The organism is Microbacterium terrisoli, from assembly GCF_030866805.1.
GTDB lineage: Bacteria > Actinomycetota > Actinomycetes > Actinomycetales > Microbacteriaceae > Microbacterium > Microbacterium terrisoli.
This window is the reverse complement of the sequence record NZ_CP133019.1, coordinates 977,631-1,035,301: the sequence shown is the minus strand read 5'-3', so window position 1 is coordinate 1,035,301 and position 57,671 is coordinate 977,631. Positions and strand designations below refer to the sequence as shown.

At 68.6% G+C, this 57,671-nt stretch carries 50 protein-coding genes (2 of these 50 cut by a window edge); 14 read left to right on the top strand and 36 right to left on the bottom strand.

The window, feature by feature from the left end:
* The 20 genes from QU603_RS04355 to QU603_RS04260 all read right to left on the bottom strand — a co-directional run.
* Positions 1 to 1,131: the 5' portion of a glycosyltransferase family 2 protein gene (locus QU603_RS04355; RefSeq protein WP_308493270.1), read on the bottom strand. 780 nt of this gene lie to the left of the window's left edge; only the first 1,131 of its 1,911 coding nucleotides appear in the window; its start codon is at positions 1,129 to 1,131; the stop codon falls past the left edge of the window.
* A 50-nt stretch (positions 1,132 to 1,181) separates the two neighbouring features.
* Positions 1,182 to 2,474 carry a nucleotide sugar dehydrogenase gene (locus tag QU603_RS04350; RefSeq protein WP_308493269.1) on the bottom strand — a complete coding sequence of 431 codons (1,293 nt, stop codon included), beginning with the start codon at positions 2,472 to 2,474 and terminating at the stop codon, positions 1,182 to 1,184.
* Between the two features lie 64 nt (positions 2,475 to 2,538).
* Positions 2,539 to 3,600: a non-hydrolyzing UDP-N-acetylglucosamine 2-epimerase gene (gene wecB, locus QU603_RS04345; RefSeq protein WP_308493268.1), complete on the bottom strand. Its 1,062-nt coding sequence runs from the start codon at positions 3,598 to 3,600 to the stop codon at positions 2,539 to 2,541.
* A 95-nt stretch (positions 3,601 to 3,695) separates the two neighbouring features.
* Positions 3,696 to 4,745, bottom strand: coding sequence for a glycosyltransferase family protein (locus tag QU603_RS04340; RefSeq protein ID WP_308493267.1), 1,050 nt, complete (start codon positions 4,743 to 4,745; stop codon positions 3,696 to 3,698).
* 184 nt (positions 4,746 to 4,929) lie between these two features.
* Positions 4,930 to 6,081, bottom strand: a complete 1,152-nt coding sequence (locus QU603_RS04335; RefSeq protein ID WP_308493266.1) for a glycosyltransferase — start codon at positions 6,079 to 6,081, stop codon at positions 4,930 to 4,932.
* Positions 6,078 to 7,400, bottom strand: coding sequence for a glycosyltransferase (locus tag QU603_RS04330; protein WP_308493265.1), 1,323 nt, complete (start codon positions 7,398 to 7,400; stop codon positions 6,078 to 6,080). Before QU603_RS04330 ends, QU603_RS04335 begins: the two co-directional genes overlap by 4 nt.
* On the bottom strand, positions 7,397 to 7,819 hold the full coding sequence (locus tag QU603_RS04325) for a hypothetical protein (protein WP_308493264.1): 423 nt from the start codon (positions 7,817 to 7,819) through the stop codon (positions 7,397 to 7,399). The genes QU603_RS04330 and QU603_RS04325 overlap by 4 nt, the downstream gene beginning before the upstream one ends.
* Positions 7,819 to 8,709 (bottom strand): NAD-dependent epimerase/dehydratase family protein, encoded by an 891-nt coding sequence (locus tag QU603_RS04320; RefSeq protein WP_308493263.1) that lies wholly within the window; start codon positions 8,707 to 8,709, stop codon positions 7,819 to 7,821. Before QU603_RS04320 ends, QU603_RS04325 begins: the two co-directional genes overlap by 1 nt.
* 17 nt (positions 8,710 to 8,726) lie before the next feature.
* Positions 8,727 to 10,112 carry a polysaccharide biosynthesis protein gene (locus QU603_RS04315; protein ID WP_308493262.1) on the bottom strand — a complete coding sequence of 462 codons (1,386 nt, stop codon included), beginning with the start codon at positions 10,110 to 10,112 and terminating at the stop codon, positions 8,727 to 8,729.
* Positions 10,109 to 11,452, bottom strand: coding sequence for a glycosyltransferase (locus QU603_RS04310; RefSeq protein WP_308493261.1), 1,344 nt, complete (start codon positions 11,450 to 11,452; stop codon positions 10,109 to 10,111). Before QU603_RS04310 ends, QU603_RS04315 begins: the two co-directional genes overlap by 4 nt.
* Positions 11,449 to 12,654: a hypothetical protein gene (locus QU603_RS04305; RefSeq protein WP_308493260.1), complete on the bottom strand. Its 1,206-nt coding sequence runs from the start codon at positions 12,652 to 12,654 to the stop codon at positions 11,449 to 11,451. The genes QU603_RS04310 and QU603_RS04305 overlap by 4 nt, the downstream gene beginning before the upstream one ends.
* Complete coding sequence (locus tag QU603_RS04300) at positions 12,651 to 14,429, bottom strand: ABC transporter ATP-binding protein (RefSeq protein WP_308493259.1); 1,779 nt, start codon at positions 14,427 to 14,429, stop codon at positions 12,651 to 12,653. The genes QU603_RS04305 and QU603_RS04300 overlap by 4 nt, the downstream gene beginning before the upstream one ends.
* 4 nt (positions 14,430 to 14,433) lie before the next feature.
* Positions 14,434 to 15,420 carry a Gfo/Idh/MocA family oxidoreductase gene (locus QU603_RS04295; RefSeq protein WP_308493258.1) on the bottom strand — a complete coding sequence of 329 codons (987 nt, stop codon included), beginning with the start codon at positions 15,418 to 15,420 and terminating at the stop codon, positions 14,434 to 14,436.
* Positions 15,420 to 16,517: a DegT/DnrJ/EryC1/StrS family aminotransferase gene (locus QU603_RS04290; protein WP_308493257.1), complete on the bottom strand. Its 1,098-nt coding sequence runs from the start codon at positions 16,515 to 16,517 to the stop codon at positions 15,420 to 15,422. Before QU603_RS04290 ends, QU603_RS04295 begins: the two co-directional genes overlap by 1 nt.
* Positions 16,514 to 17,119: an acyltransferase gene (locus tag QU603_RS04285; RefSeq protein WP_308493256.1), complete on the bottom strand. Its 606-nt coding sequence runs from the start codon at positions 17,117 to 17,119 to the stop codon at positions 16,514 to 16,516. Before QU603_RS04285 ends, QU603_RS04290 begins: the two co-directional genes overlap by 4 nt.
* A gap of 100 nt (positions 17,120 to 17,219) precedes the next feature.
* Positions 17,220 to 18,395, bottom strand: a complete 1,176-nt coding sequence (locus tag QU603_RS04280; protein WP_308493255.1) for a glycosyltransferase family 4 protein — start codon at positions 18,393 to 18,395, stop codon at positions 17,220 to 17,222.
* A complete protein-coding gene (locus QU603_RS04275; protein ID WP_308493254.1) occupies positions 18,392 to 18,856 on the bottom strand; it encodes a DUF2304 domain-containing protein in 465 nt (154 codons plus the stop codon). The genes QU603_RS04280 and QU603_RS04275 overlap by 4 nt, the downstream gene beginning before the upstream one ends.
* Positions 18,853 to 19,587 (bottom strand): glycosyltransferase family 2 protein, encoded by a 735-nt coding sequence (locus QU603_RS04270; protein ID WP_308493253.1) that lies wholly within the window; start codon positions 19,585 to 19,587, stop codon positions 18,853 to 18,855. The genes QU603_RS04275 and QU603_RS04270 overlap by 4 nt, the downstream gene beginning before the upstream one ends.
* 11 nt (positions 19,588 to 19,598) lie before the next feature.
* Complete coding sequence (locus QU603_RS04265) at positions 19,599 to 21,632, bottom strand: DUF6541 family protein (protein ID WP_308493252.1); 2,034 nt, start codon at positions 21,630 to 21,632, stop codon at positions 19,599 to 19,601.
* Positions 21,633 to 21,728: 96 nt separating this feature from the next.
* Positions 21,729 to 23,681, bottom strand: coding sequence for a DUF6541 family protein (locus QU603_RS04260; protein WP_308493251.1), 1,953 nt, complete (start codon positions 23,679 to 23,681; stop codon positions 21,729 to 21,731).
* A 100-nt stretch (positions 23,682 to 23,781) separates the two neighbouring features.
* Between QU603_RS04260 and QU603_RS04255 the strand changes: the two genes are divergently transcribed.
* The 5 genes from QU603_RS04255 to QU603_RS04235 are packed head-to-tail and all read left to right on the top strand — an operon-like array spanning position 23,782 to position 28,628.
* Complete coding sequence (locus QU603_RS04255) at positions 23,782 to 24,564, top strand: NAD-dependent epimerase/dehydratase family protein (protein ID WP_308493250.1); 783 nt, start codon at positions 23,782 to 23,784, stop codon at positions 24,562 to 24,564.
* Between the two features lie 23 nt (positions 24,565 to 24,587).
* Positions 24,588 to 25,286, top strand: coding sequence for an IspD/TarI family cytidylyltransferase (locus tag QU603_RS04250; RefSeq protein ID WP_308493249.1), 699 nt, complete (start codon positions 24,588 to 24,590; stop codon positions 25,284 to 25,286).
* Positions 25,287 to 25,339: 53 nt separating this feature from the next.
* The gene (rfbA, locus tag QU603_RS04245; protein WP_308493248.1) at positions 25,340 to 26,212 is read left to right on the top strand and encodes a glucose-1-phosphate thymidylyltransferase RfbA; all 873 of its coding nucleotides are present in this window, start codon (positions 25,340 to 25,342) and stop codon (positions 26,210 to 26,212) included.
* Complete coding sequence (rfbB, locus tag QU603_RS04240; RefSeq protein WP_308493247.1) at positions 26,209 to 27,207, top strand: dTDP-glucose 4,6-dehydratase; 999 nt, start codon at positions 26,209 to 26,211, stop codon at positions 27,205 to 27,207. Before rfbA ends, rfbB begins: the two co-directional genes overlap by 4 nt.
* Positions 27,207 to 28,628: a sugar nucleotide-binding protein gene (locus QU603_RS04235; protein WP_308493246.1), complete on the top strand. Its 1,422-nt coding sequence runs from the start codon at positions 27,207 to 27,209 to the stop codon at positions 28,626 to 28,628. Before rfbB ends, QU603_RS04235 begins: the two co-directional genes overlap by 1 nt.
* A gap of 76 nt (positions 28,629 to 28,704) precedes the next feature.
* On the opposite strand, the gene QU603_RS04230 is transcribed toward QU603_RS04235, so the two are convergent.
* The 10 genes from QU603_RS04230 to QU603_RS04185 all read right to left on the bottom strand — a co-directional run bounded on the left by QU603_RS04230 (position 28,705) and on the right by QU603_RS04185 (position 38,893).
* Entirely contained in the window at positions 28,705 to 29,526 is an 822-nt protein-coding gene (locus QU603_RS04230) for an ABC transporter ATP-binding protein (RefSeq protein WP_308493245.1), read from the bottom strand.
* Complete coding sequence (locus QU603_RS04225) at positions 29,526 to 30,470, bottom strand: ABC transporter permease (RefSeq protein WP_308493244.1); 945 nt, start codon at positions 30,468 to 30,470, stop codon at positions 29,526 to 29,528. The genes QU603_RS04230 and QU603_RS04225 overlap by 1 nt, the downstream gene beginning before the upstream one ends.
* Before the next feature lie 84 nt (positions 30,471 to 30,554).
* Positions 30,555 to 32,519 carry an SH3 domain-containing protein gene (locus QU603_RS04220; protein WP_308493243.1) on the bottom strand — a complete coding sequence of 655 codons (1,965 nt, stop codon included), beginning with the start codon at positions 32,517 to 32,519 and terminating at the stop codon, positions 30,555 to 30,557.
* A gap of 111 nt (positions 32,520 to 32,630) precedes the next feature.
* Positions 32,631 to 33,752 (bottom strand): glycosyltransferase, encoded by a 1,122-nt coding sequence (locus tag QU603_RS04215; RefSeq protein ID WP_308493242.1) that lies wholly within the window; start codon positions 33,750 to 33,752, stop codon positions 32,631 to 32,633.
* 3 nt (positions 33,753 to 33,755) lie between these two features.
* Positions 33,756 to 35,168, bottom strand: coding sequence for an LCP family protein (locus QU603_RS04210; RefSeq protein ID WP_370655326.1), 1,413 nt, complete (start codon positions 35,166 to 35,168; stop codon positions 33,756 to 33,758).
* Positions 35,165 to 35,632, bottom strand: coding sequence for a 5-(carboxyamino)imidazole ribonucleotide mutase (purE, locus tag QU603_RS04205; RefSeq protein ID WP_308493938.1), 468 nt, complete (start codon positions 35,630 to 35,632; stop codon positions 35,165 to 35,167). Before purE ends, QU603_RS04210 begins: the two co-directional genes overlap by 4 nt.
* 133 nt (positions 35,633 to 35,765) lie before the next feature.
* Positions 35,766 to 36,902 (bottom strand): 5-(carboxyamino)imidazole ribonucleotide synthase, encoded by a 1,137-nt coding sequence (locus tag QU603_RS04200; RefSeq protein ID WP_308493241.1) that lies wholly within the window; start codon positions 36,900 to 36,902, stop codon positions 35,766 to 35,768.
* Positions 36,903 to 36,950: 48 nt separating this feature from the next.
* Positions 36,951 to 37,511, bottom strand: a complete 561-nt coding sequence (locus tag QU603_RS04195; RefSeq protein ID WP_308493240.1) for a PH domain-containing protein — start codon at positions 37,509 to 37,511, stop codon at positions 36,951 to 36,953.
* A gap of 195 nt (positions 37,512 to 37,706) precedes the next feature.
* Entirely contained in the window at positions 37,707 to 38,504 is a 798-nt protein-coding gene (locus tag QU603_RS04190) for a biotin--[acetyl-CoA-carboxylase] ligase (RefSeq protein ID WP_308493239.1), read from the bottom strand.
* A 68-nt stretch (positions 38,505 to 38,572) separates the two neighbouring features.
* A complete protein-coding gene (locus QU603_RS04185; protein WP_308493238.1) occupies positions 38,573 to 38,893 on the bottom strand; it encodes a hypothetical protein in 321 nt (106 codons plus the stop codon).
* Between the two features lie 428 nt (positions 38,894 to 39,321).
* On the opposite strand from QU603_RS04185, the gene QU603_RS04180 reads away from it, so the two are divergent.
* The 3 genes from QU603_RS04180 (at position 39,322) to QU603_RS04170 (ending at position 42,250) form a co-directional block, all read left to right on the top strand.
* Positions 39,322 to 40,179 (top strand): endonuclease domain-containing protein, encoded by an 858-nt coding sequence (locus QU603_RS04180; protein ID WP_308493237.1) that lies wholly within the window; start codon positions 39,322 to 39,324, stop codon positions 40,177 to 40,179.
* A gap of 248 nt (positions 40,180 to 40,427) precedes the next feature.
* Entirely contained in the window at positions 40,428 to 42,014 is a 1,587-nt protein-coding gene (locus QU603_RS04175; protein ID WP_308493235.1) for an acyl-CoA carboxylase subunit beta, read from the top strand.
* Positions 42,011 to 42,250: an acyl-CoA carboxylase subunit epsilon gene (locus QU603_RS04170; RefSeq protein ID WP_308493234.1), complete on the top strand. Its 240-nt coding sequence runs from the start codon at positions 42,011 to 42,013 to the stop codon at positions 42,248 to 42,250. The genes QU603_RS04175 and QU603_RS04170 overlap by 4 nt, the downstream gene beginning before the upstream one ends.
* Positions 42,251 to 42,622: 372 nt before the next feature.
* Here the strand turns inward: QU603_RS04170 and QU603_RS04165 are convergent, their stop codons facing one another.
* Genes QU603_RS04165 through QU603_RS04150 form a run of 4 tightly spaced genes read right to left on the bottom strand, consistent with a single transcriptional unit; the run spans position 42,623 to position 46,906 of the window.
* Entirely contained in the window at positions 42,623 to 43,684 is a 1,062-nt protein-coding gene (locus QU603_RS04165) for a hypothetical protein (RefSeq protein WP_308493233.1), read from the bottom strand.
* Positions 43,681 to 44,934, bottom strand: coding sequence for an ATP-binding protein (locus tag QU603_RS04160; protein ID WP_308493232.1), 1,254 nt, complete (start codon positions 44,932 to 44,934; stop codon positions 43,681 to 43,683). The genes QU603_RS04165 and QU603_RS04160 overlap by 4 nt, the downstream gene beginning before the upstream one ends.
* Positions 44,924 to 45,586: a DNA-binding response regulator gene (locus QU603_RS04155; protein ID WP_308493231.1), complete on the bottom strand. Its 663-nt coding sequence runs from the start codon at positions 45,584 to 45,586 to the stop codon at positions 44,924 to 44,926. Before QU603_RS04155 ends, QU603_RS04160 begins: the two co-directional genes overlap by 11 nt.
* Before the next feature lie 9 nt (positions 45,587 to 45,595).
* Positions 45,596 to 46,906, bottom strand: coding sequence for a class I SAM-dependent RNA methyltransferase (locus QU603_RS04150; RefSeq protein ID WP_308493937.1), 1,311 nt, complete (start codon positions 46,904 to 46,906; stop codon positions 45,596 to 45,598).
* A gap of 696 nt (positions 46,907 to 47,602) precedes the next feature.
* On the opposite strand from QU603_RS04150, the gene QU603_RS04145 reads away from it, so the two are divergent.
* The 3 genes from QU603_RS04145 (at position 47,603) to QU603_RS04135 (ending at position 51,050) form a co-directional block, all read left to right on the top strand.
* On the top strand, positions 47,603 to 48,247 hold the full coding sequence (locus QU603_RS04145; protein ID WP_308493230.1) for a Maf family protein: 645 nt from the start codon (positions 47,603 to 47,605) through the stop codon (positions 48,245 to 48,247).
* 78 nt (positions 48,248 to 48,325) lie between these two features.
* Positions 48,326 to 50,092, top strand: a complete 1,767-nt coding sequence (locus QU603_RS04140) for an acetyl/propionyl/methylcrotonyl-CoA carboxylase subunit alpha (protein WP_308493229.1) — start codon at positions 48,326 to 48,328, stop codon at positions 50,090 to 50,092.
* Between the two features lie 76 nt (positions 50,093 to 50,168).
* Positions 50,169 to 51,050: a hypothetical protein gene (locus QU603_RS04135; protein WP_308493228.1), complete on the top strand. Its 882-nt coding sequence runs from the start codon at positions 50,169 to 50,171 to the stop codon at positions 51,048 to 51,050.
* Between the two features lie 138 nt (positions 51,051 to 51,188).
* Here QU603_RS04135 and QU603_RS04130 read toward each other — a convergent pair whose 3' ends face one another.
* On the bottom strand, positions 51,189 to 52,637 hold the full coding sequence (locus QU603_RS04130; RefSeq protein WP_370655325.1) for an NAD(P)H-quinone dehydrogenase: 1,449 nt from the start codon (positions 52,635 to 52,637) through the stop codon (positions 51,189 to 51,191).
* 104 nt (positions 52,638 to 52,741) lie between these two features.
* Here QU603_RS04130 and QU603_RS04125 point away from each other — a divergent pair, with 104 nt between their 5' ends.
* From QU603_RS04125 to QU603_RS04115, 3 genes are all read left to right on the top strand, one after another.
* Entirely contained in the window at positions 52,742 to 53,572 is an 831-nt protein-coding gene (locus QU603_RS04125; RefSeq protein WP_308493227.1) for a purine-nucleoside phosphorylase, read from the top strand.
* Positions 53,569 to 55,263: a phospho-sugar mutase gene (locus QU603_RS04120; protein ID WP_308493226.1), complete on the top strand. Its 1,695-nt coding sequence runs from the start codon at positions 53,569 to 53,571 to the stop codon at positions 55,261 to 55,263. The genes QU603_RS04125 and QU603_RS04120 overlap by 4 nt, the downstream gene beginning before the upstream one ends.
* A gap of 221 nt (positions 55,264 to 55,484) precedes the next feature.
* Positions 55,485 to 56,069, top strand: coding sequence for a GNAT family N-acetyltransferase (locus QU603_RS04115; protein WP_308493225.1), 585 nt, complete (start codon positions 55,485 to 55,487; stop codon positions 56,067 to 56,069).
* Positions 56,070 to 56,135: 66 nt separating this feature from the next.
* On the opposite strand, the gene QU603_RS04110 is transcribed toward QU603_RS04115, so the two are convergent.
* Positions 56,136 to 57,671, bottom strand: partial view of a BglG family transcription antiterminator gene (locus QU603_RS04110; RefSeq protein WP_308493224.1) — the 3' portion only. 390 nt of this gene lie beyond the right edge of the window; the window shows 1,536 of its 1,926 coding nt (coding positions 391-1,926); the start codon falls outside the window, past its right edge; its stop codon occupies positions 56,136 to 56,138.

Below are 57,671 nucleotides of genomic sequence, written 5' to 3'. Positions count from 1 at the left end.
CACCTCAGGCAGGCGCTTGAGGACGCGCCCCGCGGGGCTGTGTTCGAAGTCGTGGCGGCGCCCATGCGGGCTGGACCACTCGACGTCGGCTTCGACGCGAAGCGTATCTCCGTCCCAGCGCAGCGACGTCGTGGTGCCCCAACCGGGGATGGTCGGATCGGCCTGCGGCAATTGCTCGAGCAGCACGCGACGATCTCCCGCCAGCAGATGCGCGCGCATGCGCCCCGAGGCGTTCAGCGCGTCGTCGAAGCGGCGCAGGTCGAAATCCTGCTGCAGTCGGCGGCAGCTGTCATAGATCAGGTCGCGCTCAGCCTGGCCGCGGCCGGAGAAACGCGTATCGAACGAGGCGATGATCCGCGACCGGTACTGGTGTCCCATCAGCTGCCGGTGCTGCTGCGCGAGCGCGGGACCGGCGAGATCTGTCTCCGTCGTCTCGAGCACACGCCGCAGCCACTGCCAGAACTCGGGGTTCGAGCGCTGGAAGCCGGTCGAGCCGCTGCCGCGCGTCGTGAACCAGTGGTAATAGGGAACCGAGGCCAGCACCGACATGACCCGCGCGTGACGCATCACCTTCACGTTGAAGAAGATGTCTTCCCACATGACTCGCCCGCCTTCGGGAAAGCGGATGTCGTGCTCGATCAGGAACGCGCGTCTGTAGAGCTTGTGCGGGTTCATCGGAATCATGGGATGTTGGCGCGTCAGCCCCAACGCCTGTCCGAGGTCTTCGCGGTAGAGATCGATGGCCCATGCCGCGTCATGCGTGCGCGCCTCTTTGCCCGAGAGCACGTCTGCCGAGTTTGCTGCGGCGAACTCATAGCCCCGTCGCAGCGCATCAGGGTACAGCTCGTCGTCATGGTCCATGAATGCGACGTACTCGCCTCGCGCGAGGTCGGTGCCGATGTTGCGCGGCCGCGACGGCCAGCCGGAGTTCTCGATGCGTTCGACACGCACGTGCGGCCGCGTGCGTGCGACCTCCTGCAGACGTGCGTACGTGTTGTCGGGCGATCCGTCGTCGACGAAGATCACCTCGAACTCGTCGGTCGAAAGCGTCTGCGCGTCGATCGAGGCGACGAGCCGATCGAGCCCTTCTTTGGGCCGATACGTCGGAATGACGACGGAGACCTTCAGCACGGTGTGACTATATCCTGACAGGGTGTCCGGCTCGGTCGACTCCGATCCGGTCAGGCGCGGCCGACGACGATCCGCGGGGTACCGGCCCAGGTCGCGGCATCCGTCGCGTTGCGCCCGTCGACCAGCAGCTTGATCCCCGGCAGGTCCGCCGGCGCCAAGGTGCGGTAGTCGGCATGATCGGTCTGCAGCACGGCGAGATCGACCGGGCCGCCCAGCGCGTACGGCTCGAAGCCGAGCGCCCGCAGCTCGTCGTCGTCGTACAGCGGGTCGTGCACGACGACGTTCGCGCCGCGTGCCTTCAGTGCGTCGACAGTCGGGAACACGCCCGAGAACGCGGTCTCTTTCACGCCGCCGCGGTACGCGGCGCCCAGCACCACGGCCGTCATGCCCGACAGGTCGCCGAGCAGATCGGCGGCACGCGCGATGAGCCGCTCGGGCATCGAGGCGTTCAGTTGGCGTGCGGTGCGCACGATCTCGGCGTCATGGTCGGTCGACAGGTACAGGCGCGGGTAGACCGGGATGCAGTGGCCGCCGACGGCGATGCCCGGCCGATGAATGTGGCTGTAGGGCTGGGAGTTGCAGGCTTCGATCACCTGGTAGACGTCGATGCCGTTGTCGGCGGCGAACAGTGCGAACTGGTTTGCCAGGCCGATGTTGACGTCGCGGTACGTGGTCTCTGCCAGCTTGGCCATCTCGGCCGCCTCGGCGGTGCCCAGGTCCCACACGCCGTTGGCGCGCGGCAGATCGGGGCGCTCGTCGAACTGCAGCACCGCCTCGTAGAACTCGCGGGCGCGCTGGGCGCCCTCGTCTGACAGACCGCCGATAAGCTTCGGGTACTTGCGCAGGTCGGCGAACACACGGCCGGTCAGCACCCGCTCGGGCGAGAACACCACGTGGAAATCGGTGCCTTCCACCAGACCCGAACCCTGCTCGAGCATCGGCTTCCAGCGGCCTCGGGTCGTGCCCACCGGCAGCGTCGTCTCATACGAGACCAGGGTGCCGGCGGTCAGATGCTGGGACAGCGACGTGGTCGCGGCATCCATCCACCCGAAGTCGGGCTCCCACGTCTCGTCGTTGACGAACAGCGGCACGACCAGCACCACGGCGTCGGCCCCGGGGATCGCCTCTGCGTAATCGGTGGTGGCACGCAGACGTCCGGCCGGCACGAGCTCGGTGAGCTTCTCCTGCAGCTGCGCCTCACCGGGGAACGGCTCGCGCGCCGCATTCACCGCCTCGACGGTGCGTGGATTGACGTCGACCCCGATCACCTCATGCCCGGAATCGGCGAACTGGACGGCGATGGGAAGCCCGATCTTTCCGAGGGCGACGACGGCGATACGCATGAATTCAATTCTACGGGCGCGCAAAGCAGTCACTGGCCGCTGACGGTCGCACCGGCCAGAGCGGTCAGCTCGCCGTGAGCACCTCGACCACACGCTCGGCGGCGTGGCCGTCGCCATAGGGCGCGGCATCCGTCGGCGACGGCTGCGGGCGGGTGACACCGGCGGCGATCTCGGCAGCGGTGCCGGCCAACACGTTCCACCCGAGATCGACGGTCTCAACCCACTCGGTCTCAGTGCGCACGGTCGTGCAGGGAACGCGCAGCAGGAACGCCTCCTTCTGCAGGCCGCCCGAGTCGGTGACCACACCGGCGCTGTGCAGTGCCGAGGCGATCAGCTCAGGGTAGGCCAGCGGCGCATGCGCGATCAGTGAACCTTGGGTGAGGGGGATGCCGTGGGCCGCGGCGCGCGCGACCACACGCGGGTGCGCGAGAAGGACGACAGGACGATCGAGCCCGCCCAACCCCGCGGCCACCTCTGCGAGTCGGTCCGGCTCATCCGTGTTCTCGGCGCGGTGGATGGTGGCCACGTAATGCTCGCCCGGAGTGAGGCCGAGTTCGGCCACCAGGGGCGACGGACGCCCTGCCACCTCGTCGCGCACCGTGTAGAGCACGTCGGTCATCACATCCCCCACGAGCACCGTGCGTTCGGCGAGACCCTCATCGATGAGGTGGTCGACGGCGACCTGCGTGGGCGCCAGCAGAAGGTCGGCCGCGTGGTCGGTGAGCACGCGGTTGTGCTCTTCGGGCATGCGGCGGTTGAAGCTGCGCAGCCCGGCCTCGAGGTGCGCGACCCGCAAGTGCATCTTCACGGCGCTCAGCGCTGCGGCGATCGTCGAGTTCGTGTCACCGTAGACGAGCACCCAGTCCGGCCGATGCTCGTCGAACACGCCGTCAAGGGCACCGAGCATGGCCCCTGTCTGCACCCCGTGCGTTCCGCTGCCCACGCCCAGGTGCACGTCTGGGGCAGAGATGCCGAGATCCTCGAAGAACACGTCCGAGAGCATCGGATCGTAGTGCTGCCCGGTGTGGACGATGACGTGATCGACCCCGGCGGCCCGCATGGCCTGGTCGATCGGGGCGAGCTTGACGAACTGCGGGCGCGCGCCCACGACACTGACGATCTTCACGATCATCAAGCTTACGGAACTGCGACCGGAGCAGTAGCACCATGCCCATGCGACGGCAAGGGCGCCACAGACAGTGCACTGAACGACCCCCGGAGTCAGGTCGCCGACAGCGCCCTGAGAATGTCTCGCTCGGCCTCGACATCAGCGGCGGACGAAAGGGCCGCGGCCGCACGGTCAGTCGCCTGCTTGAAGCCGGCGACCCGATCCGGGGACAGCCCGCGAATCGCCTCCGCAAGGTCTGCCGGCTCAAAACCCGAGGCGACAATGCCGAGGCCGTGCTCGTGAATCAGCCGATCAGTTTCGACCGCCGGCCCGAAGACGATGCCGAGCCTCGCCTGCACGAAGTCGAAGAACTTGTTCGGCAGCATGAGGCGGTGGTTCGGCGTCTGCGGCGGCAAGAGGTATACGCCCAGATCGAACGCATTCAGCGCCGCCGGTAGTTCCGCTGGTGCGACGGCCGGGTGCAAAGTCGACCGCGTGCTGGCGTCGATCCTCTCGACGAGCCGGCGCCAGTAGTGCTCCGCCTGACGCGACGGCACGAGAAACAGGTCCAGCGTGTATCCCTCACCGAGTTCCTCGACGGCGTCGACGATGGCCTCGATGTTCCGCCCAGGGACCGCGCCGCCACTGTGCACGAGCCGGATCACACCGTCGCGCATCGGCGACGGCGACAGATCCGACCGGTACGCGATGGCGTTGCGCACGACGGATGCGGTGACGCCGTAGTCAGTGAGATACAGCTTCGCGATGGATTCGTTCACGGTCGATGCGGCGTCGACCCGTGGCAGATACGTGCGACAGACCCAGTCCATGAACGGTGCGACCAGCAGCCTCCAAGACAGCACGTGCGTGCGCTCGGCCGGCGCCCACTCATGCAGATCACACCAGATCTTGGGCGAGCCGCCAACACGAAAGGCGAGCGGGAGCGATCTTGCCTCGTTCGCGACGACGATATCGAACTCCCGCCCGGCCAACGATTGCAATGCCGCGACAGTGGCTGGAGCCTGTAGCTCAACAGACGCGAAACGATGCAGGATCAGTTTCGCGACGCCTGCCCACGTTTGCGGCAACGACGGGAGCGACTGGTCGATCTCGATGTGTTCACTTGCACGCTCAGGACGTGGGCCGTACGAAAGAGTCGTCACGGCGCCATACTCGGCGAGGACCTCGAGCTGGCGTAGCACTCGCGCGTCCGACGAAATGTCAGAGAACGAAACGCAAAGGATTCTCGGTCCGCTGCTCATCCGACAGCCCTCCCTGATCGAAGCTCCATTATGAGGAAGTCTGCGAACTGTGCACTGTCCCGTGCGCAAAGAATCCGTGAACGAGTCATCCAATCACTTCCTGGTAGTGGGCATCCAGCTCGTGGGCACTGCCTGCGAGGCTGCGGTTCGCGACGACCCAGTCTCTCGCGCGCGCGCCCACAGCTGCCCGCTCGGCGGGTGCAAGCGCGAGGAACTGCCCCAATACGTCCGACAGAGCGCCGATGTCGCCCTCCGGCACGAGCACGCCCGTGGTGCCATCGTCGAGCATCTCTCCGGCACCGCCCGAGTCGTACACGACGACGGGCACGCCGCACGCCTGGGCCTCGAGCGTGACCAGCCCCGCGGCCTCGCGCCATGCGCCGTCCTTCTTCGTGGGCAGTGCGAAGACCGTGGCTGCGGCGAGTTCGCGGCGAACGCCCTCGCGGTCGAGCCCCCCACGCACGCGGATGTGCGGGTGTTCATCGGCGGCAGCCTCGGCCACAGCCCGCAGCGGCCCGTCACCGACGAGGACGAGTTCGTGCGGTCGGAGGGCGGAAAGAGCGATGGAGGCTTCGATGAGGTCGCGCGTGCCCTTCGCTTCTTTCAGCGCGGATACCGCGACGATGCGCGGCACCCGGTCAGACCTTGCCTGTGCCTCGGGCCGATAGATCTCTGTATCGACCCCCTGGTAGTGCACCGCGACCTTGGACGCGTCAGCTCCGGCTTCCATGGCCTTGCCCGCGAGGTAGCGGCTGACGGCGAGTATTCGATCGGCGTGATCGAACGCGCGGGCGACGATCCGCTGATGCCTGCGCAAAATGGTTCCTGCCACACCCGGGCGTCCGTGCGCGTCGGTCAGCGGCAGGTAGACGTCAGCGCCGTGCACGGTCAGGATCAGCGGGACAGCGAGGCGCTCCGCGGCAGCCACCGCCGCGCCGGACAGGTTCGCGAAATGCTGATGGACGACATCGGGTCGCCACCGGCGGATGGCCGACGCGACCCGACCGCCCAACAGCGGCGCGATCCGTTCGCGCCTGGCCCAGCCCAGGCCGGCCGTCAGACCGAAGAAGCGGCTCGCGTCGAAGACGTCCAGCTGCGAAGTGATGGCCGCATCGGTGATCTCGGCCGCAGCGGCGAAGAAGCGGAAGTCGTGCACGCCTTGCAACGCGAGCGCATGCTGCACAGCGAAATAGGTCGGCGGCACGGCGAGCGTGTTCTTGGCCAACGCAACCCTCATCCGGCCTCCCTCCCATCCACGATCTCGCGCAGCTGATCGATGCGGGGATCCAGCTGACGCGAACGCGCGTAACGGCTAGCCCATTTCTGCGCCTCTGCGCGCTGTGCGCCGGTCTGCCGCAGAGCGAGCGCGGCACCCGCGATGATCGCATCCGCGACATCCACCGCCGCGAGCGACCGAGCGCCGACCCAGGCAGGCGAGTCTGCCAAGACCTCGGTGGCGGCATTGCCCGGGTCGTGCACCGATATCACCGGGACTCCGGTGGCGGCGTACTCATAGACCTTGCCGCTGGTGACATACCGTCCGGACCCCAGTGCGAGGATCAGCGCATCGAAGCCGGCGTAGACCTGCCCGATCGTGGCTTTACTGACCGGGCCGGCGAATTCGATCCCGTCCCCGCCGTCACCCAGCGCGCCAAACGAGCCTCCATTCGCGCCGAAATGTCCCGAGTACCCATGGATGACCAGGCGGGCGGTCGCGATGCGTTCGTCCCGGCTGCGAGCGAGGCGCCACCCAGCGATGAGAGCGTCGATCGGCACCTGAGTGGACACCGTCCCGATGTACCCGAAGACCAGCTGACGCTCACGATCGGCGCGTACCGGAACGGCCAGCTGCGCGTCGTACTCCTCGTAGCCGTTGGCCACGACACGGGTCTTCGCGGCGATCGACGGAGCCGCGGCATCGTGCCACTGGCGGATCGCTTCGTTGACGAACCACACCTCGGACGCGTCTCGCTGCAGCCGACGCTCCCAACGGCCCGCCCGAGACGCAGGGCGGTGCAGCGTACGGCCCGAGAACACGTCGAGGCGCCACGCGTCGCGGTAGTCCATGATGTACGGAACACCGGCGTGCCGGTGCAGGAACGCGCCCGGGATGAAATCCACGTTCGGGTTCGCGGTGCCGATCGCGAGATCGACGCGGTGTCGAGCGTGCACGTCTCGCGCTGCTCGTTCCAGCGCCAGCCGCCACCTCCCGTACGCGCGCTCCGGAAAGCGCACCAGATCGTGTCGCCAGTCCAGCGCCGCCCACACCTCGGGGACGCGTGCCCGCATGCGGGGCCAGGTGTCGATGCCGGACTCGAACGCCGGCGTCGCGACGGGAACCCGCTCGACGACGACACCCGGATGCACGCGCTTCTCGAGCTCGAGATCGCCTCCGGTCGAATCGACGAAGAGGCTGCGCGGCACGGTGAGGACGGTGACATCCCATCCCTTGCGCGCGAACGCGTTCACCGTGGCCAGGGCTCGGTACACGCCCCCCGCCCTGCTGGGCGGGAACCCCCACGCCGTGTACAGCAGGTGCGGCCGACGGGATGTCATCGCAGCCGCTCGATCGCGGCACGCGCAGCCGGGTAGCCCGACACCGCGAGTGGGCGGCGACCGTGCCGCCGCGCACGTGCCAGCGCGTTCCAAGCGGCGAACGCCCCGTCACGTTCGGGCGCCACGAGCAGGTCCGCCGCCATCGCTGCCTTCGCGACGTCGGCGGAGCGCCGCGCGGCGCGCCAGAAGACGGCGCCCCGGTCGAACGGGCTGACACGGACCAGCGTGCGCAGTGTCACATGCACGTCCGCAGCGCGAGCCACCCGGTCCGCGAACCGGTGCGGCGGCAGCCCGATGCGCCGCGAACCTTCGTGTGAACCGGCTCTCCAGCACACGACGACGATGTCGTCGTCTGAAGTCAGTTCGGGAAGCGAGTTCTCCGTGAAGGAGTCCGCGGGAGAGAAGACGACGACGCGCATCAGCCGATTCTCTCATCTGAGGGTGCCACCGACCGAGACCCCGGCGAGGCGAGTATCGGAGCGGCCCACCCGCGCGTCGGAAAGCGCTGCACAGTCACCCCGAGCACTTGGTCGGCACGGGTCATATCGGCCCAGCAGACACTGGGTCCGCCGCTGCGCTCCACATACGACGACGATGGCACGGCAAGCCGCTGGATCAAGTCCCGGGTGGAGACGGCGACACCCGCACCGGCATTCAGCACACGATATCCTGCGTGGCTCGCGGTGAGGGATGCCACCAGGAGAGCGACGACATCACTCTGATGCACGTAATCCCGAACGAACGCATCGGGGCCGACGAGGGTCACCGGTTCGGCCTCAGAGGCTCCGATCAGTCGGCTGACGAGCGAACCGGGAAAGTCCGGCCCGACGACGTTGAAGATCCGCAGCGTCAGAACAGATGCCTCGGCGCGATCGGCGGACATCTGCTGGAAGATCGCCTCGCCCCGCAGCTTGGAGACACCGTACGGGTTCTCGGGCGCTGCGACAGAATCCTCACGACACGCCGTGGCGTGCGCAGTGCCGTAGACGGCTGCAGACGAGACGAACACGCTGTGCGGCACGTTCGCCGCACGAACAGCCTGCGCGACAGCTCGATCCATCAGTGCATTCCGATCAATGAGATCCTCACCGCGCAGCATCGCGGCCAAGTGGACCACGACATCCGGCCGAGCATCGGCGATGACGCCGGCCACCGCCGTCGCCTCACTGAGATCGACCACGACGTCGTCGAAATGTACCGCCGGCGAGCGACCGAGCGAGATCGCGCGCACGCCCGCAGCACGCAATCTGTCCACGAGAAGGCGCCCGATGTGACCGCGACCGCCAGTCACCAGGACTGTGCGGGGCAAGGACCCAGCCGATGCCGTCATTGCGCAGTCCGCCGACGTCGAGGCTGGATGTTGAATCCCATGTCGATCAGGGCGCGCTCGGCCTCGGCGTCAGAGAGCTCGCCCGTGCGCGACGGCTCGAGAGTTCGACGGATCACATCGGCGGGAACGTCCATCTCATCCTCTACCTGCAGGATGAACACTTTGCTGTTGCGGGTGCTCGTGGCCAGCTCCGGGTTGTAGGTGAGCTCTTCGTAGAGCTTCTCCCCGGGCCGCAGGTGCGTCACCTCGATGCGCACCTCCGGGGCGGTCACCCGGACGAGGCTGCGCGCGAGGTCCATGATGCGCACCGGCTCTCCCATGTCGAGGACGCAGATGTCGCCGTTGGCCCCCAGTATGGCGGATTGGACGATGAGGTTCGCAGCCTCGTCGATCGTCATGAAGAAGCGCGTGACATCCTCGTGGGTGACCGTCAGCGGACCGCCCTGTTCGATCTGTCGACGGAACGTCTCCATGACGCTGCCGTTGCTCTGCAGGACGTTGCCGAAGCGCACAGCGGTCAACTTCGTCGCACCGGACTCGCGCGCCAGATCGCCGAGCAGCAGCTCGCCGAGCCTCTTCGTGGCACCCATGATGTTGGCCGGGCGCACCGCTTTGTCGGTCGACACATAGACGGCATGGCTCGCTCCCGACGCAATCGCCTGCTTCAGGACGTTCTCGGCACCGAGGACGTTGTTGGCCAACGCTTCGGACGGATTGTCCTCCATCAGCGGGACGTGCTTGTACGCCGCGGCGTGGAAGACGAGCTCTGGGCGCTCCGCCTCGAAGACCCGCTCCAAGCGGTGCACGTTCTTGACGTCGCCAACGACGGGTGCGAGTCGTTCGTCATCGAGGCGGTTGATGAGGTGGAAGAGCCCGGTCTCCCACCAATCGAAGGCAACGACCCGTGCAACGCCGAGGTTCAGCAGGTGCTCCACCAAGCGGGACCCGATCGAGCCCGCGGCGCCGGTGACGAGCACTCGGCGCCCCTCGACCAGCCGCCGCGCGTCAAGCAGATCGTGCTTGACGGGCTGCCTGCCCACGAGCTGCAAGATGTCGACGTCGGTCAGATCGCTGACTTTGACCGTCTCGCGGCTGATCGTGTCATACGTGCGCGGCAGGATCCACAGGCGGATCCCCGTCTGCTCGAGATTCGAGAGGAATTCCCGCAGTCGCGCGGACTCGATCGTCGGAATCGCGAAATAGACGGTGTCGACGTCGTTCTCGCGAGCCACGCGGTTGACATCGGCGAGTGTGCCGAGAACGCGAGCATCCTGCCGTACATCATCCAGAAAGCCGACGACCTGCTCGCCGTGCGCCGCGGCGTCCTCTGCGATCCCGATGCCCGCGACACCGAAGCCGACCACCAATATCCGCCGACTCACTGCTTTCGCTCCTTCTGGCTCCCTGCAATCTGGAGCTGCCCGTCGAGCAGTTCCGAGGCCCCTGCGACACCCGCGTCAAGCTGACGCGCACGCTCCCACTGTGCACCCCACTCCACCGCCTGCGCACGTGTCGCCGCCGACTGGCTTCGCACCAGCGCGGCGCCTGCGATCAGCGCCGAGGCGACGTCGTCCGCCGACATCGACACCGCAGGCACCCACACCGGTGACTCCCGCATGATCGTGGTCGCCGCACTGGCCGGTTCGTGCACGGAGACAACCGGCAGGCCGGTCGCGGCGAACTCGAACACCTTGCCGCTTGTCACGCCGGGGCCGCTGGCCAAAGCCAGCACGAGCGCATCGAACGTCGCATACGCCTCCGCCACGTCTGCCTTCGCGACGGGGCCGGCGTAAACAATGCCGTCCTGCTCAGCGCGACGAAGGTAGCCGTCCAATGCCTCGCCGGCGACGCCCGAACGGCCCAGATGGCCGCGCAGCACGAGCCGCGCACGTGCCAACTCGGGTGACCGCGTACGGGCGCGGCGCCAGCCCTCGAGCAGTGATTCGGCCGGGAACTGGCCGACATTGATCGTGCCGATATAGCCGAACACGAGCGGGCGTTCGTCCGGCACCGGTGCGAACGGGACCGCCGGTGAAACGCCGCCGACGAGGTCGAAGCCGTTGGGCACGACGCGCATGCGCCCTGCCGCCGTCGGGTACTTGGCGGCGTGCCAGGAACGGATCGGCTCGTTGACGAACCAGACCTGGTCAGCAGCTGCCAGGAATCGTCGTTCCCAACGCTCTGCGCGCGCCGTCGCGCGTGGGTTGCGCCCACCGGTGAACACGTCGATGGTCCACGCGTCGCGGTAATCCATGAGCATCGGCACGCCGTGCCGACGCTTCAGATGCCAGCCGGGGATGAAGTCCACCGACGGGCTGGCCGTTCCGATCGTGAGATCGACAGGAGTACCGCGGTACACGTCTTCGGCCGCGCGCGTCAGCGCCGGACGCCAGTCACCGAAGCCGGTCTCGGGGAACGGCAGACCGTGGCCCATGCCCCACAGTTCGGGGTGACGGGCCTGCGCCCTGCTCCACTGCCCGATATCGCGCGCATACACGCCGGACGTGAAGGGCACGCGGACGACGCGGATGTGGCTGTCCACCTGACCTGACAGCGAAGAGTCGACGGTCCCCTCCACGCTGAACACTGCCTCGTCGGCGGCGAGCACGGTGACATCCCATCCTTGTCCGGCGAACGCGTTGGCCATGCCGATGGCGCGGTACACCCCGCTGGTCCGCGCAGGTGCGAACGCCCATGCCGTCAGCAGCAGGTGACGCTTCACGAGGCCTTCCCCAGGAACGGCGCGAGAACGCGGGCCGAGAGTTCACCGTTGTGGACGGCCTCGACATATCCCGGGCCGGCATTCGCGATCGTCCGATAGTGGTCCGGGCGCTCGGCGATGTCGCGCAGTGTGTCACCGATCGTGTCGGGTGTCGCTTCCACGACCGGGGCGTCCAACCCCGTCACTTCGCGGATGTGCGCGCGCACCTGGTCGTGCAGGTGCGCGACGACGAGTCGGCCGGCTGCCATCGCCTCGATGGAGGTGGTCGCGTAGATGCCGAGCGCGAACTGGTCGAGGATGACGTCCGCCTCGGCGTAGCGCTCCGGCATTTCGGCGGCCGGGACCTTGATGATGCGCCGGTATTCGATGACCCTCTCATCGCTCAACTGCTGGACGGTCGGTTCGATCAGTGTCGTGCCCTTCACCGCGGGGTTCGTCGGAGCGTGCAGCACGATGGGACGCTCACCGGTGAGCGCCTCGCGAGGCGAGCGCCAATCGGTCGGATCAACGACGATGGGCAGCCACGACGCGGCGGGCCAGTCCAGCAGCAGCTCCGGCGTCGCCACGAACGACGGCACGCCCAGTCGCTCGAACAGCCTGCGATTCCGCTGCGCGCGCACCTCAAGCGCCCGTACCCAATCGTCATCCAGTCGGTCGCGGAACGGCGACCAGCGGTCAACCTGCGCATGCCGCACCGGCGATCTGAGATCGGTACCCAGGCTGGCGAGGCCGACCTTCAGTCCGCGATCCAGAAGCCAGCGTGCCTCACGCTCGGCGAATCCCTGGAACGCGAGTCCGAAGATCGATCGCTCCGCCTCGAACATGACGTGCGTGAATCCGTTGGCGACAGCATCCCGTTGACGCCGAGCCCAGTCACCGGAATTTGCGAACACGACATCTGAGACCGCATAGTCTGCGGGAAAGCCGAAGTCGCCGCTTGCGCGATACTGCATGTTGACGGCTCCGACGCCGGCAAGTCGCTCGGCTGCCCGTGCCCATTGGTACCCCTGAGCGGCGAAATTCGCCGGCGCCGAGTACAGCCGCACCTCGCCCCTGGGCGCTTGAACGGGCGGTGGAACATCGGCCGGCGAGAATCGGTGCGCGCGGGGCCGGAAGCGAACCGAGATCGCATCGGGCAGAGCGCCCAGCACGAGCCGGAACGCGATACCCGCCTTGCGCACGATGTCTGCGACGACGCTCACGTCAGTCCCGCCAGTCGCGCCTGCGCGGCGAACTCAGGGCTGAGTCGCACGACGTCGTCGAACAGTCCCTGTGCTGCCACCGTGCCGTCCTTCATGAACACGATCAGGTCGGACTCGCGGATCGTGCTCAGCCGGTGGGCGACCGCGATGACGGTGACGTCACCGCGCAGCTCGGTGATCGCGTCGGAGATGTCTGCTTCGGTCTTGGTGTCCAGCGCGCTGGTCGCCTCATCCAGCACGAGCACCAGCGGATCCGTGTACAGCGCGCGGGCGATGCCTAGGCGCTGCCGCTGCCCGCCCGAGAGGGTGAGACCGCGCTCACCGACACGAGTGTTCAGGCCGTCTGCCCGCTGCTCCACGACGCCCCACAGCTGCGCGCGGCGCGCAGCCGCTTCGACCCGGTCCAGATCGATCTGGTCACCCCACGTGAGGGCGATGTTCTGGGCGATCGTGCCGTCGAAGAGAGTGACCTCCTGCGGCACGTATCCCACGTGCGATCTCCACGCCGCCATGACGTCTTCGAGCGGAAGTCCATCAATGTGGATGTCGCCGGACGTGGGGGTGAGCAGCCCCAGCAGCAGGTCGATGAGCGTGGATTTGCCCGCACCCGAGGCACCGGCGATGCCGACGGTCGTGCCCATCGGAACGCGAAGGTCCACCCCGCGTACGGCTGCCACATCGCTGCCGGGAAAGGTGAACGACACATGCTCCAGCTCGAGAAGCTTCGGGTCGCCGGGCAGCGGCCGCTTGCCCAAGACCTCACGGTCGGCCAGCAGCTTCTGGGACCCTTCGATGTCGGCGATGACGGCATCGACGTACGGCACTGAGGTCATCGCCCGCGTGATGACGGACTGAAAGCCCGTGAGCGACGGCACGAGTCGGAATCCGGCGATCCCGAACAACGCGACGGCCGAGATCGCCGCTTCTTTGCCGCCGAACACGAAGGCCGAGCCACCGACAACCACGAATCCACCGATGATCGCCGCGTCGAAGATGAACCGCGGAACGGCGGCCAAGAAGCTCGCGTTCGCGCGCGCCTGCGACGTGTGCGCCCGCTGCTGCCGGATGACCGCGCTGACCTCGTCGGCCTTGTCGCGCAACGTGATCTCCTTCAGTGACGCGACCATCCCCGAGATGAGCATCGCGACACGCAGCGACGAGTCGCGCGCGACCCGGCCGGCCTGCCGGGTCTTGCCGCTGAGAACCATGTATTGCAGCATCGCAATGCCGCCGAGGTAGACGATGGTGACCAGGGCCGTCACCGGTTGAGCGAACACGATCACGGCAACCACGCCGACCGAGGTGACGAGCAAGCCCGACAACGTGGTCAACGGCAGCAGAAAGCCCGCGACGACGTTCGCGATACCGCTGTCGGACATGGCCACGATCTGCGCACTGTTCCGCGAGATCCGATCGGTCCACGAGGAACGGATGTAGGCGCCGAACAGCGCCTGACCGACCTCGAGTTCGTACGACGCGAAGCGCCTGGTGGCGATCCACTGCATCCACACGTTGGCTGCGGATTTGGCGATCACGATGATAGCCAGCAGCAACACCATCCACAGGACTTGGTCCTGCGAGACCTCCCCGAGCAGCGGAACCTTCAGCGGCCCACCCGCAATCAGCGCCGCGAGGGTGAGAGCGAGAAGCATGAGCGCGAGCACGTCCACGACGGCCAGGAGGCCCGAGACGACGGAGAAGACGATCAGGAACCGCCGAGCCGACGACGGCAGGAACGGCAGGACGTGGCGAAGGGTATGAGCTATCTGCTTCATAGTGTCAGAACGTGCGGGTCTCGCCCTCGCGCGCCGACTCGAGGGCGGCCTCGACGACGACGAGCGTGCGCTGGCCTTGCTCCATCGTCACGACGTCGCTGGGCTTGCCGAGCACGGCATCGCGGAAGGCTTCGTGCTCGACCCGCAGCGGCTCGCGCTTGGCGAACGCATACCGTGTCACGTTTCCTTCAGAGACACCGCGGAATGTCGCCATCGACTCCCACTCCAGCGGAATCGTCCCGTTCGCGAAGAACGTCAGGTCACCGGTCGACGTGTCGGCCACGAACGCGCCCTTCTCACCCGTGACGACGGTGACGCGCTCCTTCATCGGGCTGAGCCAGTTCACGAGGTGATTGACGATCACGCCCGACTCCAGGCGCCCGGTGATCGCGATCATGTCTTCATACTCGCGACCGCTCTTGAACGTCGTCTGCGCGAACACGTGCGCGTAGTCGCTCTGCGCGACCCACGCCGTCAGGTCCACGTCGTGCGACGCGAGGTCCTTCGCCACCCCGACATCGGCGATCCGCGACGGGAACGGGCCCTGCCGGCGCGTCTGGATCTGATAGACCGCGCCCAGCTCCCCCGCCTCCAGCCGCCGGCGCAGCTGCTGCAGCGCGGGGTTGAAGCGCTCGATGTGTCCGACGGCGCCCACGAGTCCCGCGTCGCGGAACGCGTCGACCATACGCTGCCCGGCCTCGACGCTGTCGGCGATCGGCTTCTCGACGAGCGTGTGCACGCCGGCCGCTGCGAGCTTGAGTGCCGCCTGCTCGTGAAAGCGGGTGGGCACGGCGACCACGGCCATGTCGATGCCCGCCGCGATCAGTGCGTCGATGTCTGGCAGCACGTCCAGCGCGCCCGACACGCCGTGCGGGTCGCCGGCCGGGTCGGCGATCGCCACCAGGTCGACGTCATCCAATTCGCGCAGCACGCGCGCATGATGGCGACCCATCATGCCGACGCCGAGCAGCCCTGCGCGCAGCGCGGCCATCAGGCGCCCGCCTTCGCGACGGCGTTGACGGCGGCGACGATCCGCTCCAGGTCGTCCTCGGTGAGCGAGGGGTGGACGGGCAGTGAGACGACCTGGCGCGCTGCTTCTTCGGTGACCGGCAGGTCCAGCCCGGGCGCATACGGCGCGAGCGATGGCAGCCGGTGGTTCGGGATCGGGTAGTACACGCCGCAGCCGACCTGGTGCTCGTCCTTCAGCGCCCTCACGAACCCGTCGCGGTCCTCGGCCACACGAATCGTGTACTGGTGGTACACGTGCACGGCGCCGTCGGCGACGGGCGGCACCACGACGCCCGACAGGTTCTGGTCGAGGAACGCCGCGTTCTGCTGCCGCGTCGCGGTCCAGGCATCCACCTTCGTCAGCTGCACGCGACCGATCGCCGCGTGGATGTCGGTCATGCGGGCGTTGAACCCGATCACCTCGTTCTCGTACTGGCGCTCCATGCCCTGGTTGCGCAGCAGCCGTGCGTTGCGCGCGATCGTGTCGTCGGCGGCCGAGATCATGCCGCCCTCGCCGCTGGTCATGTTCTTCGTCGGGTACAGCGAGAACATCGCGAACGTGCCGAACGTGCCCACGGGGCGCCCGTCCAGCGACGCGCCGTGCGCCTGCGCGGCGTCTTCGAACAGCGCGATGCCGTGCGCGGTCGCGATCTGCTCCAGCTCGCGCATGCGGGCCGGGTGGCCATACAGATGCACGGGCATGATGCCCTTGGTGCGAGAGGTGATGGATGCCTCGACAGCGGCCGGATCGAGAGTGAACGTCTCGGGCTCGATATCGACGAACACCGGCGTCGCCCCCGTCAGCGCGACCGAGTTGCCGGTCGCGGCGAACGTGAACGACGGGACGATGACCTCGTCGCCCGCGCCGATGCCGGCTGCGAGCAGCCCCAAGTGCAGCCCCGCCGTACCCGAGTTGACCGCCACCGTCGGTCGACCCTGCACGAAGTGGGCGGAGAACTCCTTCTCGAACGCAGCGACCTCAGGCCCCTGTGCCACCATGCCGCTGCGCAGCACGCGGTCGACCGCTGCCCGCTCCTCGTCGCCGATGATCGGCTTGGCCGGCGGAATGAACTCGCTCACGCGTTCTCCTTCTTCAACAGTCCATCTGTTTCGCAATAGCGCGTGCCCGTGGTCGGGCAGATCCACGCGCCGTCGCCTGCGTCCTTCAGCGGGGTCCCGGCCTCGCCGACCCACCCGATGCGTCGTGCAGGAACGCCGGCGACCAGCGCATACGCGGGCACGTCCTTGACCACGACCGCGCCGGCTGCCACCGTCGCCCAGGCGCCGATGGTGACGGGGGCGACACAGGTCGCCCGTGCACCGATCGATGCGCCGTGCTCGATCGTGACACCGACCGGCTGCCAGTCATGCGCGCTCTTCAGCGACCCGTCCGGATTCACTGCACGCGGATACGTGTCGTTGGTCAGCACGACAGCGGGGCCGATGAACACGCCGTCACCCAGCACCGCAGGCTCGTAGACCAACGCATAGTTCTGCACCTTGCAGTTGTCACCCATGACGACTCCGGTGCCGATGTACGCGCCGCGGCCGACGATGCAGTCGCGGCCGATGCGGGCGCCTTCGCGCACCTGGGCGAGGTGCCAGATCGAGGTTCCAGCGCCGATCGATGCCGCTTCTGCGACATCTGCAGAATCAACGATGCGCACGTCAGGATGGGTCACGGCTGCTCCTCGCATCGGGGGAAGGTGAGCCCGCATGCGCTTGACATTCTAATGAGAGCGGCCTGAGCGCCTCTCGAGTGTCTGCTCACCGTCGCGGCCCTCACGGTCGCGGCCTCGCGCCGAGCACCGCGGCGGCGGCACGCTCCCCCACCACGTGCAGCGAGACGTTCTGGCGCGCCCAGTCCGCGCGCGCCGATCGCCGTCGGTCGCTGTCACCGGAGGCGCGCTTGGCCAGCAGCCGTCGCATGCCGTCAGCCACGGCATCCGGATCAAACGCCACCGCCTCGCCGAGACCGTTGTCGCGCACGAGCGTGCCGCCCACGTCGGCACCGGCGAATAGCACGGGCGTCCCGCAGGCGGCAGCCGCATACGTCTTGGTCGGGCGCGCGAAGTCGTAGCCGATGCCGGGCACGATCGACACGAGCGCGCCGGCGGCTCCCTGGATCCACTGAGCCGAGTCGGCCGGACTGACCACGCCGCCGAAGTCCACCCGGCCGGGAACGAGCTGCTCGGCCAGCAGTCGCAGGTCGGCCTCGACCGAGCCCTGCCCGAAGAAGCGCAGCCGCAGGTCGGGGAATTCGTCGGCGATCCGCGCGAATCCGCGGATGAATACGTCGGGCTGCTGCCACTCCGACATCGTGCCGGTGTACACGAAATACGTCTCACCGGGGGCTGCCGGTCCGGCGTCGGGGTTGAACACGTCGGTGTCGATGCCATTGCCCACGGTGGCGATGCGCGCGGGGTCGGCGCCGAGAGCCACGAGGCGCTCGGTGACCTCGTCAGAGACCGAGAGGATCACGCGGGCGCGTTGCAGCGCTGCGCGTTCCATGGCGCGCATCAGCGCGATGACCGGTCGAGGTGCACCCATCGAGACGACGCCGTCGGTCCAGACGTCGGCGGCGTAGTACGCGTACGACCGGCGTCGCAGCCACGCGGCGAACCGGACCACCAGGGCCGTGGTCGGTGGAGACTCGGCGACGGCGAGGTCCCACCCCCGGAACAGCACGCGGAACAGCAAGGGCGCGTCGAAGCTCGCGTACTGCACATAGCCGCGCACGTTGCCGCCGCCGTCACGCAGAACCGGCATGCGCCGCACCCGCACTCCGGGCGGGTCGGCGAGTGCCGGTGCGTGTGACGGCGGCGTCGACGTGATCACGGTCACCTCGGCACCGTGCGCGGCCAGTCCTCGCGACAGAGCGCCCAGGCGGAACGCACCGGCACTGACTTCGGGGACGAACAGCCGCGATGCGACGACGACGCGATGCGCGGCGCTCACTGATCGACGCCTGGGTCGACGGGCACGTCAGCAGGTGGGTCGCCGGCCGTCTCGGCGTCGGCAGCTGCGCGGCCATCGGCATCGTCGGCGATTTCGGCGAGGTGCGCCCGCTCTGCCTCAAGGGCCCGTAGCCGCAGGTCGAGGAACGCCGTCTGTTCGGCGAGCGTGCGCATCTTGTCTTCGGCTCGGGTCAGTTCGGCACCGTATTGCAGGCTCACCAAGAACAGCAGTCCGATCGCGATGAAGAAGATGAGATTGATCGGGATGACGATGCCGAGCAGGCGCGACGCCCACCGCAGCACCTGCGGAAAGACGGCGACCACCAGCGCCAGCACGCCGCCGACCATCCACCACAGGGCATGCCGCTCACGCAGCGTACCGCGGCGCATCAACTCGATGATCGCGATCAGCACGAGAACGGCGGCGAGAATCCCGAACAGATAGGTTGCGGTGCTGGTCATGAGCTCACCTCGCTTGCTCCCTGCTTGCGCGGTCGCAGCATCGCCAGCACGAACGCCACTCCGGCACGCACGAGATACACGGATGCGCGCAAGGGCCGCTGCGACGGCGTTCCCGCCTGACGTGCGTGCATTTCGACGGGCACCTGATCGATGACCAGACCTACGCGTGCGGCGATGACGAGCGCCTCGACGGTGTCACCGAGGTACTCGGCGGGGTAAGTGCGTGAGAACAGTGCGATCGCCCGCGGGCCGCTGGCTTTGAACCCGCTCGTGACGTCGGTGAGCTTGCGGTGTGCGACCCTGCCGACCGCGGCGGCGAGCACACGCATGGCCCACAGCCGGGGGCCGCGCGCCATGTATGCGCCGGTGCCGGCGAAACGAGCGCCGATCACGACGTCGGCGTCTCCGAGCGCGGCGACAAGTGCGGGGATGTCGCCCGGGTCATGCTGACCGTCAGCATCGACCTGTACGACCCCGTCGAACCCGTGGTCACGTGCATATCGGTAGCCGGCACGCATCGCGCCGCCGACGCCGAGATTGAACGGCAGCGACAGAACCGTCGCCCCTGCCTGCTGCGCCACTGCGGCCGTCGCGTCGGTCGAGCCATCGTCGATGACCAGGCACGACGCATCCGGAACGGTCTCTGCGACGGCTCGCACGACGTCGCCGACCGACTCCTGCTCATTCAGAGCCGGCACGACGATGAGCAGTCGGCGAGGCGATGGTGACACGTCTGACGATCCTATCCGACGGAGTTCCCCGCACATTCGGTGATCCGCCAGAGCTTCGCGTCGCCCTGGTGGTCGATCAGCTGGAATCCGGGCACACCCTCAAGGTCCGTGAAGCCAGGCATGCTCTTCGCGGGTCCGGGCAACCCCGGCTCCACCGCGCCACCAGGGCCGAAGTCGAGTACGTAGTCGGCTTTGAGGGTGCGCAGCGCGCTGCACACCTGCGGATCTGTGGCAACGCTGTGCAATCGCATCTTGAGCAGCGCATACGCGGGCGTGGTCGGCACCTGCCACTTGGCCGGATAGGTGTCTGTTCCCGAGAAGAAGTATCCCCATGCGCCTCCGGTGGACGGGTTGTCCAGCACTGTCGCACCCGCCGGCACGTCGTGCGACAGGCGCCCGAGCAGCGCACGTTCGTCCGGGTGCAGCCACGAGTCCTCACCGACCGCATACGTCGATTGGTCCTGGTACATGCCCGAGTTGACCTCGTAGCGCATCACCAGCGGCTCGGCGATCACGACGCCGATCGCGATGACAGCGACGACCGCCAGGGCGGCAGCACCGATGCCCGTGCGGGCTGCGTCGGCTCGCCCAACTCGTCGCCGTATGACCAGCGCAGCGCACAGATCGACGATCCAGACGACGCCGGCGGCCGCGACGGGAATCATCATGAGAGGCACCAGCGCCGCGAGCCGGTAGGGGTCGCTGTACCACGGCCCGACCAAGAACGCCCGCACCCATTCGGTGTGCACGGCGTATGCCACGAACGCCAGGAACGCCAATGCGAACCATCCCAGCGCGAGCCAGCGCGTCCCGGACCGCCGCAGCACGGCCACAAGCCCGACGGCAAGTAGCACGCTGATCCACCACGCGGGCGGCGAGTCCACGAAGCCGCCCGACAAGATCGTCAGCGCCGAGTGGGCACCACTGGCCCTCGGATCCCACACCCCCGCCCGCGGCCCACCCATGCTCGCCCACGCCGCGGCAAGGACGACGCCGGCAGCGACCAACCCTGCGGTCGCCCACCAACGGCCGGAGCGTGCCTTCGGCCACAGCACGACGGTGCCCCCGAGTCCACAAAGCCACACGGCGAGCCACAGCCCGAGCAGCCCCGATGGCTGCGCATTGCCCACGGCGACGGTGCCCATGCCGAACGCGAGAATCACCGCTGTGATCCTTCCAGAGACGGATCGATCCCCGTCGCCGAGCGCCGAGGGTCGCGACCAGGTGTGCCGTGACAAGGCGACGACCGCAGCGATGGATGCGGGCAGCAGGGCCACCGCGAGAAAGTACGGATACAGAACGCCGTACTGCAGCAACTCCAGCGGAAAGATCACGAACCCCGCCGACATCACGCCGGCCGCAGCGGCCGCCCAACGACGGCCCGTGGCAACCTGTGTCAGCCAGACGATCCCCAGTGGCCACACGAGCGCAGCCACAACCAGCGCCAGCACGTTGGTGACGACCGCGATGTCACCCGCGAGCGTCCCGGTTCCGCCTACCAGTCCGACGAGAAGCGTGATGAGCGAGTCGGCCTCATGCCAGGCCCCAGGGTAGAACGCGCCGATGGCCGTCGGATCGATCAGCCCCCCAAGCCCGAACGATGTTGCTGTCTGCTGCTCGATGATCGCCCGCACTGCCCCCAGATGAAACACGGCGTCGCTTGTCTGCGAGATGTTCGAGGGGTCGCCGACATAGATCGTGACGCGCACCGTGATGAGCACAGCGCCGACGAGCAGGCCCACTGCCACAGGCCAGCGCACGTCGGTGAGCGTCACGTCGTTACGGCGCACGCGCAGCGCAAGCCGGCAGACAACGAGGATGAGCGCGATGCCGGCGAGCCCTGCCGCCGCTGTCATCAGCGTCCACGGTATCCGGGCGAAGCCATAGATCACGGCCACCGCCGAGATCATCGCAACCGAACCGACCGGGGCGAATGCCCACGCGGCCAGGCGCCGAAGGCCAACGGCCCACGCGGCCACGAGGCCAGGGCCGAAGACGATGAGCCCGGTCGCCAGGAACGTCCCCCACTGCGCGAACCAGGCCACCGCGACACCTTTCCGGATGAGGCGGCCCAGTCGACCGCTAACCCCGAGACAGCATACTTAGGCGCACCTACCGTCTCGCTGAGAACTCGACGATTGTCATCCGCAGGCGGTGATTCGCCACAACGACGCCGCGCCGGCGCGGTCGACCGACACGAATCCGGGCTGTCCCGTGAAGCGCGTCATCCCCGGCATCTTGACGTGACCGGTGCCGGGGTCACCGGGGCCGAAGTCGAGCACGTACTGCACATGGAGCCGATCGACCGCGTCGCAGACGGCGGGATCAGATGCCGCATCCCGCAGGTTCTGCGCGAGCAGGTTGTAATCAGGGGAACGAGGGACCTGCCATTTGGCCGGATACACGTCCACTCCGGTCAGCGCGTAGGCGAACGACGCCCCCGTACCAGGATTGCCGATGACCCGAGCTCCGGGCACCACCGTCTCGGGCAAGCGTGCGATGAGCGCTCGCTCGTCGAGGCTCAGCCAGCTGTCAGCTGCCGGAATGAACGGTGATCGCGTCTCCTGCTTGCCGTTCGCGACATGGTAACGCTGCACAACCGGAGTGGCGACGAAGACGGCCGTGCCCACGGCCACGATCACCACTGTTGCAATCCATGTGCCCACCGCCTCGATGCGGCCCGCCCCGGCAAGCCCCGTGAACCGCATCACTGCATCGGTGATCGCGATCACTCCCCAGGCCGCAAGCACGATCGTGAACATCGGGATCATCGCCGCCAGCCGGTACGTGTCGCTGTACCACGGGCCGACGATCAGCGTCCGGATCGCGACCGTGTGCACCGCCGCGGCCACGAAGTAGAGGAATGCCGCTCCGATCCATGCCACGCTCAGCCATGCGGTGCGCAGGCGCCGCAATGCAACGATCCCGCCGATCAGCCCGAAGGCCGACATCCACCACGCCGACTGCGTACCCGCATAGCCCGACGATGCGATGTCGATCAGCGCGCGGCGCGTCGACCGAGTCGGGCCCCAATAGTCCGCCGTGAGGAAGTGCGAGGTGGCCCACCACAGCGCCGCAAGCGCAAGCAAGCCGGCAACGGCGATGGCCAGTGCGGCCACCCGCGGTGCAACGCGAACCTCGGGGCGGCGGACGAGCGCCAGGGCCCGTGACGCCGCGAGAAGCCACACGGCGAGAGCCCACATCAGAACGCTCGAAGGGTGTGCGATCGCGAGTGCGAGCACCGTCGTCCCAACCGCGAGGATGACCTGCACCACGCGCCCTACCCGCGGTGCCCCGTCGATGCGCGCCGACAGATCGACGACGACAGCGATCGCCGCCGGCAGCAAAGCGACCGCCAGCATGTACGGGTACAGGATGCCGTACTGGATCATCAGCAGCGGGAACGCCAGCAGCGCGGGGCTCATCGCGGCCGCGACCGCCCCGACCGCACGTCTACCGCTGGCTGACTGTGCGAGCCAGGCGGCCCCTAGTGGCCAGATGGCTGCCGCTACGACGATCGTGAGGATGTTGGTGGTCGCAGGTATCCCAGCGCCGGACATCAGCGCGATGAGAGATCCGGTCGCGTGCCACGCGCCCGGGTAGAACGCGCCGGGCGCTTCGGGGTCGAGCAGCCCGCCGAGCCCGAAGCTCGAAGCGGTGCCGTGCTCGATGATCGCCCGGATCGCCCCCAGATGGAACGGCGCATCGTTGGATTGCGAGATGTACTCAGGCGAGACGATGTATAGGCCGAAGCGGGCCGCCGTCAGCACTGCTCCTGCGACGAGCCCCAGCACAAGGGGCCAGCGGGCGCCGCGCACCGCTGGCCGCACCCCCGGCATCCTCAGCAGGAACCGTGCCCCCACCAGCAGCGCCGCGACGACAAGCAGCCCGGCGAGGGCCGAGAGCAGCGTCCACCGGATGTGCGCGAAGCCGAACGCCGTCGACACGAGCACGATCATTGCGATCGAGGCGACCGGAGCGAAGGCCCACAGCGCCAGCCGCCGCAGACCGATCGCCCACGACGCGACGGCGCCCGGGGCGAACAGCACGAGCAGCGCACACAGCAGCGTCCACCACTGCGATAGCCACTCCACGCTGAGATTCTAGGCAACGGTCAGCGGGCCGTTCCTGAGCATACGCAGATACCCGTCGTCTACACTCGGACCGGCAACCGGCGGAACAGAACGGACTGAAGTGCGCACAGCATTGATCGGGTACACCGGCTTCGTCGGTTCGAATCTGCTCGACTCGCATCCCTTCGACGACGTCTACAACTCCTCGAACATCGGCGATCTCGCCGGCAAGCGGTACGACCTGGTGGTGTCGGCCGCGAACCGTGCCGATTCGCATCGCATCAACAACGACGGTGCGGCGGACCTCGCCGAGATCGACGGGCTCATCGACACGATCTTGCAGGCCGAGATCGGCAAGCTCGTGCTCATCTCTACCGTCTGCGTCTACCCCTGGGGCGGAGCGCCCGACGAAGACACGGTGCCGGATGCCGCGTCCCTCACGCCGTACGGAGCCAACCGCCTGCACCAGGAGCAGCGACTGGGCGCACGCCTCGACACCCTGCCGGTGCGCCTTCCCCAGCTGTACGGAGCACGGCTGCGCAAAGGTGTGGTCTACGACCTCGCCAACGACTACCGCGTCGAGTACATCGACCCCGAGATGCCGTTCCAGCACTATGACGTGCGAAAGCTGTGGCCCGACATCCAGAAGGCGGTGGATGCCGACATCCCGGCATTGAACGTCGCCACGCCGCCGATCACCAACGCACGACTGGCGCAGGATGTCTTCGGCCGCGACATCTCCGGCCAGGCGACGCCGCCGGCCTCGCCGTTCTCGCGGATGTACACGCGCAACATGACCACGAAGCACGCCGCACTGTTCGGCGGGCAGGGATCGTATCTGACCTCGCTCGAGGACGAACTCGCGGGGCTTCGCGCCTTCGCGGCTTCGGCCGGCAATCACTGACCCGACAACTCCGAAAGGAACGCATGCGCAACGGACACCGGATCTCGGCGATCGTCACCTGCGCCGGCCGCGGCACGCGATTCGGCTCGAACAAGCTCTTGGTGACCCTGGGAGGCATCACCGTCCTGGAGAAGACCGTCCGCGCCATGTGCGCGCCCGATGTCGACGAGGTGATCGTCACGGTCAGCGCCGATCACGAGGACGAGTACCGCCGCATCCTCGTCGATGGAGCGCACCTGCCGGTGACATTGGTCGTCGGCGGCGAGGAGCGCCATATCTCGGCGCACCGCGGCTTGTCTGCCACATCCGGTGACATCGTCGTCGTACATGATGGTGTGCGCCCCTTCGTCACACCCGACCTGATCGACGCGGTGATCGACGCCGCGATCGAGCACGGCGCCGCGATGCTCGGCACGCCCAGCACTGTGCAGGTCAAGCTCGTCAATGACAAGGGGTTCATCGAGGGTTCACTCGACCGCGCGCACTCTTGGCTCGGCCAGACGCCGCAGGCCTTTCGCCGCGAATACCTCGAGCAGGCCTATGACGCCGCTCTGCGCGACGGGTACGCCCGCATCAGCGACGACGCTGACCTCGTGCACGAATATTGCGGGCTGCCCGCCCGCATCTTGCCCGGGCACGTGAACAACATCAAGATCACGACGCCGCAGGATCTGGGCACGGCACGCCTGATCGAAGAGGGGCGCGCCGATCAGGACGCCTGACCCGCGCCCTTACCCGATCTCAGTCGTCCTTCGACTCTGCGAGGATTGAGGACATGAAGGGCATTATCCTTGCCGGCGGTTCCGGCACGCGGCTGCATCCGATCACGCTGGGCGTGTCCAAGCAGCTGATCCCGGTCTTCGACAAGCCGATGGTCTACTACCCGCTGTCCACGCTCATGCTGGCCGGTATCCGTGACATCCTCGTCATCACGACTCCGCACGACGCGCCGTTCTTCGAACGGCTGCTGGGCGACGGGTCACGGTTCGGGGTATCGCTGACGTTCGCGCAGCAGCCGTCGCCTGACGGGCTGGCTCAGGCGTTCACGATCGGGGCGGACTTCATCGGCGACGACAAGGTCGCCCTCGTGCTGGGCGACAACCTGCTCTACGGGCCCGGGCTGGGTCGCCAGCTCGCGCGGCACCGCGATGTTGAGGGCGGTGCAGTGTTCGCGTACTGGGTCGCCCACCCCGAGGCGTACGGCGTGGTCGCGTTCGACGAGAACGGCGTCGCCGTCTCGCTCGAAGAGAAGCCGCGGCATCCCGCCAGCAACTACGCCGTGCCCGGACTCTACTTCTACGACAACGACGTGATCGAGATCGCCCGGCAACTTTCGCCCAGCGCCCGCGGCGAATACGAGATCACCGACGTCAACCGCGTCTACCTCGACCGCGGCGCGCTGCAGGTCGAAGTGCTGCCCCGCGGCACCGCGTGGCTTGACACCGGAACATTCGACCAGATGACCGACGCGGCCGACTACGTGCGCACGATGGAGCGCCGCACCGGCATGAAGATCGGCTGCCCCGAAGAGATCGCCTGGAACCAGGGTTTCCTCACCGACGACCAGCTGCGCGAGCGCGCCGAGCCGCTCGTGAAATCCGGATACGGCAGATATCTGCTCGAACTGCTGCAGAGAGGACAAGCATGAGCCGTCTGCTGGTCACCGGCGGTGCCGGATTCATCGGATCGAACTTCGTGCACCACATCGTGGCGCACACCGATCACCACGTGACCGTGCTCGACAAGCTCACCTACGCCGGCAATCGGGCCTCGCTTGCCGACCTACCCGAGGACCGGGTCACGTTCGTGCAAGGCGACATCGCCGACGCACCCCTGGTCGACGAGCTGTTCGCCCAGACCGATGCCGTCGTGCACTACGCCGCCGAATCGCACAACGACAACTCGCTGGACAACCCGAGGCCGTTCCTGGACACCAACATCGTCGGCACCTACACGCTGCTCGAGGCCGCGCGCCGGCACGGCACCCGGCTGCACCACATCTCCACCGACGAGGTGTACGGCGATCTCGAGCTCGACGACCCGACGCGGTTCACCGAGCACACGCCCTACAACCCTTCGTCGCCGTATTCGTCGACGAAGGCCGGCTCCGACCTGCTCGTGCGCGCGTGGGTGCGATCGTTCGGCGTGCAGGCGACGATCTCGAACTGCTCGAACAACTACGGGCCGTACCAGCACGTCGAGAAGTTCATCCCCCGGCAGATCACGAACGTCCTGCGCGGCATCCGCCCCAAGCTCTACGGCGCGGGTCTGAACGTACGCGACTGGATACACGCCGACGACCACTCGTCCGCGGTGCTGACCATCCTCGAGAAAGGGCGCATCGGCGAGACATACCTCATCGGCGCCGACGGCGAGAAGGACAACAAGACCGTCATCGAGCTGATCCTGACAATGATGGGGCAGGATGCCGCAGCCTACGACCACGTGACCGACCGCGCAGGACACGACCTGCGCTACGCGATCGATTCGACCAAGCTGCGTGACGAACTGGGCTGGCTGCCGCGCTACCAGGACTTCGAGGCAGGCCTTGCCGCCACCATCGACTGGTACCGCACGCACGAAAACTGGTGGGCGCCGACCAAGGACACCACCGAAGCGTTCTACGCCAGCAAAGGACAGTGATGACCGAATACGGCAAACAGCTGGCTGCGGCATCCACGCCGATCCCCGGCCTCGTCGTATGGGAGTTGCCGGTGCACGGCGACAGCCGCGGGTGGTTCAAGGAGAACTGGCAGCGCGAGAAGATGACGGCGGCGGGCCTTCCCGACTTCGGCCCCGTGCAGAACAACATCTCGTTCAACGACGCGGTCGGCACGACCCGCGGCATCCATGCAGAGCCGTGGGACAAATTCGTCTCGGTCGCCGCAGGGCGCATCTTCGGCGCCTGGGTCGACCTGCGCGAGGGGCCGACGTTCGGCGCGGTGTTCACGTGCGAGCTCGATCCGTCGCGGGCGATCTTCGTGCCGCGCGGTGTTGGCAACGCCTATCAGACGCTCGAGCCCGACACCGCGTACGCCTACCTCGTCAACGATCACTGGTCGCCCGACGCGTCGTACACCTTCTTGAACCTCGCCGACGAGACCGCTGCGATCGCGTGGCCGATCCCGCTGGATCGGGCCGAGCTGTCGGCGAAGGATGCCGCGCACCCGCGCCTTGCAGACGTCACTCCGGTCCCCCCGCGCAAGACACTCGTCCTGGGTGCGAACGGGCAGCTGGGCCGGGCCCTGCGCGCCGAACTCGGCGACGCGCCCCACCTCGAGTACGCGACACGGGCCGACCTCGACCTCGCCTCCCCCGCACTTGCGGGCGCGCGCCGCTGGCGCGACTATGACACGATCATCAACGCCGCAGCCCACACGGCCGTCGACGGCGCCGAGACGCCCGAGGGGCGTCGCGAGGCGTGGGCGGCGAACGTCACGGGCGTCGGGGTACTCGCGCAGATCGCGGCGGCCAACGCCATCACGCTCGTGCATGTCTCGAGTGACTACGTCTTCGACGGCACGATCGATCGGCCCTATCGGGAAGACGACGCGGTCTGTCCCGTGGGTGTCTATGGGCAGACGAAAGCGGCCGGCGACGCGCTCGTGTCGGCCGTGCCGCGCCACTTCATCATCCGCACGTCGTGGGTGATCGGCGACGGCAAGAACTTCGTGCGCACGATGGCATACCTCGCCGAGCGCGGCATCGACCCTCGCGTCGTCGACGACCAGACGGGACGCCTCACTTTCACGAGCGACCTGGCCCGCGGCATCCATCATCTGCTGACCTCTGATGCGCCCTTCGGAACATACAACCTGACCGGCAGCGGGGCCGCCGCCAGTTGGGCCGACATCGCGCGGCGGGTCTTCGAGTTGACGGGCCACGACCCGTCGCGGGTCACAGGGGTGAGCACCGACGAGTACTTCGCCTCGGCGACAGCGGCGGTCGCTCCTCGGCCCCGCAACAGCGTGCTGGATCTCGCGAAGATCGGCGGTGCGGGATTCGCTGCGACCGACCAGGACGACGCTCTGAGCGCGTACACGCGCGCGCTCGCCGCCGAATGAGGTCAGCGCGTCGCATACAGCCGGTGGCCGTCGACATCGAACACCAACGGGCCTGACGTCAGCCGCCGTCGGGTCGTCAGCGCGTGGGCCGCACGGGCTTGCGCGTGATGCGCAGCGACGAGCGCCACGTGCGACTCGGCCGTTGCTTCTGCGGTTCCTTGCCCTCGAGCACAGCCAGTGCATCTTCGATGTCGCCATCGAAGACGACCTCGCCCTTGCGGATGACGATCCCACGACGGCACAGCTCTCGCACCTGGCTCGCGCTGTGGCTGACGATCATCATAGTGATGCCCGCTTCGGCCATCTCTTTGAGCTTGATACTGCACTTCTCACGGAACGGCGCGTCACCCACCGAGAGCACTTCATCCACCAGCAGCACATCCAGGGCGACGTGGATGGCGACGCTAAACGCCAGTCGCATGAACATGCCCGACGAATAGTGCTTGACCTCTTGGTCGATGAAGTCGCCGATGCCGCTGAACTCGAGGATCTCGTCGAAGCGCTCTTTCGTCTCCTTCTCGGTCATGCCGAGAATCGCGGCGTTCAAGAAGACGTTCTCTCGGCCGGTGAGGTCGGGGTGGAATCCCGCGCCGACTTCGATCAGCCCCGCGATCCGGCCGCGGGTGAGCACCTCGCCCTCGTCAGGCCGCAGCACGCCCGACACGAGCTTGAGCGTGGTCGACTTGCCCGAGCCGTTCAGCCCCATGACGGCGACCGACTCGCCCTCGTTGATCACGAATGAAACGTCTTTCAGCGCCTGGAACTGCTGGCTGCGCACGGGCTTGCGGGTGAGCCAGTTGATCAGCGCATCTTTGAATGATCGTGTCGAGCGCTTGTTGAACCACTTCGAGACGTGATCGAGGACGATGCTGGGCTGGCCGACGGTTTCAGAAGTCATCACAGATCCTGCGCAAACGTTCGCTCGAAACGACGGAAGACGAACTGGCCGAACACCGTCACCAGAATGATCAACCCCACGGCCACCGCGACGTTCAAGCCGAAGTCGGGCGGCCAACCCAACTGCTTGTCGGCAGGGACCAGCGGCGCCCAGAACGCGTGGTGGAACAACTCCACCGCGACAGTGATCGGGTTGCTCATATAGATGTTGAAGATCACGGGAAAATTGTGCAGCCTGTCGTGCACCATGACCCACGTGTACATGATCGGTGACGACCATGTCGCGATGGTACGGATGATCTCGATGAAGTTCTGCGCGTCGCGGAACCTGACATTGATCGCGGAGAAGAGCAACCCCACGCCGAGCACGAATGTGATCACCAGCAGCAAGCCCGCGAGCATCATGCCGACCGAAGCGAACGTCGGCAGCCAGCCGAACAGCAGACAGACCAGGATGAGCACGGCAAGCTGCGGCAGGAAGTGGATGAACGATCCCAGCGCGGCAGCGATCGGGAACAGTTCACGAGGCAGGTAGATCTTGCGCACCAGCGCCTTGTTGTCGACGATCGAACGGGTCGTCGATCCCATCGCTTCGTTGAAGAGGTTCACCACGACCAAGCCGGAGAACATGTACACCGGGAACAGTTCGACCTTGCGGCTCACGCCGATGATCGTTCCGACGACGAGAAAATACACCAGGAACTGCACCGTGGGCCGCACGTATGACCAGACCCAGCCCAGCACCGAGTTGCGATAGCGCAACGAACTGCCCTTGCCGATCAACAGTCGGAGCAGATATCGGTATTTGAACACGTCGAGCAGTCCGCGGCCGGTGCCGGGGACGTCGAAGTCGCTCTTGCGCAAAGGGCGGTTGTGTGAAGTGCTCTTGTTCAAGGCGCTCTTGTTGAGGGTAGATGTCACGGGTGTGTGTCCTAGCGGCCGCATGCATCCGCTGTCGAGCCACCCAATATGTTAGTAGACCAACGCCTGAGAACCGCCTGCAACGGCTCCCTCTCGCTCAACCTGTGTTCAGCGCAGGTAGGCGTTCGCCGACCACCCGGTGCGGGTGCCGTACTTCACCTGGCTCCACGACCCCGACGTCTTCAGCACGGTCACCGTGCCACCACGCGGGATCACCGCCAGGACCCTCGCCGACAGGCTGGCGCTGGAGCGCAGGTTCAGCGCCGCCGTTGCCTTGCGGGTCGTGGTCGTCGGCGATGTCGACGTGCGCGTCGACGTCGTGAGATATGCGTTGGCGACCCACCCGGTGCGGGTGCCGTACTTCACCTGGCTCCACGACCCCGACGTCTTCAACACGGTCACCGTGCCACCGCGCGGAATCACCGTCAAGATCTTCGCCGACAGGCTGGCGCTCGAGCGCAGGTTCAGCGCCGCCGTGGTCTTGCGCGTGGTGGTCGTCGTCGTCGTCGATTTCGGTGCCGACGTCGTGAGATATGCGTTGGCGACCCACCCGGTGCGGGTGCCGTACTTCACTTCACTCCACGAGCCCGACTTCTTCACGACCGTGACCTTGCCCCCACGGGGGATGACCGTCAAGATCTTCGCCGACAGGCTGGCGCTCGAGCGCAGGTTCAGTCCCACGGTCGCCCATGCGGTGGTCGCCACCGGAGCCGGCGCCGGCGCAGGCGCCGCCGCCTGCAGGCTCAAATAGTCGCTGGAGGCCCACCTCTGCACGCCACCCACGTTCAGCCGCCACCAGTTGCCGGACGTACCGGTGCGGGTGAACTTCTGCCCCTTTGTGATGGTCTTGACCCCCGTCGAGCACGACGTCGACGGCGCCGTGCGCGCGTTGAGGTTGGCAACGGTCACCACCACAGTGCCCGATGCCGCGGTCACCGTCTTCGGCTGCGCGCAGACCGAGGTCGGTGGCGGCGTGGTGCTCGACGGCGGCGCGGTCACAGCATCCGTCGCCAGATAGCTGCTGGTCACCCACGACGTGGCGGTGCTGGTCTTCACGCGCGACCACGCACCGTACACGCCCGTGATCGTGACCTTCGCCCCCTTGGCCAGCGTGTACACGCCGCTGCCGCACAGAGTGGTCGGCGCCTTGCGGGCGTTCAGCTCTTGCACGGCGACCGTCGCGGCCTGATCGCGCGCCGAGATGTCACCCGATGCGGGCACCGTGCACGCGGCGATCTGCGCGGGCGCACCCGACGAGGCGGGCAGTCCGCCGCCGAACCATGCCACGTAGTAGTTGTAGAAGTTGCGGTTTCCGTACGTCGAGCATGCGTCGCCGGTGCCCCAGCCGGCGGCCAGCGCGGCGATGTTCGGGCGATACGGCGTGTAGTTGTAGAGGTTCGCAGTCGCCTGGTTCTTGATCAGCACCTTCGATGTGCCGCACGACGACGAGGGCGCCCACTTGATCGTGTTGACCTGACCGGCGCGGTACCCGAACGAGCTGGGGTACTTCGTGTAGATCTGCATCTGTCGCGCGCCGAGGTAGACCTGGTTCCAGAATCCTGCCGAGGCCGCCGAGCAGCCTGCCGGCGTGTCGGGACAGGCCTGCCCCATCGCGTGCTCGAAGTTCCAGTCGCTGGGTTTGCTCGAGGTGACCAGTCCCTGCTCCTTCTGCAGCATGACCAGGATTACCTTGGGGTTGATCTTGCAGGAGTTCGCCGCGACGTAGATCATGCGTGCCGCCGTGACGCCCTTCTGCGCCGGCGCTCCCGCACAGTACGAGTCCTTGGCCTTGGACGTGAGGTCGCCGCGGTAGGTGCTCAGGCAGGTCGCGCCGCTCGCGCACGAGTGCGCGTGGTCTTCGATGAACGCCTGGATCTGCGCCTCGGTCATCGAGCCGGAGTTGTAGAACTCCGCGTCGGAGATGATGTAGCCCCCGTCGATGATGGATGCCGGCAGCTCGGCGGCGTCGGCTCTCTGTGCGGGCGCGACCAGGGCCAGCACCGCAGCGGCCAGACACGCCGCCAGGAGAGCGGCGAACCATCGCAGACGGGCCGAGGTTCGAAGACTACGCACAGGAAACATGTGAACATTGTGACTGAAGTTGCGGCTGACTACCACCCCACTTTCAGAATCGCGTGCGCGACACGCACTTTCACGAAAGTAATTACACGGTTGTCATTCGCCTCAGAGATCGGCGTGCAGCTGCCAGACGCGCTCGGCCGATTCGCGCCATGAGAAGGCACGGCCACGGTCTCCGGCCAGCACTCCGAGTCGCGCCAGCGCGGCGTTGGTCGCCAGTGCCTGCGTGATCGCATCGGCCAGGGCCTCGACATCCTGCCCGTCATCGTCGGGCGCGCCCACGACCAGTCCGCCATCGACGATCACCTCACGATGGTCGGGCGATGCGACCGCCACGACCGGGACGCTCAGCGCGAGCGCCTCGACCACGCGCCACGGAAAGCCGCTGCGCCGTGAGGGGGCGAGCAGGAGCACCGACGCGTCCAGCAGCGCCGCACGGTCATCCGCTCCGAGGTCGAAGCGCACGTGCACACTGTTTGCGGCGATCCCGGCGGCTTCGGCCAGTTCGACGATCGCCGGCTCCTCGCCGTCGTGCGCGTCCACGACGACGATCGGCAGGTCCACCCCCGACGCGGCGATCGCGGCGAAGGCGATCGGCAGCGCCGACGAGGGCGAGGCATCGCCGGCCACGCACAGGAACGCCTCGGGCACCGCCAGCGCACGTCGCCTGCCCACCGCGTCGGTCGGCACGCGGAACCCCATCGGCGGGGCTCCGGCGATCACCCGCACGCGCCTGCCCAGGTCGACCAGCTCGCTCAGAGCCGCCGCCATCGCGTGCGTGGGCACGACCACCGCATCCGCATGCTTGCGCGCGCGCCTGAGCATCGCCTTGTGCCACGCAGACGCAGGCCGTGTGAGCTCGTCCGGATGCTGCCACGGGTGCAGATCCCACAGTGTCACCACGACCTGGTCGTGGTCGTTGACCCGGTCGTGGCGCGCGAGAGGCGCCATCAGGGTCGGCGAGTGGATGAGCCCCCCGCCGGTGCCGGCGGTGACCCCCAGCTGCCAGGCGGCGGCCAGCTCACGGCGGGCCATGCCCATGCGGCGCACATCGGCGATGCCGGGCAGGGCGAACTCGCCGGGCCCCGACGGCACGATCGCCCCGACCGCACAGCCGTCCGGCGCCGAGCGCGCGAGGGCGACGGCCAGCTCGCGCGAGGCCATCGAGAGGTCACGATCGGTCGGGCTGACCGCCTGGTCGAGAACCACGCGCAGCAGAACGGTCACGGCTCATCCCTTTCCTGACGGTGACGGCGACGGCGGATGCAGCGCCTTGTGCACGAGGCCGTGCACATAGGCGATGTCGGGCGTGAACTGGTCGACGTCGTTGGCCGGCGTCAACTCGATCGTCGTGACCTTCTCACTCTTGGATTTGATGCCGAGGTCGGCGAAGTAGCCGAGCATCGAACGCGGGATGTCGGTTCGCACGAGGTGCTCGCCAGCCTTCGCGATCTCTTCGAAGCGGCTGAGCACCGTCGTCGGCGTGAACTGCTTGAGTATCGCCTGCTGCAGCTGGCGCTGCCGCTTCATGCGGTCCCAGTCACTGGTCGTCTTGCGTGAGCGGGCGTACCACTGGGCGGTCTCGCCGTCCATGTGCTGCGTGCCCTTCTCGATCCAGCCCGTCGCCCATTTCTCGACCGGCTCGCCCTCGTACTTCGGCCCGCCGCCCTCAGGCAGCCGCTCGGTCACGGTGATCTCCACGCCGCCGAGCGCATCCACGAGCGAGGCGAAGCCGGCCATGTCGATGAAGGCATAGTACGGGATGTCGATGCCCAACAGCCCTTCCGCGGCATCCTTGGTCGCCTCGACTCCCGGGGTCGAACCCTCCTCTTTCGCCTTCGGGTAGATCTTCGCGCCATCGCGGCAGACATCCAGTTCGGTGTTCAGCTGGTTGATCGCACTGGTCCAGCCGCACGTCGGCGAGCCATGGCCTTCGTGCAGGTCCGGGTAGAACCTGCGCATCGGGCTGTTCTTCGAGAACGGGAACCCCTCGAGATCACGCGGGATGCCGGTGATGACCACGCGCCCCGTATCGGCGTTGATCGACACGACCGAGATGGAGTCGAACCGCATGGAATCGCGGCCCTTACCGCTGTCGGCGCCCAGCAGCAGGATGTTGTAATACCCGTCGGAGGGCGGCACAGAGGCCGCCGACGCACCGAAGATGCTGCCCAGCGCGCTGCGGGCTGCATCGGTCTTGCTGACTGCCGCCCCCGCAGTGGTGCCGGCGACCACGAGCAGCGCGACCGACAGCAGCGCGATGCCGAACCGCGCGCCGGGGCGCACGTTCACGAGCCGCACGAGCCGCAGGGTGTCGATCGTGAGGATCACCCACAGCACAACGTAGGCGACCAGCAGCACCTCCACCGCGAACAGAGCGATCGGGTTCGCGACGATGGTGAAGAACACCACCCGCCACAGCATCAGCGTGAGCACGGCCCCGACGGCCAGCAGCCACATGATGAGCGTGGCGACGACCCCGATGCGCCCGAGCCGCCGATTGCCGGCGAGCACCTGCGCCGAGCCGGGGAAGAGGAAGTTCGCGATGACCAGCCACCACCCGCGACGGGTCATCATCTGCGACGAGGTGGAATCGGGGTTGCGCAGCGGACGCTCTTGGACGAGCGCGGCAGACGCGGTCACAGCGATTCCTTCAACCGCCGGTTCTTCTGCTCGACCTGGGCCTCGAGGTCGCGCGCATACGCCTCGACGCGATCGGCGATGGCAGGGTCTGCCACCCCGAGCATGCGCGCGGCGAGGATTCCGGCGTTCTTCGCTCCCCCGATCGAGACCGTGGCCACCGGGATGCCCGCGGGCATCTGCACGATGCTCAGCAGCGAGTCCAGGCCGTCGAGCGTGGCCAGCGGCACCGGCACACCGATCACCGGCAGCGCCGTGACCGACGCGAGCATGCCCGGCAGGTGGGCCGCACCGCCGGCGCCGGCGATGATGACCTTCAGCCCCCGCTCGCGCGCGGAGCGCCCGTAGGTGAGGAGTTTGTCAGGCGTGCGGTGCGCGGAGACCACCTCGACCTCGTGGGCGACACCGAAGTCGGTGAGAGCCTGCGAGGCGTCGCTCATCACGCGCCAATCGGAGTCCGAGCCCATGACGACGCCGACCAGGGGTGCGGGCGAGGAATGCAGCGGTCCAGTCACCCGTCAAGGCTAGGCCGAAGTCCTGGAAGATCCCCGCAACGGCGCGGTTCGGGCTTGTGGTGCACAGCCGCCGCATAAGCCCGAATCAGCCTGCGAAGAACGCCGCGGCGGCGTGCGCGTCGTACGCGACGTCATCCAGATCGTCGCCGGTGACATTGACGTGCCCGACCTTGCGGCCCGGGCGCGGCGTCTTGCCGTAGGTGTGCACCTTCGCGTCGGGGTGCGCGGCCAAGACGGCGGCGAACCGGTCTTCGAGGGAACCGTCGGCCGGCCCGCCCAGGATGTTGACCATCACCGACCAGCGCTGACGGGCCGCCGCATCCCCCAGCGGAAGGTCGAGCACCGCGCGCAGGTGCTGCTCGAACTGGCTCGTGATCGCACCGTCCTGCGACCAGTGCCCGGAATTGTGGGGGCGCATCGCCAACTCATTGACGAGGATCCGGTCATCGGTCGTCTCGAACAACTCGACCGCGAGCATGCCGGTGACCCCGAGACCCGTGGCGATGCCGACACCGACTTCTGCGGCCGCCTCAGCCAGACGGTCGCTCACGTGCGGAGCCGGCGCGATCACCTCGGCGCACACGCCGTCACGCTGCACTGTCTCCACGACGGGGTACGCGCGCACCTCGCCCGACGGACGCCGGGCCACCTGCTGCGACAGCTCGCGACGGAACTCCACCAGCTCTTCGACGAGAAGCGCACCGCCGTGTGCATCTTCGGCGAGCGCGGCGAACCAGTCCGCGGCCTCGGTGGCAGTGGCGACCACGCGCACGCCGTGGCCGTCGTAGCCGCCGCGGGGAGTCTTCACGACGGCGCGGCCGCCGTGATCGTCGATGAACGCCTGCAGGTCGTCGACGCCGGTGACCGCCGCCCAGTCCGGCTGCGGCATCCCGAGCTCTTCGAGGCGCGCGCGCATGCGCAGCTTGTCCTGCGCGAACTGCAGGGCGTCGGGACCGGGGTGCACGGCGATGCCCGCATCGACCAGCGCGCGCAGCACCGGCTGGGGCACGTGCTCGTGGTCGAACGTGACCACATCGACCCCTCGGGCAAAGGCGAGCACGGTCTCGGTATCGCGATAGTCGCCGACCGCGACGGTCGCCAGGCGTGCCGACATGTCTTCCTGCTCGGCCAGCACGCTCAACTCGATGCCCAACTCGACTGCCGGAGCGATCATCATCCGCGCCAGCTGGCCACCGCCCACAACTCCCACTCGCAGGGTCATCCCGCTCCTTCCGCCCGTCTCATTCTCGCGTACCGCAGGCGGCGGATGTCACCGCGACGGCGATGGCGGGTTCGACATCGAGGCGGCCGCATCGCGATGCGCGAGGATCTGGTTCACCTCGACCTGGTCGACCAGGGTCTCGTGCACCAGGTCGACGTTCGGGATGTTCACGAGCTTCATCGGGTCATCCACGCCGTCCGACAGCGTCAGCGTGCCCGCGCCCCAGATGCGCTGGATCAGACCGCGACGCAGATGCACGGCGTAGCCGCGCACGTGCGTCAGCTCGCGGCGCTGCACCCTGACCAGCCCCCGACGTTCGATGATGCGCTGCGTGGTGAGCGTGTACGAACGGCTCCACCACACCGCGTACGGCAGTACGACCAGCAGCAGCACCACGACGGCGGCCGCCGCCAGCAGCATCCAGTTCTCCATGCCGGCCGGCAGATTGTCGAAGAAGTAACCTGCCACCCCGGCCACGCCGATCAGCACCAGCGCAGACCACACCAGTCGGAGCGCGTGGCCGCGCAGCCGCGCGATGCGCAGTTCGGGCGTCGCGACGCCGACGGCCGGGGTCAGCGGCCGCCCGCCGATCCCGGTGGGCTGGGTCATATCTCCATTGTGGCCGGTGCCCACGACATTCGGCGGGAAGACGGGCGGGATGCCGCGGCTGCGGCGGAGCGTTCAGTGCCGGGGCGTGCAGTGCCGGGGCGTTCAGTGCGCGGGGCGTTCAGGGCGGGCGTTCACGGCCGGGTCAGTGCGGGCGTTCGGGGCCTGGTCAGTGCGGGCGTTCAGGGCCTGGGGCGTTCAGGGCGCGGGGCGCACGTGCACGACGTCTCCTGCCGAGACCGCCGTCTCACGCGTGCCGGCCACGACCACCAGGCGGCCGTCGCGGTCGAGCCGCTGCGCCCGCCCTTCGAGCATCGAACCGTCGGGCAGGGCGACCCGCACCTGCGCGCCCAGCGTGCTGCACAGCGCCTCGATCTCAGCGTGCACGCCCGCCTGGACCGCGTCGCCGTGGGCGGTGGCCAGCGCCGTCAGCTGCTCATCCAGCGCCACGAGATAGTCGGCCAGCAATCGGTCCTCATCCACGGTGCGACCTATCGCGGCGAACGAGATCGCGGTGGGAACAGGCAGTTCCGCGAGGGTCATGCGCGTGTTGATCCCCGAGCCGATGACGACCGCGTCGGCCTCTCGCGCCACCGCCATGGCGAGGATGCCGCAGATCTTGCCCCCGTCCACGAGCACGTCGTTGGGCCACTTCAGCGTCGCCGAGTGGCCGCTGTCGCGCAGCTGGGCTCCGATCGCACGGGTCATCGCCGCGCCGGCGATCAGCGGCACCCATCCGCGGTCGGCCAGCGGGATGCCGGGGATGCGCACGACGACCGACACCGCCAGCGCCGAGCCGGCAGGAGCGGTCCAGTGGCGATCGAGTCGCCCGCGCCCGGCGGTCTGATCGGTTGTCAGCAGCACGCTCAGGTGCGGCCAGCCCGACGGATCCGAGGATGCCGCAGCCGCGGCATCCTCGTTCGTCGACCCGGTGCTGGCCACGACCTCGACCCGCGGACTGACCGCGGCCGCGCGCGGGTAGGCGACACTGTGCATGCGAACACCCTATGGCCGCGCTGCCGGCCGGGGTGTCTGTCGGGGTGTCTGTCGGGGTGTCTGTCGGATCAGGTGTGACAGCCGCTCCCGCCGGCGCGCTGCAGCTCCCACGCCTGCCTCAGCACCGACCGGATCGCGTCGTCGTCGCCGGTGAGCATCGCCTGCACCTTCTGATGCCCCGCGTATCGCGGCGGCACCCCGAACGTGTCGGGATGGCGCTGCGCGAGCTCATCGCGTGCGTCCCACGCGCAGCGGATCATCAGTTCGTCGCCCGCGACCAGCCGCGCGACGATCCGGTCGTCGACGTACCAGGCGGGCACATCGCGCGTGCCCTTGCGCTTGCATCCGGGCAGCGCCGTCAGGTATTCGGCCACCTCGTCGGGGGTCATGCCGGTCACGATACGCCCTGCCGCGGCGGCATCCGGCGGCATCCGGCGCGATGCCCGCGGCAGCGGCTGCGGGGTGAGGACATTCCGCCCAGGCGCGGGCAATCCGCCCCGCGAGAGTACTCGCCCCAGCCCGAAGCCCTCCTGCCGCCCAGGCGCGGCCATTCCGCCCAGCCGCGGGCCTGCCGCCCAGCTGCGGCCTGCCGCCCAGGCGCGGCCATTCCGCCCAGCTGCGGCCCTGCCGCCCAGGCCAGAGCCCTGCCGCCCAGGCCTGAGCCTCCCCGTGTCGCGCGCCACGGTGCACCAACACCCACGAGTCTCAGTGCGTGCCGCCTCCTCCCCAACTGCAGCCGGCGAGCGAAAGGCACGAACCATCCACAGATCGCCGACGCGAACCGCGGCGGCCGGGGCGCGGCATCCACTCTGGAACCATGAGCGCACACACCGCGTCCGATCTGCTGGCGTCGCTGGACGCGTTCGGCTATGTACATCGCAGTGATTTGATCGACGCGGGGTGGACTCCCGATGCGATCCGGCGCAGTGTCCGCGAACTCGGGATGACGGTGTACCGACGGCAGTGGATCGTCAGACCGAACGCCCAGAAGGAGATCCACCGTTCAGCTGCCGCCGGCGGACGGCTCACCTGCGTTTCGGCGGCCGAGACGCTGAAACTCTGGAGGCCACCCGAAGCGAAGGGCATGCACGTGGCCCTCGCGCCGCACTCGAGCAGCTGCTTCACCGGTGACCCCGACGTGCGCGTGCACCGGGCGGTGGGGCCGGTGCCGGCACCGCCGCGCAAGCTCGTCGACCAGATCGACAACATCCTTGCCGTCACCGCGACCTGCGTGCCGTTCGAAGATGCTCTCGCCGTGTGGGAATCGGCGGTCAACAAGAAGCTCGTGACGGTGGACCACCTGGTGAAGGTCACAGGATGGGGACCGTCGGCGCGACGGCTGTGCACGACGGTGTCAGCGAAGTCAGACTCCGGCATAGAGACGAGATTCGCAGTCCGGATGCGGCGGATCGGGGTGGCCGTCGTGCAGCAAGCCAAGATCCATGGCCACCGCGTCGACGGACTCATCGGCGACCGCCTGGTCGTCCAGATCGATGGATACGCCTTCCACAGCAGCGCTGCGGTGCGCCGCGAAGACATTGCGCACGATCGGACTCTGCGTCTGCTCGGATACACCGTGCTCCGGTTCGACTATCAGCAGATCATGTACGACTGGGACGCGGTCGAGCAGCAGGTGCTCGCCGCGATCGCGCAGGGCCTGCACCTTGCGCACTGACGACGGCAGGCCGGCGTGGTGAGAAGAGGACCGTCCGCTGAGCGGAGGACTGGCAGGCTCGGCGCAGCCCTCGCCCCGGCTGAAAGCCCTCGCCCGGCTGAAGGCCCTCGCCCGGCCCAAAGCCGTCGCCCTGGACCCACAGCCCTCGCCCCGACCCACCCGAGATGGCGCACATCGACAGGGGATGCCGCAACCCGTTGTGCAGTCCCTCTCACGGATCGACCGCGCACGTCGTTAGGGTTGTATCCGTGACGGAACCGGACCTTTCCACGACCGCCGGCAAGATCGCCGACCTGCGCACCCGCTTTCAAGAAGCGGTTGTCGACGCCGAGACCGCCGCGCAGACCAAGCAGCACGCCAAGAACAAGCTCACGGCGCGCGAGCGCATCGAGCTGCTGCTCGACCAGGGCTCGTTCAGCGAGATCGACGAGTACGTGCGCCACCGCACGACCGCGTTCGGCATGGACAAGTCCCGCCCATACGGCGATTCGGTGGTCACGGGGGTCGGCACGATCCACGGACGCACCGTCGCCGTGTACGCACAGGACTTCTCCACGTTCGGCGGCTCGCTGGGCGAAGTGGCCGGCGAGAAGATCATCAAGGTGATGGAGCTCGCGCTGCGCGGAGGGATGCCGATCATCGGCATTCTGGATTCCGGCGGCGCCCGCATCCAGGAAGGCGTCGTGGCCCTCGGCAAGTACGGCGAGATCTTCCGCCTGAACACCGCCGCCTCGGGCGTGATCCCGCAGATCTCCATCATCATGGGCCCGGCCGCCGGCGGTGCCGTCTACTCCCCCGCCCTCACCGACTTCGTCATCATGGTCGACAAGACCAGCCAGATGTTCGTCACCGGCCCCGACGTCATCAAGACGGTCACCGGCGAAGACGTCGGCATGGAAGAGCTCGGCGGCGCCTACACGCACAACACCCGCTCGGGCGTCGCCCACTACCTCGCCGAAGACGAGGACGACGCGCTGGACTACGTGCGCACCCTGCTGAGCTTCCTGCCCGACAACAACATGTCGGAACTGCCGGTCTACGAGAGCGGCTTCGAGTGGGAGACCACCGACGCCGACCGCCTGCTGAACGCGATCATCCCCGACTCGCCGAACCAGCCCTACGACATCCACCAGGTCATCGGGCACGTCGTCGACGGCGGAGACTTCATCGAGATCCAGCCACTGTTCGCCCCGAACATCGTCATCGGATTCGGGCGCATCGAAGGCCGCACGGTGGGCATCATCGCCAACCAGCCGAACCAGATGGCCGGCACCTTGAATATCGAGGCGGGCGAGAAGGCCAGCCGCTTCGTGCGGTTCTGCGACGCGTTCAGCGTGCCGATCGTGACCCTCGTGGACGTGCCCGGGTATCTGCCGGGCACCGACCAGGAGTGGACCGGCGTCATCCGCCGCGGCGCGAAGCTGCTGTATGCGTACGCCGAGGCGACGGTGCCGCTGGTGACCGTCATCCTGCGCAAGGCCTACGGCGGGGCATACATCGTCATGGGCTCCAAGCAGCTGGGCGCCGACGTGAACGTCGCCTGGCCGACGGCCGAGATCGCCGTCATGGGCGGTCAGGGAGCGGTGAACATCCTGTACCGCGGCGAGCTCAAGCGCGCCGAGGCGGCGGGTGAGGATGTCGCGGCCGTGCGTCAGCGGCTGGCCAACGAATACACCTACAACGTGGCCTCGCCGTTCCTGGCCGCCGAGCGCGGTGAGCTGGACAGCATCATCGAACCGGCGCAGACCCGGGTGTTCATCGCCAAGTCGCTGCGTGCACTGCGGGGCAAGCGTGCGAGCCTGCCCGCGAAGAAGCACGGTAACATCCCGCTATGAGCTGGGGGGATGCAGCCGCAGCGGACGACGAGCCGCTGCGCATCGAAGTCGTGCGCGGAGATCCGACCGACGAGGAACTGGCCGCACTCATCGCGGTGGTCTCAGAAGAGTACGCATCGCAAGAGGCGACGGCGACGGCATCCGATCTTCCGACGCGGTCCGCATGGCACCTGTCGGCGCGCAATCTGCGGGTGCCGCTGCGTCGCGATCTCGGGTGGGGCCGCTACGGCGGCTGATCTGCCGGGCGCGGGGCGGGATGCCGCGATTCTCGGCTGATTCATCACCGCGCGGGGTTTGTCCCCCGAAATACCTACAGACGCCGGGGGTTGCCGCGTCGGATACTGGATCTGCTGGAACGCTTCCGCGTTCGGCCGACCGTCTCGTCCAGGGTAGATGAGCCACGGTTCGGCTATTGTGGACGGTTTTCGGGTAACCGTCCACAGGCGAGGGGCGGGCGGCTTCGCCGCCCCTCGCCCTTTCTTTTTGCCCGCGCGCCGCTCCCCCGGCGCCCTGGCGTCGAAATCATATGATCTCGTCCAGAGCACATGGCTTTCGCGTCAAACACGTGTGCCCCCGCCGAGATCATATGATTTCGACGCGGGCGGGGGTCACCGGGGGCGGGTGATCTCGCGCCAGAGGTCGACGCTGTCCTCGTCCGGCAAACCCGCTCCGGCCGACGAACGGCCGACAATGGTCACCGCGATGCGCCGGTCGGACGACGCGCGGATGAACAGGCGGTCCGATTTCGCGTCGTGCACGGCTGCCGTGAGCTCCGCGCGGATCACGGCCAGATCCTCCTCGCTCAGGCCGTCCAGCCCGCCCTCGTCGAGCACTGAGACCGTTGTACCGCGGCGGCGTGCCGCATCCAGCTCGGCGCGCACGCCGTCATCGAGCAGGCGCGCTCCGCGCAGCTCATCGCGCAGCTGACCTTCCGCGATGCGCGCCTCGGCCCGCTCGCGCTCGTCGAGCGCACCGGACCGCTCGATCGTGCGCGAAAGAATAGGGCCGGCCACCGCCAGCGCACGCTGCACCTGGATGCGCCGCTCGCGCTGACGCCCGAGCTGTGCCGCGCGCCACGCCGACGCCGCACGCTGCAGCTGCGCGAGCCGAGCCGTGTCGCGGGATGCGCGGTCTACCGACAGTGCCAGCAGCTGGGCCGCCAGCACCCACATGATCGAGCCGATCAGCCCCAGGGTCAGCGCCGGCGCCACGCCCAGCCATCCCATCGAGGCACCCGAGAGCAGAACGATGCCGCCCCACGCCGCCCACGGACGGCGACGGACCATGACGATCGTCATCAGCAGGCCGATCGCGCCGATGTACCAGGTGCCCGACGCTGTCGTGCGGTCACCGGGCACGAGCGCGAGCACCGTCAGGCTCGGCACCAGCGCCGCTGTCAACAGCGCCAGCACGCACGCCCACACCGGCAGGCGAGACGGGCCGCCCGATCCGGTGTTCAGCAGCATGATCTCGTCGTCAGGGCTCTCACGACGCGGCTCTGGGCGGGCGTCGGCGAACATGCACAGTGCGGTGGCGATGAGATACAGCAGGATCATCGCGATCGCCAGGCCCGGGCGGGCGGGCACACCCTCGACCCACACGAGCGCGCGCGCGGCCAGATACAGCGCGAACGCCGCACCGAGACCGGTCAGCAGTGCCCGAACGCTCATTCGTCCACACCCTCCACCCACTCCAGTGTCACCTCGGTGCCGCCGCTGTCCGACGCGATGTTGGCCCGCCCGCCCACCGCGGCCATCCGCGCCACGATCGAGGCGCTGATGCCCAGACGGTCGGTGGCGACGGCCGCGGGGTCGAACCCGGGGCCACGGTCGCGCACGCGCACGGTGACCCGGCCGGGGTCGACCCTGCCGACGACGTCCACGTGCAGGCCGACGGCATCCGCGTGCTCGATCGCGTTGGCGATCGCCTGGGCGGCGGCCAGCGTCAGAGCGCGTGCCACGACGCCGGGCACCCGCAGGTCGGTATCGTGCACATGCTCGACCCGCAGCGGATGCCCGAGGTCGGCGGCACCGGCCTCGATCCCCTCTGCGATGCGTGCACAGCCCACCGGTGCCTCGGATCCCATACCCGCGTCACGCTCGGCGTTGGCCAGCCGGGTCAGCGCCTCACGGGCCATCGTGACCGCCAGCGCCCGCTCACGAGGGCTGTCGGCGCGTCCGACCGCGATCAGAGCCGCCAGCACGCTGTCATGCATGAGGGCTCCGACATCCACGCGCTCCTGTTCGGTGGCCGCCACCGCCGCCGCGGCCGCATACGACGTGACGGCACTGGCCCGCGCGCGGTCGACCCTGGCGGCGGCCGAACGGAAGATCCAGCCCAGCGTGAGCACGATCCCACCGAAGATGAGTGCGAACGACACGTCCAGCAGCACCGACACCGTGAATGCGGGGTTCCAGCCGCACTGCGCGAACCGCACGATGCCCCACAGCAGCGGGATCCCTATGGTCGCGGCGATCTGACCCGCCAGCGGGAAGCAGATCACCGCGGCAGCGGCGCCGACGTTGATGAGGTAGAAGACCCACGGCTTCGCCGACGGGGATGACGGCAGCCCGGCCGCCGCGATCGGCCACAGCACCAGCGTCACGACGTAGGCCAGCACGAACAGTCCCGACAGCACGCGCTGGCCGCGGCCGACGAAACAGCCGACGAGCATCAGCAGGAAGGGGATGAACGCGATCAGCTCGAGCGCCGGGTGCCATCCGGGCCTTTCGGCGGACTCATCGAACGCGGCCACGAGCGCCTGGGCGCCCAGAGCGAGACAGCCGACGGCGATGACCAGGCCGATGATGCGCTCGACCCTCGTGCGGGTGAACGATCCCACCTGCGCGATGCCCTCGCGCGTCTGCGGCATCTGTCCCCGCGCGGCCGCCAACAGTGCCTGATCGCGGTCAGGTGTCACCGGGGTCCTCGATCGGGGTGAGGATGCCGTCCTCGACGGCGCGACGCAGCAGGTCGACCTTCGTCGGCGCGGGGCGCCCGACATCGACGTACTTCACCCGCACTCGAGTGATGTTCTCCTTCGCAGTCGAATACGCGATCCCCAGCCGGTCGGCGACGACCTTCAACGGCAGCCCCGCAGCGTACAGGCGCAGCACTTCGCGCTCGCGGGTGGACAGCTGCGCGTCGGCGAACGCGCGGTCCCCGTCCACCGCGCTGGCCCACTCGACGTTGTTCAGCGGCTCGCCGTCGGCGACCGCCGCCACTGCGGCGATCACCTCGTCGATCGGTGAGGCCTTGCTGATCACGCCGGCCGCCCCCGCCGCCAGCGCCTCGCGCACCGCCGCGGGCCGGTCGGCCACGCTGTGGATGATGACGCTCGAGCCGTCGGCGGCCACGTGCCGCACATTCTCGGTCACCGTGGTGCCGTCGCCCAGCGTCAGGTCGAGCACGACGACGTCGGCGGGAGCCGCGACGCTCGCCCGACGCCACTCGAGATAGGCCGTCACCGAGCTGCCCGAGAACACGACGTCCATCGAGCCGGCGCGCGCGCAGGCCGCCTCCAGCCCCAGGCGCACCGATTCGTGATCATCGATCAGGGCAACGCGGGTCATGTCTTCAGGCTAGCGTGACGTGCGGGTCAGCGCGGCGACGGCTTCGACGTGATGCGAGTGCGGGAACAGATCCACGGCCGTGATCTCGGATGCCTCATACCCGGCGGCACGGAACGTCTTCAGGTCGCGGGCCAGGGCGACCGGGTCGCACGCCACATAGACGATCCGGGTCGGGTTCAGCGCCACGATCCCATCGACCACGGCGGCCCCGGCGCCCGAGCGCGGCGGGTCCAGGACGACCACCCCTCGGCTCAGGCGCTCCAGCTCGCGCGGCGACGAGGTCTCGTGCAGCTGCGGCAGCCAGCGGTCCACCCGTGCGGTCTCGGCGCGGGCCCCCAGCCACTCGGCGAGATTCTCGCCGGCATGCTCGGTGGCGCGCGGATCGGACTCGACGCTGACGACACGGGTCGCATCCCCACCGCGTGCGCCCAGCGCCGCGGCGAACAGGCCCACACCGCCGTAGAGGTCGAGGTGCGTCGCCTCGGGGTCGAGGTCCGGCAGGGATGCGGTGACCAGGCCGCTCAGGGCCGCGGCAGCCTTGCGGTGCACCTGCCAGAAACCGCCCGCGTCCACGCGGAACGCGCGATCGCCGACCCGCTCGATCACGACGTCGCGCGCAGCGTCGGCGGCGTGCTTGGCGCGCGAGGCGATCGCCTGCGCGGCGCGACGCTCGTCTTCGGTGCGACGGCGCCCCCGCGGGCGGGGCGCGCGCTCGGACGGGCGCGGCACGATGTGCACCCGGCCGTCGGAGGACTGGACGAGGTCGATGCGGCCGGCAGCGGTGGCATGCACGTTCGCGGCCACCCTGTTGATGGCCGCCGTGGCCAGCGGCAGGTCGTCGACCTCGATCACCTCGTGGCTGCGCGTAGCGAACGGGCCGATGCGGCCGGCGTCATCGACGTGCAGGCTGAGACGAGTGCGCCATCCGGTGCCGTCGGTGTCATCGACCGCGATCATGCGCGCCGGGGTGTCCAGTCCCCCGATGCGCGCCAGGGCGTCGCGCAGCACGTCGAGCTTGAGCTCGCGCTGATGGGCGAGCTCGATGTGCCCGAAATCGGCACCGCCGGGGCGCCGCTCGGGAGCCACGTCGACGTCGGCGGCGCGCCAGACGTGCGAGCGGCGGTGGGGCGAGGCATCCAGCACCTCGACCGTCTCGCCCCGCCAGAACGACTTCTCGCCGGTCTGGGTGAGCCGCACGCGTACGCGCTCTCCGGGGATCGCGTCCGAGACGAACACGACCCGGCCCTCGTGCCGCCCGACGAACACCCCGCCGTGCGCGACGGAAGTGATGTCGAGATCGATCTGGTCGACTGGCTGCATCATCCGAGCATTCCACACCGTTGGGTGAGTCGCCCTCGCGTGAGGCGCCCCGTGTCCACACCCGTCTGCGGGGCGCGGGCAGCGCCGCCGGACAGCTGCGTCAATGCAGAACGAGTGCTCCGACGCAGAACGAGGCAGCGCCAAGGGAACGCCGCAGCTCGCGCGAGCAGAACAAGACCGCGCGAGCGGGAACCCCGCACCCTGCGCATCGAATCGGCATCCGCTATCGCAATTGTCGGGCGCGAGGGCAGAACGAGCCAGCGCGAGGTTGACGCGAGCCACAGATCCGAGCAGCGTGCGCAGAAGCAGAGCGCGAAAGCAGAACGAGACTGCGGAAGCAGAACGAGACCGCACCGCCGGGAACGCCGCCACCCCGCGCTAGTCGAATCGGCATCTGCTATCGCAAGAAGCAGGCGCGAACGCAGAATCAGATAGCGCGCGGTTGGGGCAAGCCACAGAACCGAGCAGCGTGCGCAGAACAAGGACGCGAACGCAGAACACGACAGCGCAAGCGGGCATAGACGACGATGGATGCCGCCGGCGCGGACAGATCGCTCCCGTCGAGGGACGCGAGGGGCAACTCGTGAGCGCAGCGGGACAACTCGCGGGCAGGAGGGGGCAACTTGCGGGCAGGAGGGGGCAACTCGCGGGCAGGACGGGGCAACTCGTGAGGGCGGGACACCGTACGGTGGACAGATGCGCGTGTGCCTGGCCTCCACCTCCCCCGCTCGCCTCATGCTGCTGCGTCAGGCTGGCATCGAACCCGAGACGATGGCGCCCGAGGTCGACGAGGAGTCCGTGATCGCCGCGGTCGAGGCCGCCCAGGGACCGCTCGCACCGGATGACTACGTGCTGCTGCTGGCCCGACGCAAGGCGGCGGATGTCGCGGCCCGCCTGAGTGCGGAGCAGCCCGACTTCGACGGGATCGTGATCGGCGGCGACTCGATGTTCGTGCTGGACGGCGAGATCCTCGGCAAGCCGTATACACCCGAGGTGGCCACCGAGCGCTGGCACCGTATGAAGGGGCGCACCGGCGTGCTGCACTCGGGGATGAGCGTGTTCCGCCTGTGCCCGGACCGCTCGGCGCACGAGGCGCACGCCGCGGCTGCGGCATCCGTCACCTTCGTCGCCGACCTCGACGATGACGAGATCGACGCCTACGTCCACACCGGCGAGCCCCTGCTGGTCGCCGGTGCGTTCACGGTCGACAGCCTGGGCGGACCGTTCATCGAACGCGTCGACGGCGACCCGTCGACGGTGGTCGGGATGTCGCTGTCCACCCTGCGACGACTGGTGCGCAGGCTCGGGCTGCGATGGACGGATGCGTGGACGTCCTCGTAGATTCCTGCACATCAATGCACGGGTTTCTTGTGCGGCCCCGTCAAAAGCACGGCAAGACCGCTGGGTAGGCTGAAGTCCATGCCTCATATCGCCAAGGTGCTCATCGCAAACCGCGGCGAGATCGCCGTACGTGTCATCCGCGCCGCCCGAGACAGCGGCAAAGCCTCTGTCGCCGTGTACGCGGACCAGGACCGGGATGCGCTGCACGTCACGCTGGCCGACGAGGCCTACGCCCTCGACGGCGCCACAAGCGCCGAGACGTATCTGTCGATCGACAAGATCCTCTCGGTCGCGCGCCGCTCGGGCGCCGACGCCGTGCACCCCGGCTACGGGTTTCTCGCCGAGAACGCCGAATTCGCCCGCGCCGTGATCGGTGCGGGTCTGATCTGGATCGGCCCGTCGCCCGAAGCCATCGAGGCTCTCGGCGACAAGGTGACGGCACGTCACGTCGCCGAGAAGGTGGGAGCCCCCCTGGCCCCGGGCACCCACGGCACCGTGTCGGGCGCCGACGAGGTCGTCGCCTTCGCCCGGGAATTCGGCCTGCCGGTCGCCATCAAGGCCGCATACGGCGGGGGCGGGCGCGGCCTGAAGGTCGCCCGCGACATGGACACCATCACCGAGCTGTTCGAGTCGGCCACCCGCGAGGCGGTCACCGCGTTCGGCCGCGGCGAGTGCTTCGTCGAGAAGTACCTCGACAAGCCGCGCCACGTCGAAACCCAGTGCCTGGCCGATGCGACCGGCACCGTGGTGGTCATCTCCACGCGCGACTGCTCGCTGCAGCGGCGCAACCAGAAGCTCGTCGAAGAGGCACCGGCGCCGTTCCTCACCGACGAGCAGCGCGATGTGCTGTATTCGTCGTCGAAGGCGATCCTGCGCGAGGTCGGCTACGTCGGTGCGGGAACCTGCGAGTTCCTCATCGGCGCCGACGGCACCGTGTCGTTCCTCGAAGTGAACACCCGACTGCAGGTCGAGCACACCGTCTCTGAAGAGGTCACCGGCATCGACCTGGTGCGCGAGCAGTTCCGCATCGCCGAGGGCGGCACCCTCGACTACGGCGACCCGGCCCCCGAGGGGCACTCGTTCGAGTTCCGCATCAACGGCGAAGACCCCGGACGCGGATTCCTGCCCCAGCCCGGACCGATCAGGGTCTTCAAGACCTTCGGCGGCCCCGGCACACGCCTGGACTCCGGTGTCACCGCCGGCGACGAGGTCAACGGCGCATTCGACTCGCTGCTGGCGAAGATCATCATCACCGGTCGCACCCGCAGCCAGGCGCTGGACCGCGCCCGTCGGGCGCTGGACGAGTTCGAGGTCGGCGGCCTGCCGACCGTGCTGCCGTTCCACCGCAAGGTGGTGCGCGACCCCGCCTTCACCGCAGAAGACGGTGTGTTCGGCGTGTACACGCGGTGGATCGAGACCGAGTTCGACAACGACATCCCTCCGTGGGACGGCGAGATCGGCGACCCCGAGCCCGCCGAGACGCGCCACACCGTCGTCGTCGAGGTCGGCGGCAAGCGGCTCGAGGTCAGCCTGCCCGACCGCATCGCGGCGGCTCCTCTCGCCGCCGGGCGGCCGGCGGTGGCTCCCCCGTCGCGTCGTGCGCACTCCACGGCCGCGTCAGCGGGCGCATCGGGTGACGCCGTGAAGTCGCCGATGCAGGCCACTGTCGTCAAGGTCGCCGTCGAGGAGGGCCAGCACGTTGTCAAGGGCGACCTTGTGGTCGTGCTCGAGGCGATGAAGATGGAGCAGCCGATCCAGGCGCACAAAGACGGAGTGATCGGTGCGGTCAGCGCGACAGCCGGCACCACGGTGGCCGCCGGACACCAGCTGCTGACGATCTCGTAAGGCTCTTCCGATCGCGCGAGCCGCGGCATCCCGTGTTCGAAGAGTGGATGCCGCGGCCGGCCTGTACTGTCATCCCATGCGGATGCGTGGTGCGCGACTGGGGTTCGCGGGGGCAGTGCTGCTGGTGGCGGGGATGGCGATCGCCGCGTGCGCGCCGTCACCGGGATATGAGACGGCAGCCGCCGTCGGCTGGGCCACCCTCCAGGCCGATCGGGAGCCCGTCGCGACCAACGAGCTCGGCCGCGCCGTGGTGCGCGCCGACGCCTCCACCCTCGCAGGCGAGACGACCGTCACCCTCGCGGAGCAGTCGGCCGTCACCGACGTGCGCGTGCGCTGCGACGGCGGCCAGACCATCTGGGTCGAGGCACGCGCACTTGGCGAACAGCGGGGCGCTGCCACGAACGTCACCACCGGTGACAGGGTCGCCTGCGACCTGAAGGATCACGTCATCGCGCTGCGGGCCGACGCCGGCTTCGTCACCTCCTCGGTCGTGCTCCGCGCGTTCGCGGCCACGGCGACGGCTGCCGTGGTCGCCGTCGAGGGCACCGCATCCACCGACCCGTGGGAAGGGTACTTCGACGACGCCATGGCCGACCCGGCCCAGCAGTCCGCCATGAGCATCTATGGCACTTTCGGTCCGCGAGACGCGGTTCAGGTCGCGAGCGGCACCGATGAGAGCACCCCCGCGGGCCACCACACCGTCGAGCTCACGTGCGTGGGGCCGGCCGTGGTCACCGTCACCGCCTGGCCGATCCGATCCGACGGCGGGGTCGCCGGGCGCGACATCGGCGCGGTGTGGACCGACGCGGCCTGCCCCGCCACTGCGACGATCGAGATCGACACGACCCACGATGGGCTCGGCATCAGCGCCGACAGCCACGGACAGCAGGGCGCGTTCGTGCTCCGGGTCGATCCGGGCAGCCCCCTCGATGCGCCTGACACGTCCGCGAACGGATGAACCGACGCCCGGCTGCTCACAGACTTCGGAACATCGCGCCAACGTCGGACAGTACCCACGGAATCATCCGACGTCGGTGCGATCCTCCGAACGCAGTGAATGCAAGACAGTGCGGGCAGTGAGGCGCAGCAGCCCCGCTCAGGACTGCATGACGGCCGGGTCGACGATGTGCATCGCCCGGGCGACGTCGGTGATCATGCCCGACAGCGACGGGTACACCGCGAACACACGCGAGAGCTGATCGACCGACAGCCGCCGCTCGACGGCGATGGCCACGGGGTAGATCAGCTCCGACGCACGCGGCCCGACGATGACACCGCCGATCACGGTGCCGCTGCCGACGCTGGCGATGATCTTCACGAACCCGTCTTTGATGCCCATCATCTTCGCGCGCGGGTTGGCCGTCAGCGGCAGCTTGTGCGCGATGCCGGCCACCAGTCCCACGTCGATGTCGGCCTCCTGCCAGCCGACCGTCGCGATCTCGGGTGCCGTGAAGATGTTCGAGGTGATGCGGCGGCGCTCGAGCGGGATCACGACATCGCCCATCGCGTGGAAGACGGCGGTGCGGCCCTGCATGGCGGCGACCGATGCCAGTGGCACGAACGTCGTGCAGTCACCGGCCGCGTAGATGTTGGGCACCGACGTGCGGGCGACGCGGTTGACCTGGATGTGGCCGGACTCGGTCATCTGCACCCCCGCCTGCTCGAGGCCGATGCCCTTGGTGTTGGGGACGGATCCGACCGCCATCAGGCAGTGGCTGCCGGTGATCACCCGGCCGTCGGTGAGGGTGACCTCCACGCCGTCACCGGTGTTGACCACCGTCTCGGCACGCGAGCGCGACAGCACGTGCATGCCGCCGCGCTTGAAGACCTTCTCGAGCACGGCGGCGGCATCCTTGTCTTCACCCGGCAACACCTGCTCGCGGCTGGAGACCAGCGACACCTCGGCGCCGAGGTTCATGTAGGCGCCGGCGAACTCGGCACCGGTGACCCCCGAGCCCACCACGATCAGGTGCTCGGGCAGCGCCTTCATGTCGTACAGCTGGGTCCAGGTGAGGATGCGGTCGCCGTCGGGCCGGGCACTGGGCAGTTCGCGGGGAGCCGCTCCCACCGACACGACCAGTGTGTCGGCCTCGACGCGGTCGAAGTCCGTGCCGTCGGCGGCGGTGGACACGACGATGGCGCCCTGGCCCTCGAGCCTGCCGTGCCCGGAGATGATGCGGACGCCTGCCTCCATGAGCGAGGCGCGCATGTCGTCGGACTGCTGGCGGGCCAGCGAGAGCAGCCGGTGGTTGACGGCGGCGAGGTTGATCGCGATCTCGGGCTTGAGCGGCCTGCCCGCCTCGCCCTTGGCGAACAGCTGCACGCCGAGATCGGATGCCTCGGCGATGGCGACAGCCGCATCGGCGGTGGCGATCAGGCTCTTGGAGGGGACGACGTCGGTGATCACCGCCGACCCGCCGACACCGGCGCGCTCCACGAGGGTGACCTGGGCGCCGAGCTGGGCGGCGGCCAGTGCCGCCTCGTACCCGCCGGGGCCTCCACCGAGGACGGCGACGGACTGGGTGCGCTCGAAGCTCAACGACATGGGTTCCATTCTCTCAGGCATCGTCTGTGCGCGAAAACCGGCGCTCGGCGGGCGAAAACCTCCGCGCTGTGGGCGAAAGCGGGCGCCGGCAGTACCGTGGTGGCATGAGCACAGCCGACAACCCGCTGGACGACCCGAACGCCGATCCGTTCGAGATCGCCCGCGCCGCCGCCGCCGACATCGCACGCCTGACCGGCGTCGAACGGCACGACATCGCCCTGACCCTCGGAAGCGGATGGGGCAAAGCCGCCGACCTCGTCGGCGAGACCGTCGCCACCGTCCCGGCCACCGAGGTCAGCGGGTTCAGCAAACCGGCGCTCGAAGGTCACGTGGGCACCCTGCGCAGCATCCTGAGCCCTTCGGGCAAGCGGATTCTCGTGATCGGCGCGCGCACCCACTACTACGAGGGCCACGGAGTGCGCAGGGTCGTTCACTCGGTGCGCACCGCCGCCGCCACCGGGGCCTCGGTGATGGTGCTCACCAATGGCGCCGGCGGCGTCAACCCGAGCTACACGCCCGGCCGCCCGGTGCTGATCAGCGACCACATCAACCTCACCGCCGACTCGCCGCTGGAAGGTGCGACCTTCGTCGATTTGACCGACCTGTATTCGCGGCGCCTGCGGGAGGTCGCCCGCACGATCGACCCGACGCTGCACGAGGGCGTGTACTGCCAGTTCCGCGGCCCCCACTACGAGACGCCCGCCGAGGTGCGCATGGCCGGGATCATCGGCGGCGACATCGTCGGCATGTCCACGGCGCTCGAGGCGATCGCCGCCCGCCAAGCAGGCATGGAGATCCTCGGCCTGTCGCTGATCACGAACCTGGCCGCCGGCATCCAAGACACACCGCTCAGCCACGAAGAGGTGCTCGAGGCGGGCCGGGCCGCAGAACCGGTGATCTCCGACCTGCTCGCCCGCGTCGTGGAGGCGCTGTGAGCCCCGCGACCGGCGCCGCAGACGCCGCCCGCGCGTGGCTCGCGCAGGACCCCGACCCCGTCACCCGTGCCGAGCTCGAAGATCTGCTGGAGCGGGCCGAATCCGGCGATGCGGATGCCGCAGCCGACCTCGACGACCGCTTCGCAGGGCGTCTCGCGTTCGGCACCGCGGGCCTGCGCGGGCGCCTGGGCGCCGGCAGCATGCGCATGAACCGGGTGCTGGTGGCCCAGGCCGCCGCCGGGCTCGGCGCGTATCTGCTCGGCAGATCCGGCCCCGATGCCGCACCCACCGTGGTCATCGGATACGACGGGCGCCGCAACTCGCACGTGTTCGCGACCGATTCGGCCGAGATCCTGACCGGGGCGGGACTGCGCGCGATCCTGCTGCCCCGCCTGCTGCCCACCCCGGTGCTCGCCTTCGCCGTGCGCCACCTCGGCGCCGACGCCGGCATCATGGTCACCGCATCCCACAACCCGCCCGACGACAACGGCTACAAGGTGTACCTCGGCGGCCCCGACCACGGCTCGCAGATCGTGCCGCCGGCCGACGCGGAGATCGCAGTGCAGATCCAGCGCGTGGCCGACACGCAGCGGGTCACCGACCTGCCGCGGTCGACCGGGTACGAGACCGCCGCCGAATCCGTGGTGGAGGCGTACGTGGATGCCACGGCCGCCGTGGGTCCGGCACCGGCGGGCGCAGCGGGGCTGCGCTGGGTGTACACCGCCATGCACGGCGTCGGATGGGAGACCGCGGCACGCGTGCTGACCGCGGCCGGCTACCCGGCCCCGGTCACCGTGGCCGCCCAGATCGAGCCCGACGGGTCGTTCCCGACGGTCACGTTCCCGAACCCCGAAGAGCCGGGCGCCATGGATCTCGCGTTCCTGACGGCGCGGGAGTCCGAGGCCGATCTGGTGATCGCGAACGACCCGGATGCCGACCGTCTCGCGGTCGGCATCCCTGATGCATCGGCCGTCGGAGGTTGGCGACGGCTGACCGGCAACGAGACCGGGCTGCTGCTGGGCTGGCGCGCGGCGCGCGCGGTGGCAGAACGCGGTGCCGGGGCTGCCTCGGACGCGACGCTGGCCTGTTCGCTCGTCTCGTCGCCCGGACTCGGGGCGGTCGCCGCGCACTACGGACTCGGCTTTCGCGAGACGCTGACCGGCTTCAAGTGGATCTCGCGCGCCCCCGGCATCGTGTTCGGGTTCGAAGAGGCCCTCGGGTACCTCGTCAACCCCGACACCGTGCGCGACAAGGATGGCATCTCAGCGGCCATCGCGATCCTCGAGATCGCCGGCGACGCCCGCGGCCGCGGGCAGACCCTCACCGACGTGCTCGCCGAGTTCGACGCCACATTCGGCGCGTTCGCCAGCGATCAGATCTCGATCCGCGTGGACGACGTGTCGATCATCGCCGCGATCATGGCGGGGCTGCGTGCCGCTCCCCCGGCGCAGTTGGGCGATGTGGCCGTCTCGGGCATCGACGATCTCGCCAACGGCACGAGCGATCTGCCGCCGGGAGACGTGATGCGGATGCGGCTGGCCGACGGCTCGCGGGTTGTCGTGCGCCCCTCGGGCACCGAACCCAAGCTCAAGGCGTACCTCGACGTGCGGGCAGAGACCGCCGCGGAGGCGGCATCCCGCCTCGCCGCGCTGCACGCCGCGGTCTCGGCGCTGCTGGACACCCTGGGCTGAAGCCGGCCCTGCCCCGACCGCGACCCCCGGGCCGGCCGGCCGGCTGCTCACAACTCAGCCGATCCGCGCCGACCCGGGCCGGATCTGCCGCATTCGACCGCCCGCCCCTGCGCATCGGATGAGTTGTCAACGGCGAGCCGCGGGCAGGACTCGGCCGACGCACGATGAAACAGACGAACAGCGCACGAAACGCGGCGCGCACGGCGCATTATGCTCAGGTCGTGGACTTCGCGCAGGCTGTCACCCTGGAGAACTCGTTCGTGCGGCTCGAGCCGCTCTCGGATGCGCACGCCGGCGATCTCGCCGAGGCCGCGGTGGGACTCGAATCAGCGTGGTACACCTCGGTGCCGGCGCCGTCGGACGTGCCGGGCGAGATCGCCTCGCGCCTGGCCGAGCACGCCGCCGGGCAGTTGAATCCCTTCGCGATCCGGCGCCGCAAGACGGGGCGGATCGTCGGCATGACGACGTACTGCCACATCGACCAGCCCAACCGGCACGTCGAGATCGGCGCGACGTGGCTCGCGCTCGAGGCCCAGCACACCGAGGTCAATCCCGCCGCGAAGTACCTGCTGCTGCAGCATGCGTTCGAGCAGTGCGACGCGATCGCGGTGGAGTTCCGCACGCACTGGCACAACCGCCAGTCGCGCGCGGCGATCGAGCGCCTCGGCGCCAAGCAGGACGGAGTGCTGCGCAACGCGCGCATCCTGCCCGACGGGTCGCTGCGCGACACGGTGGTGTACTCGATGCTGCCGCACGAATGGCCGGCGGCACGCAACGGTCTGCAGGCCCGCCTCGACCGCCACTGACCTCGACCGCCACTGAGCTCGACCACCACTGAGCTCGACCGCAGAAGGGCTCGACCGCACCCGTGCTCATCCATCGATGACGGCCACCAGCTCATCGAGGAACGACGAGAACTCGCCGCCTCGACGCACGATCCGCTGCACGGACTCGTGTTCGCTGAACACCTCGACCAGCTGCTCGAACACCGTCTGGAATGCTTCGCGGTCGGTCTCCGAGAACGCGACCAGCGCCACGACGTGCACGCGCGCGTCGCCCCAGGCCACGGCCGGGTCGGCGATCCCGACGGCGATCATCGTGCGGGTGGCGGTCATCCCGATGGCGTGCGGCACCGCGAGCGCATCGGTGAACGCCGTCGACGACAGCCGCTCGCGCTCGATCGTGCGCTGGACGTAGTCGTCGTCGATGACGCCCTGTGCCACCAGCAGCCCGCCGAGCGTGCGGATGATCTGCTCTTCGCCGTCGCGCGGCAGCGGTGAGACGAACGCGGCCGCATCGACGTAGCGCTCCAGCTCGCCGCGCAGTCCCGCCAGTCGCCGGCTGCGCCGGATGCGGGATGCCGCGGCCTGCACCCGATCCACGTCGGCGTCGGTGAGGAAAGGCTGGATGCGCACGACGCGCTCCCCGAGGGGCGGCGCGTCGACCGTGGTCAGGATCAGGTCGGTCTGGATCTCATCCCACGCCGGATCCAAGCGCGTCTGCAGATCGACCACCTCGATCGATTGGCCCAGCGAGCGGTCCACGCTCGAGCGCAGCAGCTCGTGCATCTCGTAGTAGCCCGGGCACACGATCGTCGCACTCAGCAGCTGGGCGGCCCGCCTGCTGCGCTCGAGACGCCCGCCCACGTGGATGGCGATGTAGGCGATCTCGTCATCGGGCACCGTGATGTCCAGGCGGTCCTGCAGCCCGCTGGCGATCGACACGGCGATGTCGAAGATCATCGGATAGGTGGACTTCAGCGACCGTGCGAGCGGATTGCGCGACCATGCCTGCTCGTGCGCGCGCAGCTGCAGATTCTGCACGTGCAGTGCGAGACGCCGGATGAAATCCTCGTGCACGAGGTCGACGAGGAACTGCTCGGCCACGGCGGTCACGAGGTCGCGCACGACCGCCTCGACCTCGGGTGCGGCGGTGGGCTTGGTCGACGGACCCGGCGTGACGACGCGGGTCAGCAGCAGCATCGCCAGGTGCTGGCGGTCACCGGCGCCCAGGTGCACGCCGAAGTGCCGCTCGACGAGCGTGGCCAGCAGGTCGCCGATCTCGTCGGCGGCGCTGCCCGCCGACGAGAAGGCCCCGTCGAGCGCGCGGCCCTGCCTGACGCGGTCGACGGCGATCGCGATGTGTGCGAGCACGTCGGCGATGCCGAGCTCGTTGATGTAGTAGCCGTGCTCGCCCAGCTCGGCGCGCAGCGCGGTCTCGAATGCCCCGAACGGCCGGGCACCGGGCGCGTCGTCGCCCAGCGCACGCCGAAGCGCGGCGATGTCGAAGGGACCGGCATCCATCTCCTCGTGCACGAGCCTGCTCAGCAGCCGCCGCTGCGCACTCTCGGGGCCGTGCAGCCGCACGCGCGACCCGGTGCGTGCCAGCACGAGCGCCGGGTCGCCGAG

Bases quoted from the DNA above. Each gene is read 5' to 3' on its own strand.
- QU603_RS04350 (WP_308493269.1), bottom strand. From the start codon at position 2,474: ATGCGTATCGCCGTCGTCGCCCTCGGAAAGATCGGGCTTCCCATCGCC.
- QU603_RS04335 (WP_308493266.1), bottom strand. From the start codon at position 6,081: ATGAGGGTTGCGTTGGCCAAGAACACGCTCGCCGTGCCGCCGACCTAT.
- QU603_RS04330 (WP_308493265.1), bottom strand. From the start codon at position 7,400: ATGACATCCCGTCGGCCGCACCTGCTGTACACGGCGTGGGGGTTCCCG.
- QU603_RS04325 (WP_308493264.1), bottom strand. From the start codon at position 7,819: ATGCGCGTCGTCGTCTTCTCTCCCGCGGACTCCTTCACGGAGAACTCG.
- QU603_RS04300 (WP_308493259.1), bottom strand. From the start codon at position 14,429: ATGAAGCAGATAGCTCATACCCTTCGCCACGTCCTGCCGTTCCTGCCG.
- QU603_RS04295 (WP_308493258.1), bottom strand. From the start codon at position 15,420: ATGGCCGCGCTGCGCGCAGGGCTGCTCGGCGTCGGCATGATGGGTCGC.
- QU603_RS04275 (WP_308493254.1), bottom strand. From the start codon at position 18,856: ATGACCAGCACCGCAACCTATCTGTTCGGGATTCTCGCCGCCGTTCTC.
- QU603_RS04250 (WP_308493249.1), top strand. From the start codon at position 24,588: ATGCGCAACGGACACCGGATCTCGGCGATCGTCACCTGCGCCGGCCGC.
- rfbA (WP_308493248.1), top strand. From the start codon at position 25,340: ATGAAGGGCATTATCCTTGCCGGCGGTTCCGGCACGCGGCTGCATCCG.
- rfbB (WP_308493247.1), top strand. From the start codon at position 26,209: ATGAGCCGTCTGCTGGTCACCGGCGGTGCCGGATTCATCGGATCGAAC.
- QU603_RS04235 (WP_308493246.1), top strand. From the start codon at position 27,207: ATGACCGAATACGGCAAACAGCTGGCTGCGGCATCCACGCCGATCCCC.
- QU603_RS04230 (WP_308493245.1), bottom strand. From the start codon at position 29,526: ATGACTTCTGAAACCGTCGGCCAGCCCAGCATCGTCCTCGATCACGTC.
- QU603_RS04225 (WP_308493244.1), bottom strand. From the start codon at position 30,470: ATGCGGCCGCTAGGACACACACCCGTGACATCTACCCTCAACAAGAGC.
- purE (WP_308493938.1), bottom strand. From the start codon at position 35,632: ATGGGCTCGGACTCCGATTGGCGCGTGATGAGCGACGCCTCGCAGGCT.
- QU603_RS04200 (WP_308493241.1), bottom strand. From the start codon at position 36,902: ATGACCCTGCGAGTGGGAGTTGTGGGCGGTGGCCAGCTGGCGCGGATG.
- QU603_RS04195 (WP_308493240.1), bottom strand. From the start codon at position 37,511: ATGACCCAGCCCACCGGGATCGGCGGGCGGCCGCTGACCCCGGCCGTC.
- QU603_RS04190 (WP_308493239.1), bottom strand. From the start codon at position 38,504: ATGCACAGTGTCGCCTACCCGCGCGCGGCCGCGGTCAGTCCGCGGGTC.
- QU603_RS04185 (WP_308493238.1), bottom strand. From the start codon at position 38,893: ATGACCCCCGACGAGGTGGCCGAATACCTGACGGCGCTGCCCGGATGC.
- QU603_RS04180 (WP_308493237.1), top strand. From the start codon at position 39,322: ATGAGCGCACACACCGCGTCCGATCTGCTGGCGTCGCTGGACGCGTTC.
- QU603_RS04170 (WP_308493234.1), top strand. From the start codon at position 42,011: ATGAGCTGGGGGGATGCAGCCGCAGCGGACGACGAGCCGCTGCGCATC.
- QU603_RS04165 (WP_308493233.1), bottom strand. From the start codon at position 43,684: ATGAGCGTTCGGGCACTGCTGACCGGTCTCGGTGCGGCGTTCGCGCTG.
- QU603_RS04155 (WP_308493231.1), bottom strand. From the start codon at position 45,586: ATGACCCGCGTTGCCCTGATCGATGATCACGAATCGGTGCGCCTGGGG.
- QU603_RS04150 (WP_308493937.1), bottom strand. From the start codon at position 46,906: ATGCAGCCAGTCGACCAGATCGATCTCGACATCACTTCCGTCGCGCAC.
- QU603_RS04145 (WP_308493230.1), top strand. From the start codon at position 47,603: ATGCGCGTGTGCCTGGCCTCCACCTCCCCCGCTCGCCTCATGCTGCTG.
- QU603_RS04140 (WP_308493229.1), top strand. From the start codon at position 48,326: ATGCCTCATATCGCCAAGGTGCTCATCGCAAACCGCGGCGAGATCGCC.
- QU603_RS04135 (WP_308493228.1), top strand. From the start codon at position 50,169: ATGCGGATGCGTGGTGCGCGACTGGGGTTCGCGGGGGCAGTGCTGCTG.
- QU603_RS04130 (WP_370655325.1), bottom strand. From the start codon at position 52,637: ATGTCGTTGAGCTTCGAGCGCACCCAGTCCGTCGCCGTCCTCGGTGGA.
- QU603_RS04125 (WP_308493227.1), top strand. From the start codon at position 52,742: ATGAGCACAGCCGACAACCCGCTGGACGACCCGAACGCCGATCCGTTC.